The organism is Anaeromyxobacter sp. Fw109-5 (assembly GCF_000017505.1).
In the GTDB taxonomy this organism is placed as follows: Bacteria; Myxococcota; Myxococcia; order Myxococcales; family Anaeromyxobacteraceae; genus Anaeromyxobacter.
In genome coordinates, this window is sequence record NC_009675.1 from 4,640,448 (window position 1) to 4,698,118 (window position 57,671).

At 68.1% G+C, this 57,671-nt stretch carries 36 protein-coding genes (1 of these 36 only partly in view); 13 read left to right on the plus strand and 23 right to left on the minus strand.

What is annotated here, in order from left to right; translation table 11 throughout:
* Positions 1-46 precede the first annotated feature (46 nt).
* The 10 genes from ANAE109_RS23755 to ANAE109_RS20480 form a co-directional block, all read right to left on the minus strand.
* Entirely contained in the window at positions 47-1,144 is a 1,098-nt protein-coding gene (locus tag ANAE109_RS23755) for a site-specific integrase (RefSeq protein ID WP_012098794.1), read from the minus strand.
* A gap of 86 nt (positions 1,145-1,230) precedes the next feature.
* Positions 1,231-1,587 (minus strand): helix-turn-helix domain-containing protein, encoded by a 357-nt coding sequence (locus ANAE109_RS20440; RefSeq protein ID WP_158305920.1) that lies wholly within the window; start codon positions 1,585-1,587, stop codon positions 1,231-1,233.
* 34 nt (positions 1,588-1,621) lie between these two features.
* On the minus strand, positions 1,622-2,020 hold the full coding sequence (locus ANAE109_RS20445; protein WP_012098797.1) for a hypothetical protein: 399 nt from the start codon (positions 2,018-2,020) through the stop codon (positions 1,622-1,624).
* Positions 2,021-2,692: 672 nt separating this feature from the next.
* The gene (locus ANAE109_RS20450) at positions 2,693-3,664 is read right to left on the minus strand and encodes an HNH endonuclease (RefSeq protein ID WP_012098799.1); all 972 of its coding nucleotides are present in this window, start codon (positions 3,662-3,664) and stop codon (positions 2,693-2,695) included.
* 61 nt (positions 3,665-3,725) lie between these two features.
* Positions 3,726-7,982: a DEAD/DEAH box helicase family protein gene (locus tag ANAE109_RS20455; protein ID WP_012098800.1), complete on the minus strand. Its 4,257-nt coding sequence runs from the start codon at positions 7,980-7,982 to the stop codon at positions 3,726-3,728.
* 61 nt (positions 7,983-8,043) lie between these two features.
* On the minus strand, positions 8,044-10,842 hold the full coding sequence (locus tag ANAE109_RS20460) for an ATP-binding protein (RefSeq protein ID WP_012098801.1): 2,799 nt from the start codon (positions 10,840-10,842) through the stop codon (positions 8,044-8,046).
* Positions 10,843-10,855: 13 nt separating this feature from the next.
* On the minus strand, positions 10,856-11,449 hold the full coding sequence (locus ANAE109_RS20465) for a hypothetical protein (protein WP_012098802.1): 594 nt from the start codon (positions 11,447-11,449) through the stop codon (positions 10,856-10,858).
* The gene (locus ANAE109_RS20470; RefSeq protein ID WP_012098803.1) at positions 11,446-14,349 is read right to left on the minus strand and encodes a DUF1156 domain-containing protein; all 2,904 of its coding nucleotides are present in this window, start codon (positions 14,347-14,349) and stop codon (positions 11,446-11,448) included. The genes ANAE109_RS20465 and ANAE109_RS20470 overlap by 4 nt, the downstream gene beginning before the upstream one ends.
* On the minus strand, positions 14,346-17,294 hold the full coding sequence (locus ANAE109_RS20475; protein WP_012098804.1) for a DUF1156 domain-containing protein: 2,949 nt from the start codon (positions 17,292-17,294) through the stop codon (positions 14,346-14,348). The genes ANAE109_RS20470 and ANAE109_RS20475 overlap by 4 nt, the downstream gene beginning before the upstream one ends.
* On the minus strand, positions 17,287-20,724 hold the full coding sequence (locus tag ANAE109_RS20480; protein WP_012098805.1) for a protein NO VEIN domain-containing protein: 3,438 nt from the start codon (positions 20,722-20,724) through the stop codon (positions 17,287-17,289). Before ANAE109_RS20480 ends, ANAE109_RS20475 begins: the two co-directional genes overlap by 8 nt.
* A gap of 435 nt (positions 20,725-21,159) precedes the next feature.
* Between ANAE109_RS20480 and ANAE109_RS20485 the strand changes: the two genes are divergently transcribed.
* Genes ANAE109_RS20485 through ANAE109_RS20495 form a run of 3 tightly spaced genes read left to right on the plus strand, consistent with a single transcriptional unit; the run spans position 21,160 to position 27,636 of the window.
* Positions 21,160-22,389, plus strand: coding sequence for a DUF6361 family protein (locus tag ANAE109_RS20485; RefSeq protein ID WP_012098806.1), 1,230 nt, complete (start codon positions 21,160-21,162; stop codon positions 22,387-22,389).
* Positions 22,390-22,412: 23 nt separating this feature from the next.
* A complete protein-coding gene (locus ANAE109_RS20490; RefSeq protein ID WP_143828027.1) occupies positions 22,413-24,179 on the plus strand; it encodes a phospholipase D family protein in 1,767 nt (588 codons plus the stop codon).
* On the plus strand, positions 24,172-27,636 hold the full coding sequence (locus ANAE109_RS20495) for a helicase-related protein (protein WP_012098808.1): 3,465 nt from the start codon (positions 24,172-24,174) through the stop codon (positions 27,634-27,636). Before ANAE109_RS20490 ends, ANAE109_RS20495 begins: the two co-directional genes overlap by 8 nt.
* Positions 27,637-27,650: 14 nt before the next feature.
* Here the strand turns inward: ANAE109_RS20495 and ANAE109_RS20500 are convergent, their stop codons facing one another.
* Positions 27,651-31,658 carry a DEAD/DEAH box helicase family protein gene (locus tag ANAE109_RS20500; protein WP_255342596.1) on the minus strand — a complete coding sequence of 1,336 codons (4,008 nt, stop codon included), beginning with the start codon at positions 31,656-31,658 and terminating at the stop codon, positions 27,651-27,653.
* Positions 31,612-31,836 carry an HIT family protein gene (locus ANAE109_RS26230; RefSeq protein WP_369729829.1) on the minus strand — a complete coding sequence of 75 codons (225 nt, stop codon included), beginning with the start codon at positions 31,834-31,836 and terminating at the stop codon, positions 31,612-31,614. Before ANAE109_RS26230 ends, ANAE109_RS20500 begins: the two co-directional genes overlap by 47 nt.
* A 183-nt stretch (positions 31,837-32,019) precedes the next feature.
* Here ANAE109_RS26230 and ANAE109_RS26235 point away from each other — a divergent pair, with 183 nt between their 5' ends.
* Positions 32,020-32,280: a DUF429 domain-containing protein gene (locus ANAE109_RS26235; protein ID WP_012098810.1), complete on the plus strand. Its 261-nt coding sequence runs from the start codon at positions 32,020-32,022 to the stop codon at positions 32,278-32,280.
* 126 nt (positions 32,281-32,406) lie between these two features.
* Here ANAE109_RS26235 and ANAE109_RS24450 read toward each other — a convergent pair whose 3' ends face one another.
* The 5 genes from ANAE109_RS24450 to ANAE109_RS20525 form a co-directional block, all read right to left on the minus strand.
* Complete coding sequence (locus tag ANAE109_RS24450) at positions 32,407-32,829, minus strand: TIR domain-containing protein (protein ID WP_200860874.1); 423 nt, start codon at positions 32,827-32,829, stop codon at positions 32,407-32,409.
* Positions 32,830-32,885: 56 nt separating this feature from the next.
* Positions 32,886-33,542, minus strand: coding sequence for a 7-cyano-7-deazaguanine synthase (locus tag ANAE109_RS24455; protein ID WP_369729831.1), 657 nt, complete (start codon positions 33,540-33,542; stop codon positions 32,886-32,888).
* 616 nt (positions 33,543-34,158) lie between these two features.
* Positions 34,159-35,595, minus strand: a complete 1,437-nt coding sequence (locus ANAE109_RS24460; RefSeq protein WP_012098814.1) for a toll/interleukin-1 receptor domain-containing protein — start codon at positions 35,593-35,595, stop codon at positions 34,159-34,161.
* Positions 35,596-36,072: 477 nt separating this feature from the next.
* Positions 36,073-38,466, minus strand: a complete 2,394-nt coding sequence (locus tag ANAE109_RS20520; protein ID WP_012098815.1) for a TIR domain-containing protein — start codon at positions 38,464-38,466, stop codon at positions 36,073-36,075.
* Between the two features lie 20 nt (positions 38,467-38,486).
* Positions 38,487-39,878, minus strand: coding sequence for a metallophosphoesterase (locus ANAE109_RS20525; RefSeq protein ID WP_041448560.1), 1,392 nt, complete (start codon positions 39,876-39,878; stop codon positions 38,487-38,489).
* A 290-nt stretch (positions 39,879-40,168) separates the two neighbouring features.
* Here ANAE109_RS20525 and ANAE109_RS20530 point away from each other — a divergent pair, with 290 nt between their 5' ends.
* The 3 genes from ANAE109_RS20530 (at position 40,169) to ANAE109_RS23765 (ending at position 42,475) form a co-directional block, all read left to right on the plus strand.
* Positions 40,169-40,750 carry a toll/interleukin-1 receptor domain-containing protein gene (locus tag ANAE109_RS20530; protein WP_012098817.1) on the plus strand — a complete coding sequence of 194 codons (582 nt, stop codon included), beginning with the start codon at positions 40,169-40,171 and terminating at the stop codon, positions 40,748-40,750.
* A gap of 286 nt (positions 40,751-41,036) precedes the next feature.
* Positions 41,037-41,174 (plus strand): hypothetical protein, encoded by a 138-nt coding sequence (locus ANAE109_RS25415; protein WP_158305921.1) that lies wholly within the window; start codon positions 41,037-41,039, stop codon positions 41,172-41,174.
* 506 nt (positions 41,175-41,680) lie between these two features.
* Entirely contained in the window at positions 41,681-42,475 is a 795-nt protein-coding gene (locus ANAE109_RS23765; protein WP_143828029.1) for a hypothetical protein, read from the plus strand.
* A gap of 296 nt (positions 42,476-42,771) precedes the next feature.
* Here the strand turns inward: ANAE109_RS23765 and ANAE109_RS24465 are convergent, their stop codons facing one another.
* The 5 genes from ANAE109_RS24465 to ANAE109_RS20550 form a co-directional block, all read right to left on the minus strand.
* A complete protein-coding gene (locus ANAE109_RS24465) occupies positions 42,772-42,939 on the minus strand; it encodes a transposase (protein WP_012098820.1) in 168 nt (55 codons plus the stop codon).
* Entirely contained in the window at positions 42,936-43,118 is a 183-nt protein-coding gene (locus ANAE109_RS25060) for a hypothetical protein (RefSeq protein WP_143828030.1), read from the minus strand. The genes ANAE109_RS24465 and ANAE109_RS25060 overlap by 4 nt, the downstream gene beginning before the upstream one ends.
* 79 nt (positions 43,119-43,197) lie before the next feature.
* A complete protein-coding gene (locus tag ANAE109_RS20540) occupies positions 43,198-43,470 on the minus strand; it encodes a hypothetical protein (protein ID WP_012098821.1) in 273 nt (90 codons plus the stop codon).
* An 11-nt stretch (positions 43,471-43,481) separates the two neighbouring features.
* Positions 43,482-44,105, minus strand: a complete 624-nt coding sequence (locus ANAE109_RS20545; protein WP_012098822.1) for a hypothetical protein — start codon at positions 44,103-44,105, stop codon at positions 43,482-43,484.
* A gap of 658 nt (positions 44,106-44,763) precedes the next feature.
* Complete coding sequence (locus tag ANAE109_RS20550; RefSeq protein WP_143828031.1) at positions 44,764-45,408, minus strand: hypothetical protein; 645 nt, start codon at positions 45,406-45,408, stop codon at positions 44,764-44,766.
* A 1,519-nt stretch (positions 45,409-46,927) separates the two neighbouring features.
* Between ANAE109_RS20550 and ANAE109_RS20560 the strand changes: the two genes are divergently transcribed.
* Together ANAE109_RS20560 and ANAE109_RS20565 are read left to right on the plus strand one after the other, a co-directional pair.
* Entirely contained in the window at positions 46,928-49,726 is a 2,799-nt protein-coding gene (locus tag ANAE109_RS20560) for a PD-(D/E)XK nuclease family protein (RefSeq protein WP_012098826.1), read from the plus strand.
* The gene (locus ANAE109_RS20565) at positions 49,723-52,974 is read left to right on the plus strand and encodes an exodeoxyribonuclease V subunit beta (RefSeq protein ID WP_012098827.1); all 3,252 of its coding nucleotides are present in this window, start codon (positions 49,723-49,725) and stop codon (positions 52,972-52,974) included. The genes ANAE109_RS20560 and ANAE109_RS20565 overlap by 4 nt, the downstream gene beginning before the upstream one ends.
* Positions 52,975-53,219: 245 nt before the next feature.
* Here ANAE109_RS20565 and ANAE109_RS20570 read toward each other — a convergent pair whose 3' ends face one another.
* Positions 53,220-54,635 carry a VWA domain-containing protein gene (locus ANAE109_RS20570; protein WP_041448563.1) on the minus strand — a complete coding sequence of 472 codons (1,416 nt, stop codon included), beginning with the start codon at positions 54,633-54,635 and terminating at the stop codon, positions 53,220-53,222.
* Positions 54,636-54,785: 150 nt separating this feature from the next.
* Between ANAE109_RS20570 and ANAE109_RS20575 the strand changes: the two genes are divergently transcribed.
* The 4 genes from ANAE109_RS20575 to ANAE109_RS20590 all read left to right on the plus strand — a co-directional run.
* A complete protein-coding gene (locus ANAE109_RS20575; protein ID WP_012098829.1) occupies positions 54,786-55,412 on the plus strand; it encodes a hypothetical protein in 627 nt (208 codons plus the stop codon).
* A gap of 62 nt (positions 55,413-55,474) precedes the next feature.
* Positions 55,475-55,909: a YbjN domain-containing protein gene (locus ANAE109_RS20580; protein WP_012098830.1), complete on the plus strand. Its 435-nt coding sequence runs from the start codon at positions 55,475-55,477 to the stop codon at positions 55,907-55,909.
* Positions 55,910-55,912: 3 nt separating this feature from the next.
* Positions 55,913-57,451, plus strand: a complete 1,539-nt coding sequence (locus ANAE109_RS20585) for a WYL domain-containing protein (protein ID WP_012098831.1) — start codon at positions 55,913-55,915, stop codon at positions 57,449-57,451.
* Positions 57,448-57,671: the beginning of a YafY family protein gene (locus ANAE109_RS20590; RefSeq protein ID WP_012098832.1), read on the plus strand. 748 nt of this gene lie beyond the right edge of the window; 224 of the gene's 972 nt are visible here — the first part of the coding sequence; the start codon lies at positions 57,448-57,450; the stop codon falls past the right edge of the window. Before ANAE109_RS20585 ends, ANAE109_RS20590 begins: the two co-directional genes overlap by 4 nt.

The window sequence follows — 57,671 nt, forward strand, 5'->3', positions numbered from 1 at the left end:
CCGCACTGCGTTGACCCCTTCGACTGGCTTCGTGGCCAGCTCTCGTCTAGTCCGTCCGGGTGGAAAATTCGCCTCGAAAGGTGGGGGCGGCACCCTCCCGGCGCGCCGCGTCGATGCGCTCCACCGCGGCCTTGAGGTCCCCCTCGTCGATGATGTTGTAGCGGTCGAAGACGCTCCGGGTCTTGTGGCCCGAGAGCTTCATCACGACCGATTCCGGCACGCCGCTCCGGCGCGCGTTCGTGACGAACGAACGGCGGAGGTCGTGGAACCAGATGCCCGCGTAGCCGGCGCGCTCGCAGGCGCGGCGGAGCATCTTGTTGTGCTCGCTCCAGGGCCGGCCGGTGTCCGGGTTCACGAATACGTACGGCGAGTGGAGCTGGCGCGGGGTCGCGCGGAGGATCTCGAGCGCGCGGCTCGTGAGGTAGACGACGCGCGCCTCGTTCGTCTTCGTCTCCTTCGCCGAGAGGCGGATGCACCCGAGCCCGAGGTCCACCTGCTCCCAGCGCAGGAAGCGGAGCTCGGTCTTGCGGAGCCCGGTCTCGTAGTCGAACTCGATCACCGGCGCGAAGGTGGGCGGCGCCGCCTTCAGGATCCGCTCGAGCATGACCGGCTTCAGCACCATGTCGCGGGTGTTCGGCTCGTTGAGGAGCGGCACCGCGGCGATGGGGTTCCGCACGAGCGTCCCGCACTCGATCGCGAAGTTGATGCAGCGCTTGAGCAGCGCGATCTCGCGGTCGATGGTGCCGGGCGCGGGAGGGCCACCGCGGCGGGTGGTCTCCTCGAAGCGCTTCTCCCGGTACTCCTCGACGTCCTTGCGCGTGAGCTTCGCGGCGCGCCGGCTGCCGAGGTGCTCGACGAGGTGGCGCGCCCGATCGACGTCGGACCGCCAGCTGTCGTTGTCGCGCCGGGTGATCGGCTCCCACGCCTTCCAGCAGTCCTCGACCGTCGTCTTCGCCTCGAGCTGCCGGTCGAACCAGCGGCCCTCGAACGCGTCGATCTCGAGCTTGGCGAGGAGCATCTTCGCGTGCTTCTGGCTCGGGATCTTCTTCACCCGGACCCGCTTCAGCTGCCCGCTGGGCAGCTTTATCCATGCATCGAGGCCGAACAGGGTCCGGCCGTCCTTCTCGTACTGGTAGACGCCCATGAGCTTCTCCTTGGCAGGCGGGCGTCGGAGGCGATTCTAGCGCGGGTCGCCGGGCCCGTGCTGCGCCCGGCGACCCGCACGAGCCGCTACCGAAGCGCGAGGACCGCGTCGAGCTCCGCCCGGTGGAACCGCATCCGCCGCGGGCCGAAGCGGTGGACGGGGACCTGGCCGCGGCGGACCGCCTGGTACAGTGCGCGGACCGAGGGGAGACGCAGGTACGCGGCCGCCTCCTGCGGCGTCAGGGTCTCGCCGGTGCCCTCGCCGCCGGCGGAGCGCCGCGCCGCCCTGCCCTCCCCGTGGAGCGCCGCGACCTCCTGGCGGAGGGCGCGGAGCTCGATGCGCAGCAGCGCGCAGGGGTTCGCGACCTGGCCGCAGCTCGCGCACCTCGCCTCGGCCGAGGGCGGCTCCCGGTACTCGGCGTTGGCCTCGAACGAGCAGGGCACGCAGATCCACGCCCGAGGCGGCGCCGCCGCGAGGCTAGTCCCGGTCACCGGAGGCCTCCACCCCCGCGTCAACGCCGTGCACCGGCCTGGCCGTGCCGTCGCGCGGCGCCACAGCCACGCCGGCGTGGGTGGGCTTCCGCTCGGGCGCGGGCGTCGCGTCGGCGCGGGTGCTCGCCGTCTTGGCGGCGTGGAGCTTCGCCACGTCGGCCGCCTTGCTGGCGACGGCGGACACCGTCGCGTCGATCGCGCCGTCGCCGAGCGCCTGCGACAGGGCCGGCGCGTTGTCGATGAGAGCGGCCGCGACGTCGAGGACGGCGCAGCCGAGGCCGCCCTTGTTCACGCGGCAGGCCTTCGCCGCGCGCCGCAGGTGCTTCGCGCTCTTGTTGAAGATGACATCGGGGTCAGCGGGGGTCTTTCCGCGAGTCTCGTTCACTGGTCTTCTCCTTGAGTGTGGTGGCGGGGCACATTGCCCACCTTCCCCATCTCGAAACCAGGAGCGGGTTTGAAGTCAAGTAGGGTCACGTACAATTTTGGCTCAATATTTGGCCGCCCGAATCGCACGGGTGAGCTCGCGCACCTGAGCGCGAGCTCACCCACGTCGCCGCCGGCGGGCAGGCGACAGCCGACGGCCGCGGAGCACACGGCCGCGAGTCCGAGGGGATGTTCGACGAAGATCCCCACAAGCTGCGTGAACGTTCCCCTGGACCACGGATACGAGTTCCCCATGGTGACAGGCGCAGGGGATCCCTTGCCAAAGTTGCTGATTCTCCGTGGGGAACACTTGGAGACGTCGGGCGGGGATCTCGACGCGTGTTCCCCCACCTGCGTCCGCCCTCACGGGCAGCGGGCGTACACGGACTCGCTGGTCCGGAGAATGCGGGGATCCGGGCACGGAGCTGCACAAGAGTGCTAGCGCCGTTCGCACCGCGAGGGCTTCAGGCGCGACCACGAGGGGATCCTGACGCTGGATCGACGGGAACGTCAGAATTGCGCGGGGAAGGTGGCGTTCCCCGGAACCGCGTGTTCATCGCGCATTGCGCACTATTGCGCAACCGGATGATTCTCCGCCCGAAAAGCCGGCGCACGGCAGATCCCAGCCGTCGGGCTACCTCACGGTCGCGCTTCGGAAGATCTCCGTCCGGTGGAACTCGAGGTAACGCTCCTGATCCCGCGAGAACTTGCCGATGATCGGGGGCCGGTCCGGGTCGACACCAAGCTTCACCAGGGTCCTCTCGTCCGCTACGGGAGAAACGAGCAGCTGCCCGTCAGCGAATGAGATGAACCCCCGATCGAACAGGAAGTCAGCGTGCGGGGCGAGCAGGAGGCCGTTGTGCGCGCTCAACCGCTCGTCGTTCGTGGCGTGCCGCCACGGCTTGATGTGGCTCGCGATCAGGTACGCCGGGTTGGACACCTTCGTGATTCGGCACTCCGGTTCGATGCGAGCGACATTCGCGCGGAAGAGCCCCTGGCCGATACGTGCCTTCACGAGCGCCTCGCGCTCGGTCGAGTCGAGACGTGCTCGCTGAAGCTCCTCGAGCTCATGCCGCTCCCATACCTCGCGCTCCGGCTCCTCGGCGGACGCGACGAGCGTTGCTCTCGCGTCGCGCGCCTGGAGCGGGTTCCCGGCGGCAACGACGAGCGACCAGACCAGGTTCCCGAGATCGGACGGCAGCGCTGCGAGGTAGACGGATTGCAGCCCCTTCCCGTTCGCCGCGTTGAGGGGCGAGTACTTCTCAGGGAGCAGCGGGCGGATTCGCTCCCACGCGCTACGGGGCGCAACAGGTGCCGTCAGCCGGACGTACTCGACATCGACGCGATAGCCGATCTGGCTCCAGTTGCGGCCGACCGCCCCGAACTCGTCCGGTTTCGGCGCGTCGTACCCGAAAGAACGAATCGTGCCGTACGCTCGAATCGCTCCTTCCCAGTACGAGAACACCAGGTCGCCGGGAGCGACGACCTTCATGTTCTCGTAGAACTGGTTTCGGCTGAGATCTGCGCGGCGCTTCGGGGACCAGAGATACCCGCCGCCGATCTCGTGGCGGTACGTCTGCTTCTGGTTCACCCACCAGTACTGCATCGCGACACGAGTCTACTCGAGCCCCGGATCCGGGTCTCGTTCTCCTCGGCGGCCACGACGCTCAGGCTGAGGCCACAGCCGCGGCGATGACCAGCGCCCAACGTGTATCGATCCACCGCGTCGCTTCCTTCGGCGTCCCCTCGAGATAGCGGGCCAGGTTCACGCGCGCCTCGTCCAGCACGCCGCCCTTCGCCTCGACGTCGTCCCTCGCGACGAGCACCCAGGCCAAGTCGACGAGCGACACCGTCCGCTCGCGGAACCCGTCAGGGCCGCCGTCGATGCGGACGCCGCCCCGCTCCGCAAGGCCGACAACCCGGCACCGCTTTCCGTCCCGCTCGATCCAGTTCCCGCCGAACCGCTCGACGGCCGCGGTCGCCAGTGCTCGGGCGCGCTCGAGCTGGGGCTCGGGCAGGCGTCGCGACGCGGTCCGCCCCACCCCGAGGTGCTTCCAGGTACCGTAATCGACCTCGGGGATCACCCACGCTCGCTCGTCGTCGTTCCACCGCCCGACGCCGCAGTACCTCCAGGTCGTCCCCTCGCCGCGGGCGAATACGAACGCGGTCTCGCCAGGCCGGCGCGCCGGCACCGGACGCGTAACCCGGTCCGGCGCGGACAGAACACCCCGCCCGTCCACCATCACGAACAGGTGTCCGCCGACGCGCAGCCCGTCGCGCGGGTCGGCGTCGAGCCCGAAGGCCTTCCCGACCTCCCCGTCCTCGACGTGCGCGCCGACCTCCGGGGCGAGCGCCTCAGGTGACACGTGTTCCGCCAGGATCGCGACGGGGACGGTGCGCTCCTGCGCCGCGAACGGCGCGATCCCGGGATTGTCCGACGCGAGGAGCCAGCGTCCATCGCGCCGCACGATCCGCTTCACCTGGTAGGCGCCGTCGCCGCTCCCGTCGCTGACCTGGACGAGCGCCACCCGGCCCTCGACGGCGCCGAGCCCGGCGCCACGGGCGTACCGGAAGAGGAGCCAGTCGCCGTCGCGGATGGGATCCCCGCCGCCCGCCATCGAGTTGCCCGCAGCACGGACCGCGAAGAGCTCGGCCCCGCGACTCGGGACCGGAAGCACGACCTCCTCCGCCTCGGGTGCGCCCGCCGTCGGGGCACCCGCGGCGCCGGCTGCCGCGCGAAGCGTTGGGAACGCCACCACGCGCCCGCGCGAAGGCAGATCGATCATCTGCCCGAGCGGCTCCACGTTCCACCCGTCGGGCGACCGGAAGAAGCGAATACGGAAGGCGGTCCCCGCCCTGCCGACCGCCGGCCCGAACCAAGCGCGCAGGATGTCGGGGAGCAGGTTCTTCGTCGAGCCGACCGGGTGCGCCACGTTGCAGGCGATCTTCACGAAGCGGAAGCGCCACCAAGCTCCGGTGGGCGAACCGGCGCCAGAGTGCGCGAGCCGGACGTCGGTGTCGCCGGTCGGCAGGTCGGGCCGGGACATCCGCGGCGGGAGCATCAGGATCGGATCGCGCTCGTTCGAGATGACCTTGCAGACGAAGGCATCGCCCTGGACCTCCGGCTCAAACCGACGGCGATACTGCGCGAGCCGATAGTCCACCAGCTCCCGCGTCATCTCGACGACCGTCTCCTCAAGCCCGGTCGGGATCGGCAGCTTCGGCAAGAACCGATCGCCTTCGACCGCGAACCACCGCTTCGGCTCAGCAGGCGTCCCGGCCCACGCCTTCACCGGGTTCTTCCGCCAGTACGCGAGCCACGCCCGCTCGGCGGGTACACGCGGGTCCGGCAGCTCGTTTACGCCGTTGAGGTCGCGGAACAGCTCGGGGGAGCGGACGAGGATCTGGTGGCTACGCCGCGCGAGCACGTCGAGATTGACGCCCGTTCCGAGCGCCTCGAGCTCGATGACTGCCTCGAGCAGCACCAGCTTGAACGACTTCTCGAGGACGGTCGTCTCGAGCTCGCGGTACCAATCGCGCCCGGCTTCGAGAACGCGCTCCTCATCCGCGGTGAGGTGGCCTTCCGAGCGGACGAACTCGAACCAGCTACCGTGCACCTGACGCAGCACGGAGGGCGAGTAGCCGGAGCGGTACAGCTCGCCAATCGTGGGGCGCTCGCCTCGCGCCACCTGAAGCTCCCGATACGCGCGCTCGACCGCGTTTGCGCCCGAAGGAAGAAGCCGTCGGAGCAGATCGATCGCATCGAGCTGAACATCAATGGAGCACCCGGGAGGCAGCTCGGCCTCCCCGCCCTCAAGGAATGCGCGGAGGTCCGGCCGCGCATCGCCAAGCGAGAGCAGCGTCCGCACGCGGTCCAGGAAGACGCGGTGGTTTCCGACGAAGTCTATGACCGTGAGCCGCTCCTTGCCCTCGGCGATGCGGAGCCCGCGCCCGAGCTGCTGCAGGAACACCACCGGCGACTCTGTCGGCCGGAGCATCACGACCCGATCGACGAGGGGAACGTCGACCCCCTCGTTGAACAGGTCGACCGCGCATACCGCGTCGATGCGACCCGCGGCGAGGTCGGCGAGTGCGCGGCTGCGGTCGTCCGAGCCGGGGTCGGAGTGCACCGCCCGCACGCGCACGCCGCGCCCCTCGAGCCACCTCTTCGCGAACTCGGCATGCGGGATCGAACAGCAGAATACGAGCGTCCGCATCCCGCCGTGCTCACCGAGCGCGCTCCAGAGCCGCTCCATCCGCTCCTGCGTCTGAACGGCTTCCTCGAGCCGCTTCGGGTCGAACCGGCGATTCCGCCACGGAATGTTGTCGTGCGAGTAGTCGACCGTGTCCTTCAGGCCGAAGTAGGCGAACGGAACGAGCCGCTTCGCCTCGATGCCGACGCCGAGGTCGGCACGGAACGGCAGGTTGTCATCGAAGAGGCCGAGGACGTCTCCCTCATCGGCGCGATCCGGCGTGGCCGTGAGGCCGAGCAGGAATCCCGGATCGATGCGCGAGAGGATGCGCCGGTAGCTCGGCGCCTCGGCGTGATGGACCTCATCGACGACCACGTAGTCGAACCGCTCCGCCGCGAGCCGCTCGAGGTTCTCGGGCCGGGAAAGCTTCTGGACCGACGCGACGACGATGTCCGCCTCCAGCTCGGACCGGTCCTCGGCGAACCAGCCCACCCGCAGGTCGGGCATGGCACCGCGGAGGACGCGCCGGAAAGTCGTCGCGGCCTGGACGAGCAGCTCGCGCCGGTGCGCGATGAAGAGGACGCGGATCGGGTGATCGAGCGTGCTGCGGAAGGCATCCGCATCGTATGCGGCGAGGAGTGTCTTGCCGAGGCCGGTCGCCATCACGACGAGGGCGCGCTTCTCGCCGTCCGCACGCGTCGCGGCGAGCGCGTCGAGCGCATCGCGCTGGATCTCGTGCGGATCCGGCGCCGCCGTGAGCGGCTCCGCCTCCGTCTCGCCGGGCGGCAGCGCGACTGGTGCGACCCGCGCGCGGGCGGCATAGGCGGTGACCCACTCCAGCGTGAGCGGTGTCGCGCCCGCCCAGACGGCCTCGAACGCCTCCTTGACGCTCGCGTATGCGATCGGATCACGCGAGCGGTCCGTCCGGAGGTTCCACTCAACTCCCGTCCAGAGCGCGGAGGCGGAGACGTTCGAGCTGCCGACGAACGCGACGCCCAGGCCCTCCCCCTCGAACCGCCATGACTTCGGATGAAACGAACGGCTACCCGCGAGCCGCGCCGTCTCGACGATCCGCGCCTCGAAGCGCGGGGGCGCGCCGGCGGGCGCGAGCGCGCCCTGCCAGTCAAGCATCCGCTTCAGCGCCTCGGCCTGCGTTATGTCGAGATAGTCGCCGGTGATGAGCCGGATGCGGGCTCCCCGATCCGCAGCCGAGAAGACTGGGTCCTGGAGCAGCTCGAGCCCGCTGTCCTGGACGAAGGCCGCGACGATCGCGATCTCGCGGGCGCCCGCGAACAGCGGCCGGATGTGCGCAAGGAAAGGGTCCGCCGTCCCGCCTACGACCAGCGGCTCCGCGGCGAGGCGCCTGTAGTTCCCCTTCCACGGGATGACGTGCCGCACGCCACCCGCCGGGTCGTCCATGTCGCCCTCGTAGCGGGGGATGACGTGGACGTGGAGGTGCATGACCGTCTGGCCGGCATGCACGCCGACGTTGAAACCGACGTTGTAGCCAGCGGGCTGGTGCTCCGCATCGAGCTGCAGTTTCACAACCTCGACGAGGTCGAGCATTGCGCGCTGCTCGTCACGCGTGGCGTCGAACCAATCACGCACTTGGCGGCGCGCTATGATGAGCGTGTGGCCGTCGGTGACGGGAAACGTATCTCGGATCGCGAACGCCAGCTCGTTGGAGACGAGCCACTCGCGCTCGGGGATATCCAGGAAAATTGAGCGCATTAGCGTGCGTCGCTGTACGAGGCGGGTGGCAGCCGTCGCGGGGGGGACCCGCGAGACGGGCTCACGCACTCTTTGTGGTGATGTCCTCCGAAAGCCCCAGCTCGCGAAGTGCCACCTTCGTCTCCTCGATCTTCGCCGACGTCGTTCCGCCCGGCGGAGCGACGTCCACCGCGACGGTCAGCTTGAGGCCGCCGCCCGTCGCGAACCGCGACAGCACCTTGGTGTAGAAGTTCATCCACTTCTGGGGAGAGACATCGCCGGTCCACTGGAACCCGGCGATCGGAGGCGTGGGCGCCGGGCCCCCGCCTCCGGAGCCACCCGTACCCGGCGCGGACCCGCCGCCGCCCGGACCAGGACCGCCGCCTGGCACCCCGCCGCCCGCGCCCGGCTGCGCGCCTCCCCCACCGCCACCACCTCCGGGGATGGGCGGCTGGGGCGGGGGCTTTCGGGCGACGTATTCCTCTGCACGCTCCTTCGCGATGAGGAAGACGTCTTCTGCGATCTCGACGTCCGCCGCCGCGAGCGAGCGCTTGTAGACGAACGGATCGTACCCTCCAGCCTTCTTGCCGACGTACGCGACGATTCCTGCGTCGAGGCCCTTCGAGATCGTGTCCTTGACCGCGTCGGCCCTGAGGAGGCGGGGAAACTTGGGCGATGCGTAGAACGCGTCGCGCACCGATTTCGTGCTCCACTCCGGAAGCGCCGGTGGCCAGTAACGCGTCAGGAAGTTCGGGCTGACGCCCTCGACGACGATGTCCTCCTGCTTCAGACGGGACAAGATCAGCTCGACGAGCGAGTTCGCAGCGCTCGAGTGCACCAGGCCGAGGTCGATCTTCCGGAGCGAGTTGTCCTCGGCGAGGAGAAAGACGTTCTTGTACGCCCTCCACACCGATTCCCTGAGGTCCCGCTCGGCCCGCTTGGCGTTCTCGGCGAGCTGACGCTGCTTCGCCTCGTCGAGCTTGAGCTCCTCCGCGTCGGCCTCGATGTCCCTCCACGCGAGGAGCTTGCGCGCCTCCTCCATGAGCGGCGCGGAGTCCTCCGGCGCGACCCAGATGAGCGCGCTCTTGAAGGTCCTGGACGACGAACCGCTCTCGGTCGTGATCGACGTCATCAAGGTCTTCGTCGCGGCGTCGCCCGCGGGGTTGTCCGGCGCCAGCACCAGCATCGTCAGCACCGGGCGATCCGGTACCTCGCCGCTCTTCTTCGGGAAGAAGAGCCGCTCGATGCCGCTTCCGGCCGCGAAGACCTTCTGGATCTCCTTCCGGACCACCTCGTCGATTGCGGCGCCCGTGACGCTTGCCCGCCGATCGGCGAGGAGCTTGTTCAGGTTGGGTTGGAAGCTGAACCGGTAGCGGTTCTTCTCGGCTGCCAGGAAGTAGCAGGCGTCGGTAAGCGCCTCCAGGCACTGCTCTACGTTCCCGATGTCGAGCCCTGGCTCCGCGACGGCGAGGCGAACCTCCGGCAACGTCGCGTCCCCGCGCTGCTGCCCCCCGTTCGACTCGAAGAGGATGGTCGTGGCGACCTTCCGATGGAGACGCGCCTTCTTGATCTCGGCCGTTGCCTCGGCGTCGAGCCGGAGCGCGTGCGCGTGATCCGTCCCCGCGATGTCGGTCGTCACGGCGGGCTCGAGCCGCGCTTCACCCAGCTGCTCGAACACCGCCGCTCGGAACAGCGGGTCCTCCAGGGGCGCCGTACCGAGCGAGACGAGAGGATCCTTGTGCGCGCCCTTGTATCCCTCGCTGTACGCCTTCGACACCCACAGCGCGAGGAGCCTCAGGACGCCGCGCGTCTGCTGGAACCGCGGGAGGCCCTGCCATTTCCGCTCGAAAACGGACAACAGCGACGGATGGAAGGGGTAGGACGCCTTCAGCGCCTCGCGCGCGTTCTCGACGGGGAACCAGCTCGGGATCTGCTGCTTATTCGCGAGCAGCCACTGCTCGTACTCATCGACCGTGGCGATCGCGTCCTTCGGCAGCCCACTCCACTCGAAGAGCCGCCGGCGGATGATCTCGGACGTTTCCGCCTCCGCCGACATGATCACAGCCTTGCCGACCCGGTCGAGGAGCTTCTTGAAGCGTTCGAAGTCGGACTGGTCCTCCGCCGTCATCTCGAGCTCCGAGGCGGGAATCGAGACGGCGAGGACGATGTTGTCGCGCCCGCGCGCGACCTCCGAGAGATTGTGCAGGAACGTGTAGAGCTGACCGGCGAGCCCGCTCTTGCGGCTCCGGCTGACGTAGTTCATCACCTCGTCGAACAGGATGAGCGCCGGCTTGCCGCTCGGCAGTATGCGCTCGATCACGTCGCCGCCTGGCGCGGTGAGCGCCTTCTCGTGCTCCTCGACGAGCTTGAAACCCTCCGCCCCGCCGAGCTGGAACGCGATCTCGCCCCAGGGCGTCTTTCGGACCGGTGTGCCGCCGGTACCGCCCCGACCCGTGATCGAGTCGAACTCGGTCCCGACGAAGATCGCGGTCGCCGCGCGAGGCACCGTCGTGAGTCCCGCGTTGTCCAGAATTCCGCTGACGCCCTTCCACGACTTCGCGGCGTCGCCGTTCTGCGCCAAGTGGTAGAGCAGCGTGAGCGAGTGCGTCTTGCCGCCGCCGAACTGCGTCGAGAGGTTGAAGATGGCAGACGTCTCGACCTTCACGCCCGACAGGCGCCGGACGACCTGCGCCGTGAGCTCGCGCAGGTTCTTCGTCAGGAACGTCCGCGCGAAGAACTGGGCGGGGTCCTGGTACACGGCAGGCGCGCGCCCATCGCGTACGTGGTCGAGGTGAACGGCGAACTCGGACGCATCGAGGGGCTTCCCTTCTCGAAGGTCCTCGCGCGGCGTGACGATCTTGTACCAGGGCTTCAGGGCCATGCTGTTGTCACCTTCACCGTCGCGCGAACCGCTCGAAGCGTCCGGTGTTCGAGTTGAGCTTCCACATCTGAAAGAAGCCGTAAGGGAACGTGCTGGCCTCGTTTCTCGAGCCTACGACGACCAGCGTGTCACCGACGAGTGCGACGCGGTCGGCGATTTCCATCGCCTCCACGACGCGTGCGCCGAGCGCGGAGACAAACCCGGGGCCGTCCGATGCGTCGGGCCGGTAGCAGAACACGACGCGGAGCCCGCATCGGACGCAGAGCACTTTCCAGAGCGAGTACGCGACGAGGTCCGCGTCGGCCGAGTTCTCGAGCTCGCACGCGGCCACAGGGAACTGCCACCCGGTTCCGGCCTTGCGAAACGCTGTCACGTCGAGGGACAGGTACTCGTTTCGCCGAACCGGCAACACGGAGCATCTGTGGCCCCTGCCCGCTGCCGCCAAGCCGAGCCGAGTGAACGAAGCCACGACGACGCCGGTGAGAGCTGACGTCCACGCGGCGAGGTCCGAGCGCAACGAGGCGTCGCGGAGCGCGTCTGCGGCAGAGCGTTCCTCCTCAATGGCGCCGTAGAACTCGGACGCCCATGTGGTGGCGAAGGGGGTCATCCGAAGCCGAGCCCCTTCTTGCGCCCGAGCACTCCGTCCACCCACCGCTTCTCCTCCGATCCGGTTGGGTAGAGGGCGGATAGGGACTGCGCGAGGGTCCAGAACTGGCCCTGGTTTCCGACGCCCTCCGCGACGAGGAAGCGTTTCAGCCCTTCGCCGCGACCCGATGCGAACAGGAGCATGGCCTGGTGTACTCGGTCCAAGGTGGTCGCGGCGGCCTTCGGCGCGCCGCGCTCGCCCCAGCCCTGCGCTTTCGCGGCTTCCTGCAGCTCGGCGAACAACCCCATCTGCTTCTTCGAGGCCCGCTTCGCCGGCACGACTCCTTCGTCGCCTGCGAACAGGTGCTTGGTTCGCTCTGCGACCGACAGCAACCGCGCCTGGTTCGCTTTGACCACCACGACATGGGGGAGCTGCTCGAGACGGGCGCCCAGCCCCTGGGCGATCTTTCGCGCGGCGTCGTACTCGAGGCTGAAACCATCCGCTCCGTCTGCGTCCAATTCGGCGTCGTCGCTCGCCGGCGCATCCCCGCCGCCGTCGTCCGCGGCCGAGGCTCGAGCTCGGTCTGATGCAAGCGTCCACAGCCACATGGCCGTGATCCTCGCGTCCTCCTCGAGGCGAGCCGACTCGGCTTCGTCGAAGATCATCGCCAGCGCCTCGCGCGAGACAGCCGCCCATACGTGCTCGAGGTACTCCTCGAGCGGCACGACCTCGCCCGAAACTTTCTCGACGCGCGCATACCGAGAGAAGAGTTCGAGGGCCGGGCCGAGGCACGCGAAGATCGCGTCGGCGCCCACGACGCCCTCGCGAGCGAGCCGCGGCATCCACTCCGCGATTCGCTTGGGAAGCGCCGCGAGCACGTCCCGCCAATCACCCACCGTATCCGTGATGAGCCGCCCATCTGGATACTCGCGCGGCCGGCACACGAGATGAACCGACGAGGCGAGCACGGCCGAGTTGCGCGCGCGCAGCCGGCCGGCGTTCTCCGTGTCGATCGGCCACGACGCCGTGACGACCCATCCCGCGTCGAGCATCGCAGCTAGCAGGTCCTCCCAGCCGCTCGTCGACTTGTGCGCGAAGATGACGACGCCGATGCCATCCGGCCGGGTGACACGCCTCGCCTCGGTGAGGGCGGCGGTCATGACGCGGCGGTAGTAGGCCCGGTCCTTCCCCGTGGCCGGGTTGACGATGCACTCGTCGTCCCGAGGCACCAGAGGCGTCTTGAAGAGCTCGGGATGATCGGGACCGAGCACGCGCCGGAGCCAGACGTAGAAGAAGTCGGAGAGGTCCGCGTACGGTATCGCGTCGTAGTAAGGCGGATCCGTCACGAGGAGATGCGCGCAGTCGGACGGCAACGGGTGATGGCTCGCAGACGCCATGCCCACGTCCGCCGCCCCGGTGCTCACGTGCGCGTTCCTCAACCCACGGAGCACGTGCTCGACGGCGCCCGCCCACGACCCGGAGGACGATGCGAGCGGATTCGCCTCGCCGAAGTCCCAGATGATCGGGAGGGCCTGGCGGGTGAAGAGGTGCGGCAACGCCGAGCCGCTTGGATTCCAGGAGCAACCCGTGTTCTGGTAATCGCATAGACGGTCGACGGCGAGCGCGAGACAGGCTCGTACCGCCACACCGAGCCCGTGCGCCGCCCGATCCTCGGCCATCACGCCTTGAACCAGGCGCACCAGCGTCGTGATCGTGACGAGCTGCCGCGGCGTATAGATGTCGCGCCACCGGAGCATGCCGTACCGCTGCACGCGGAATCCGAGTGTTCCCACCGGAGGCAGCGGCTCGTCGGGGAGCTCTGGCAGGCCCAAGTCGCCTCTCCGCCGGAGGAGCGCCACCTTCTTCTTCGCAGCGGCAATCGCATTCAGGTCGGCCTTCGCCGGACGCCTGAACGTTCGCTCGCCCGACTCTTCTCCTACCGCGACCGCGACGAGAAGCGCGTCGTCTGCACCGCCGCCCCGCTCCGAGAGCTGAGCGCGAATGCGCTCGACCGGCGTCGTGTACCCGCACTTCAGGCAAGTTGCTGCCCCCCGCCGAACGGTGGGGTCCGGAAACGAGCCGAGGGGGCCTTCCGCGATGCTGAAGCGGGGCGTGGGCCCCTCCCATCCGTCCAGCCGGAGCCCGACAGACCGGTCACCGCGCCGCGTCAGGTGGAACTTGCTCGTGAGAGGGACGTCCGCGCCGCACTTCGGGCCCTCGCACCGGATGCGCCTGAACGAGATGGACGCGATCGGCTGCTGCCCCTGCACAACGGGATAGAACGCGTTCAGCTCTCCCCGCGCCTCCTCGCCGACTCGCGCGCCCCAGCGCTCGACCTCCTCGAACAGCTTTTCGCCGAACCGCTGGACGTACTCGAGCGTGACCTTGCTGATGAGAGTCGCGACCGGATTCAAGTCGGACGCATACGCCGACATTCCGAGCCGCAGCCCCTCGAGCGGAATGGATCCGCCACCACAGAACGGGTCCGCGAGGAACGCGCCTCCGTTTTTCCCGAAGAGCGCCTGGTGCGCGGACGCGACAAGCTCGCGAGCCGCGTCTCGATACGTTGGATCGGTCGCCCTGTCCCAAGACGCGAAGTCCGAGACGAGCCGGAGCAGCCCGCGTCGCAGTTCCTCTGCTTCGAGCTGCGCGCTGTCTGGTCCCCGGTAGATACGGCTGAGTACCACACGCGCCTTGTCCCTGAACTCCTGCGGGCAAGCGGAGTCCGCGGGGTCGAGCAAGGCGGCAGCAAGGGCCGCGGCACGACACGAGGGCAGAGGCTTGCGCGCCCACCAGATGTGGATCGCCGTGATGTGGCCGTGGTGTGCCGAGCGGCCATCGCGCGCGGACTCCGAGATCTGGCCGATCGGAAGATCGACCTCGATGAGGCGCCGCGGAAATGTCCCCGCGGATGCGCTCATCCGAAGCCAAGTCCCTTCTTTCGAGCAAGGACGCCGTCGACCCACCGCTTTTCGTCGGAACCGCTCGGATAAAGAGCCGACAGCGACTGCGCTAGCTTCCAGAATTGCGCCTGCATGCCGATGCGATCTTCCACAAGGAAGCGCTTCAGCGCATCACTGCGCCCGCCCCCAAAAAGAAGCATCGCTTGATGCACGCGGTCGAGAGTCGTCGTTCCAGCCTTTGGCGCGCCGCCCTCTCCCCACGCCTCCTCGCCGGCAGGTCGCTCGAGGTCCGTGAATAGCACCGCCTGTTTCTTGGCGGCCGCCTTCTTGCCGGCAGGCACGCCTTCGTGCCTGCCGAACAAGTATTTCGCGCGTTCGGCTACTGCAATAAGGCGAGCCTTGTCCTTCTTGATTTCGACTACTTGCTGAAGTTCATCGAATCGGACACCGAGTCCCTGCGCGATCTTCCTCGCGGTGTCGAACGGAAGAACCGCACCCCCAGATCCGCCCCTGTCCCCCTGATCGTCATCCTCATCCTCGTCGGGCACCTGATCCTGCTCATCGCCCGAGTCACCGCTCGGCTCGGGTCCAGCAAGAGTCCACAGCCACATCGCAGTCAGGCGCGCATCTGCCTCGAGGCCGGCAGTGTCCGCGTCTCGAAAGATCGACGCGAGCGCCTCGCGAGCTACTGCTGCCCAGACGTGCTCCAGGTACTCGCGAAGCGGCACCGCCTCGCCGTTCACCTTCTCGACACGCGAGTAGCGAGAGAAGATCTCCAATGCTGGCCCGAGACACGCGAAAATCGCATCTGCACCCACAACTCCCTCGTGAGCTAGGCGCGGAAGCCATTGGTGGATACGCTCAGGGAGCTCAGCTAGGACGACCTTCCATTCACCGACGTGTGCTTGATCAACTCCCCTGGGCCTGCACACGATGTGAACAGAAGACGCCAGCGATGCGGTCCCCATCGCATTGACCCGGCTTCCCATCTCCGTATCGATCGGCCAAGAGGCCGTCGCGACCCAACCTGCGCGGATCAGCGAGCCGAGAATTGCCTCCCATCCCTCCGTGCTCTTGTGCGCGAACACCACGACCCCGATGCCATCGGGGGCCGTAACGCGCCTTGCCTCCGCGAGGCACCGATACATCTGCTCCTCATAAAAGGCCTGATCCTTCTGACGTCCGGTCGGCCCGTACTTGCGAGTCGGGTTCCAAATCGCTTCCTCGTCCTTCGGCGTTGTCCGGGAACTGAAGAGGTCAGGGGCGTCGTCGAAGAGGACACGCCGCAGCCAGACATAGAAGAAGTCAGAAAGATCGGCGTACGGGACAGCGTCGTAGTAAGGAGGGTCCGTAACAAGCGCAGCCGCGGCGTCATCCGGCAGCGGGTGTTCAGCCGCCGAAGCCGATTGCACTGTCGCTTTTCCAGGCGCCTCGAACGAGCACTGCCGAAGTGCGTATGCGGTTCGCTCGAACATGCTTCGCCAGGACCCACTCGCATCGGACAGCGAAACCGTTTCCGCAAAATCCCACACGATCGGGATGGCTTGCCGCGCAAACAGGTTAACGGGGCATTCCGCATCCGGCTTCCATCGAGTGCACGAATTCCCTAGATCTGTCGCCTTCGAGAGAGACAACGCCAGACAAAGGCGGACCGCCTTCCTCATTTCAGGCGAGCCGATGTCCGCACCCGCTTCGCGGCACAAACGCACGAACGTCGTATGAGCGAGGAGTTGCCGTGGCGTGAACAGGTCGCCGAAGGTCCGAACTCCCATACGTGTAACCGCGGACAGCCCTCTCGCATTAGGGGACGGCCGCTCCGCCGGGACTAGCTCATCAGGTACTAGCGGAATGGCCCCCTCGAACGAGGACTGGCGCTTTCGTAGCTCGTTCTGCGCTTGGGCGAATGCCTCGACATCTTTGGTTGTCGGGAGCCTGTACTTCCTTCCTTGCTCTCCCCGTTTAGTCGAGACTACGGCCAGAAGCCGAGCGTCTGCTGCACCGCCGCGGCGTTCCGATAGCTGCGCTCGCAACCTCGCGTTCGCCGTAGTGAACCCACATAACGGGCAGGTGGCTGACCCGCGCTTAATGGTTCCCAGCGCCTCTGCCGCAGATGGTGTGCCCTCCTCGATTGCGAAATCTATTCGATTAGCGCTCTTAACGACGCGCAACTTGAGGAACATGGACCGACCCGACTTCCGCGCAATAACCGTGGAGCGGATCAGCGGCAGCTCAACACCACACCCCGGCCCCTCACACCTGATCGTGCGCGCCCATAGGTAGGCAATGGGAGCACTCCCATCAGAACCGGCCGGATAGAAGCGACGCAACTCTTGCTCAGCTCGTGACGCCACCCATTCGCCACAGCGCTCGAGTTCGTCAGCCAACTGTGCCCCGAACTTTGGCAGAAGCTCCGCACTCAGCCGGTTAAGAAGTACGGCGATCGGATTGAGGTCCGACGCAAACACGTCGGCCCCAAGCCGTAGCGCCTCAACTGGGATCGCCCCGCCACCGGCGAACGGATCAACGATAAGCGGTCTGTCAGTACGACCGGGGTGCAGACTCAACTGTGCCGACAGAACCATGCGTCGCGCCGCATCAAGCACGGGACCCGACGATGCGTTTTCGTGCGCGGCGATATCTCCAACGAAGCGTAGCAATGCTTTTCGGAGCTCGGTTTCCGAATTCCAATCAACCCTCGGACCTCCGACGGCGTCGCGAAGGCACGACAGCGCTGCGGCCGCCTCCTCCCTGAATTCCTTGGGGCAATACTCGTCCGCAGGATCGGGAAGGAGCGCTGCCAACGCGACTGCTCTGCAGGCGGCGAGAGGACGCCTTGCCCACCAGATGTGTAGCGTCGATAGGTGACCGTGGCGGATCGACTTTTCGTGACGGGCGTGCTGCGAGATGACACGAATAGGGAGATCAACCTCGATCAGCCGCCTCGGCTGGTGCCCGTTAACCACGCGCCGCCTCCAGAATGGCCTCAGCCGACACGTGGTAGTGCTCGACCCGCACGACTGGCTTCCATCCGAGCTTAGCCGGATTTTTGATCGCGTTCAGCACAGGCTTGCTCGCACAATCGAACACTACATACAGCGAGTAATCGTCACCGAGCCGCTGCGCGGTCCGGTATTCGTTCGCGGTCAGCGCAACTTCGCCCATTCCCGCTCTGCCCTTCACCTCGATGAACCGCGCCTGGACGAAGACGCCAGGCTCGGACGGATGCGGACGCTTTGAGAGCAGATCATATCCGCGGTTTTCGTTCTCGACGCTCTCGACAACCCACCCCTGCGCACGTTCGTGCTCCATGGCGACGCGTACCGCGATCTTCTCGATCTCCGGATCGCTCACCATCGGCGCGATCCCAGGCGCATTTCGCTCTGGATGAGGCACGACCCAAGAGCTGCCCATGAGCTGGACGTCGCCGATCGAGCAGTGTCGCTCCATCTCGAGCTCGTTGCGGCGCCGTTCCAACCGGCCATTCAGATCGTCGAGGTGAGCTTCGGCCTGCGCGATGTTCCCCTCGAGCCCCGGGATGTTCTCTCCCGCCACGCGCCGGTTCAGGAGCTCGGCGAGCGTCAGCTGCTGCCTGTTGATGAGCTCCTGGAGCGAGATCTCGATGTGCTGGCGAACGACGGTGTTCTCCTTCGTCCGCTGGTCCCCGACCTCCTTGAGGAATGGATTCAGGGCCTGCTGGACGAGGTACGACTCGACCGCGGCGCGGTCCGGCAGCCCTGACAAAGGAGGTGCCTGCGTACCCTTCGCCGATGGAATCAGATCCAGGAACAGCGTGGGCTGCCGGAGCGTCAGCGAGCCGTCCGGATCGGTCCGCACCACGAAGAGCTTCTTGTGAAGAGTGCTCCCGCGGCCGTCCTTGATCGACGCGCCATAGACGTGGACGCGGTACGGCGCCTTCGCGTGGAGGTCCCAGAGCACCGCGCCGCGGTGCAGGTCGTCGCGGACGCGCTCGAATACGTCGGAGCGAACGACCTCGAACAGCGGATGTCCAGGCGTGACCCACTCCAGGGTGGCATCGTCGCCGAGCAGACGCTTGTCGAACGCGACCCGCTGGTACTCCCGGCCCAGCTTGCCGAACCTCGGCTCGAGCTGCTCCGCGATGCCGCTCAACGTCTTCGGAACCTTCCCGACCCGGTAGATGTGGTCGTTGCCCCTGACCGGCGTCGGATGGATTCCCGCGACCGGCGCCGCGACCGTGAAGAAGTCCTCGACGACCTCGGGGACGAGGCGCCGCTCCTTCGCCTCGACCGACTTGCCGACCAGCGCCGAGAGGTTCAGCTCCTTCTTCGCGAGACCCTCGAGCGTCGATCCGGTGATGCGCTTGAAGCGTTCTGCGTCGATGTCCTTGACGATGCGATCGGCGATCGTGCTCTCGCTGAGCCGCTTCGCGTACATCTCCCGGAAGAGCTTCTCGAGGAGGTTCGACGGCAGCATCTCGCCGACGACGTCGAAAACCTTGTCCGTGCCGAGCTCGTCCTTGATCTCGGCGAGCCGCATCAGGAGCTTCTCGAGGACACGCCCCTCGCGTGTGTTCACGGCCGCGAAGTTGAAGATGAGGCAGTCCTTCTGCTGGCCGTACCGGTGAATCCGGCCCATGCGCTGCTCGAGGCGCACCGGGTTCCACGGGATGTCGTAGTTGATCATCAGCCAGCAGAACTGGAGGTTGATGCCCTCCCCGGCCGCCTCTGTCGCCACGAGCACCTGACAGTCCTCGCGGAACTCGCGCTCGGCGTAGATGCGCGTCCCGGGGGTGTCGCGATCGCCGATCTGCATACCACCGTGGATCTGCGTGACGGAGAGGCCCCACTCGCGGAGCTTCCCGAGGGGACGCCCGTCGTAACCGTCGCCTGCGAGGTAGTCGAGCGTGTCCTTGTGCTCGGTGAAGACGAGCAGCTTCATGCGCTTGTCGCTGAAGATCTGCTGCTCGTTCAAGACTTGGCGGAGCTTGTTGAGCTTGGACTCGATCTCCCGCTTCTCGAGCGCTCGCGCGAGCTCGACGAGCTTCTCGAGCCGCTGGATCTCGTCCTTCAGGGCGATGGGGTCGACCGCGAGAACGGTCTCCTCGGCGTTTGAGATGATCTTCGCCTGCTCGTCTTCGGGCAGCTCGTCGAAGTCTTCCGGCAAGCGCCGGTCGATGAGCTCTTGCCGGTAGCGCTCCGGGTCCTGAAGGATCTTGCGGCGCTTGTCGCGCATCCGCTCCAGGCTGCGCCGGACCGCGTAGATGCTGGACGCGAAGCGCCGCTGGAGCATCGCCATCTGGAACGACAGGATGTTCGCCTGCACGTTCTCTGCGGCGGACGCCTTGATGGACTGGTCCTCCACGTACCGCGTGAGCGCGTCGTAGAAGTCGAACTCGTCGCCGTCGAGCTCGAACTTCGTCGTGCGGACGTCGCGGTTCGGGAAGAGCTTCTTCACCTCACCGGTTTCGGGATCAGGGAACGAGACCAGCGCCTCCTTGAGCCGTCGCAGGTAGAACGGCGCCGCATGGCGCCGCATCGCTTCCTCGAGGCTCTTCACATCGCCGTACACATCGCGGTCGAGAAGGCTCAGGAACAGGCGGAAGTTCTCCGGGTCGCCCTTGTGCGGCGTGGCGGTCATCAGGAGGAAGTGATCGGTCCGCTGCGACAGGGCCTCGCCGATCTGAAACGCGAGCGTCTTCTTGTCGGAGCTGTAGGCGCTCATCTTGTGCGCCTCGTCGACGATGACGAGGTCCCACGACGAGCGAAGGAGGCTCTCCTTCGCGTCCTCGACGCGGGAGATCCACGAGACAGACGTGACGACCTGGTTGCGCTCCTGCCACGGGTTCTGGCCGTACTGCGTGCGCAGCACCTCGCCGCGCATCACGTCGAACTGCTCGCGAAACTTGTCCTTGAGCTCGCGCTGCCACTGAAACGTGAGGTTCGCCGGCGCGACGATGAGCGTTCGCGTCACGAGGCCACGGATCTTCAGCTCCTTCAGGAGCAGGCCGGCCATGATCGTCTTGCCGGCCCCGGGGTCGTCGGCGAGGAGGAACCGGATCCGTGGGAGCTTCAGGAAGTAGTCGTAGACCGCCTCGAGCTGGTGCGGGAGCGGATCGACGCGAGCGATTGAGAGGGAGAAGTAAGGGTCGTACTCGTACGCGAGCCCAAGGCGCGCGGCCTCGACGCCGAGCTTGAAGTGCAGGGGGTTGCCGTCGAAGGGCTCCGCCTCCGGAGACGCTTCGAGCAGCGCGAGCTGGTCGGGGTGGAGCACGCGCTGGTGCACCTGGCCGGTCCGCTGCCCCGCTCCCGTCAGCTTCACCACCTCGCCGAGCGGGGTGACGACCAGCACCTCGACCGGCTCCGGGAGCATCGGGCCGCGGACCACAATTCCCGGCTTGAGCTCGCTCAAGTTCATCGCGGCGGATCCCCGAACGACTGTTTCGAGCGGCACCTTACCCTGAGCCGCAAGCCTTCAAAATAATGGCCGTTTCGGCATCTATGACCTACGGAGGAGTCGCCGCGCCGGACAGACGTTGGCGCTGCGCTCCCGGTGTTCGCCTCGGCCGAAAGAGTACCTCAGCGGCGGACAGGCGGCGCGGCGTTCTCAGGAAAGATTCCGTCTGGCTCGCAACGGCGCAGGGCTGTCGGATCCGCCTGCTACCGTTTGTCGGACCGGTGTGCCATCACGTCACGAGGATCGAGTGGCAGCTGGCGCCGCCTCCACCCCTCACGCAGCGAATCGAGCCCAAGCCGACCTGTTCGTGATCAAGCCCAGACGGGCACTTGGGTCTGAGAATCGCGATACGCTCACCGTGTCCGTCCGCAAGGCAGGGTGGTGGTGGGGCGATAGATGACCGATTCGAATCCCGTCGCATGGCTCGACTTCCGGCGTGGGGACCTGAGCCGAGCCCGGGATTTCATCCGGAGCCTTCAGGGAGAAGGCGTCCTCGACGAGCTGGGCTACCTCGCACTGCAGGGCCAGTTCGCGGACCTGTATTACCCCGCGACCTCAACGCTGATGAGGGCAGCACGGTACTTCTACTTCGTTGCCGGAGCTTACCGGCAGCTCGAGCGCGAGCGGGTCACGAGCAGCCAGGTTGCGCTCGCGCTGCGGCGACGGCTCGACGCGCTCCGCGAGATCCTTTCGCACAACGAGAGCATCGGCATCTTCGGGCGAGATGCGAAGATGCAGATCAAGCAACTCCCTTCCGCAGTGTACTGGAACGGACTCCGACTCCTGGGAATGTTTACGTCGCCACTCTCCGAGGCAGGGTACCAGGCTCGCTTCGACGAGTTGCGTGCACAACGCGCCGGCTTCAAGGATGACGACAAGTCGGAACAGAGCGCGCACGTGGTGGGGTTCTGGGATCCGAAGCTCCCAAGTGCACGTTTCATCGGGGAGGACGGCAAGTTTCGGTCCAACACGAACTTTGCCCTGGCGCGGAGCGAAGCAAAGGATCTCGCCGAGCGCTTCCGGAATCGTTTCCCCGAGTCCCTGTTCGTGCACCTGCTGAACGAGGAGCGCCCGGACGTGCCGTTTCCCTGGGCCGCTCCGCGCGTAACCGAAAAGGTCCGTCTCCACGTGGAGCACGCGGAAGGCCTAAGTCTTCTCGCCCGAGGAACTACGCTCCAGTACTACGCGCTCGTTATGGAAGCGCAGTCTGCTGCGAAGCTCCCGGTCGGCGAGCTCGACGTGGAGACCGCGTTCCGCAACTGGTGGAGCGAGGCGCGCCCCAAGCTGCGCGCCTGGGACCCCCACGCGCTCGCGTCGTTACCGGCCATCACCGACGCACTGCGGCCCGGAAGCCGAGGCGACGTCGCGTTCTTCCGCGCCTGGCTCGATCGGCTCTCGGCCTGCCCATCTGCGACGGCGTTCTTCGGCGACGCGGACGCGCGACGGCTGGTGCGCCAGCGGGAGCTCGATGTCAAGCCGACCAAAGCCCGCCTCAAGCACAGGAAGCACCTCGCGCAGTGGCGTACGCCAACGTTGGGGGCCGGCGTTCACGCGCTCGACTATCGACACTCGATAGGAACGAACATCCTGCGAGAGGTCCTCGTGGGTCTGGGGAGCGCAGAGTGAGCGTTCTCGATCCTACTCAGCGCGTGGCGCTCACGGACGCACTGCGGCCGCCTGCCGGCTATGTGCTCGACGCAGGCGTCGGAACGACCTTTAGCCTGGACTTCGAGGCCTTCACGGCCGTCGTGCTCGCGTTCGTGGGCGCGGACGTGGAGGACGTGCGTCCAGATCCTGCGACGGTATTGACAGCGGTGGCGCGCCTTCGACGTCGGCTCCGCGTCTTCCTGAACGCTGGCGGCTTCCTCGAGCCGAAGGCTCCGAACCGCCTCTTTGCGCTGTACGACCGAATCGTCCAGGCCATCCCGCTGGAGGGGGCCGCGTTTCATCCGAAGGTCTGGATGCTCAAGTTCGTACCGCAGGAGCGGCCCGAACTGCGAAGGGCCACGCCCCTGTACCGCGTCCTCTGCGCGAGCCGGAACGTGACGGCCTCGAGCTGCTGGGAGCTTGGCGCGCGGTTCGATGGGCAACGCGGCAAGGGGTCCGAGCTCGGTAGTGACCTAGGCGCGTTCTGCCGCGTATTGGTCCGGACCGGCGGTGCACCCCCCGCCGTCTGGAAGCTCGCGTCGGAGCTACCGGAGGTCGAGTTTCAGGTCGGCCGAGAGACCGCCGAATCGCTTCGGTTTTGGTGGCAATGGCCGGGCGACAAGCAGCTCGCCCGCCGGGTTCCCTCCCGCGCCGATAGGGCCCTCGTGATCTCCCCATTCATCCGTGGCGCGTTCCTGAGCACACTCGCACGGCGGGTGGATGCGCTCACGGTTGTCAGCACGCAGGATGAGCTCGATGCGCTTCCGGACGAGGCGCACAGGATCCTAGAGCGGTCTGCCGTGTACGTCGTGACGGGATCGGGCACCGACGACGTCCCAGACCTTGATCTCCATGCCAAGCTCCTCGCCTGGGAAGACGATCAGAGCGGCACTCGCGAGACGTTGGTCGGCTCGGCGAATGCCACGAGTCCCGCGTGGGGCCTCGGCGCGCACATGAACTGCGAGGCCATGATCGCATTGCGCCCGGGCTTGCGGATCCACGACATCATGAAGGCCTTCGTCTCGCCGGAGAAAGGTGTCTTGCACGGGTGGATCGAACGCTACGAACGCCAGACGACGGATCTCGACGAGACGGAGCAAGTGCGGAAGCGGCTCGAAAGCCTACAGCGAAGGCTCGCGACCGTCGCCCTTGAGGGAGACCACGACGCGGCAGGCCAGCGGCTCACGCTGCGCGGCGTGGGCGACCGACCCGCGGCACTCGAGAACGACACTGACGGCGTCGAGGTGCACGTCGTGCCGCTGCTCCGTTCCGGCGACGCGGGCGCGTGGGCACCTCTCGAGGAGACGTTCGCCGAACGCGGTCTCCTCTTCGAATCGGTTGCGCGAGAGGACTTGTGCGCATTCGCGCTCATCCGCCTGCGAGACACGGCACATGACCTCTCCCGATGCTTCGGAATCCAGTTCGACCTACCGCTCGCGGGTGCCGAAGCGCAGGCGCGCGACGAGGCGCTCAGCGCCCGGCTTCTGGAGAACGCCGATCCGCACACACTCCTTCTGAACGTGCTCCAGGGGCTTCCCGCGGGCTCGGCGACGCACGAGCGCGAGGGAGCGCTCGCGGGCGCCCGGGCGCATTCGCTCCTCCAGCTCGCGACCGTAGAACGGGTGCTCGAGGCCTGCACCGCGGATCCGAGCCGGATCGAGGAGGTCGACGCAGTGCTCGCGGGCTACCGCGAGTCCGAACGCATGAAGTCGTTCACGGCCTTCTGGAAAGCGTTTAAGGCAGCGCTGAAGGAGGAAGACCTTGGCTGAGCTCGAGCACGCCGAGTTCCAGCGGGCAGCTGTTCAGCTCATCGCCGAGCGCCTCCTCGATCCGAAAGGACCGAGGCGCTTTCTACTCGCCGACGAGGTAGGGCTCGGCAAGACCATCGTGGCAAGCGGTGTCGTTCACGAGTTGCTGCGGCGTCGTCCTCGGAGCGAACTCGATGTCGTGTACTTGTGCTCGAACGCGGAGATCGCTGAGCAGAATCGCGTGCGGCTCGACCCGAACGCAGGGCGCGCGATCCGGCGGGTTACAGAGCTCGCGTACCGGGCAGCGACCGCTCCCGGCGAGCGGGACGAGACGGCCGCGCGCAAACGGCTGCGACTGTACTCCTTCACTCCCGGGACTTCCCTCAGTGGCGGAACAGGCCTCGCATGGGAGCGCCGGCTTCTCCTCTACCTCGTTTTCCGGGTGCTCCGTCAGGACGTTCGCTCGCCGGTATGGCGGGAATTCTTCCGCTGCGGCGCCGGCGTGGAGAACTGGATGCGCGACACGCGCTTCCGAGCTCTGTCGGTGGAGTTCAAGCGCAAGGTGTCACGAGATGTCCAGCGACTCGTTGGGGAGGAATGGCGGAAGCCCATCACCGTAGACGGAGGGGAGCTCGTCCCGGCTCGCGCTCTCGCGGAAGAGGTGGCTCGCTACCGTGACGAACCGAAGGCGCGTCGGCGGCGCAACCAGCTCGTGGCAGCGCTACGGATCGGAGTGCAACGCGTTGCGCTCGATGACCTCCGGCCCGAGCTCGTCATCCTTGATGAGGTCCAGCGCTTTCGCTCAGTGATCGACGACGCGGCCAACCTCAATTCGATCGCGGCTCGGCTGTTCCAGAACGGGGCCGCCGTCCTCATCCTGTCCGCAACTCCATACAAGATGCTTTCGCTCGAGCACGAGGGCGCCGACCATTACCGGGAATTCCTCGACACGGTTTCCTTTCTGTACGGGACCCGCGGCCCCGCGGAGGTTCGCGAGCTCGAGGCTGACCTGGAACAGTTCCGGAAAAGACTCGAGAGCGGAGCCTTCGTTCAGGGGCACGACCCCGAGCTGCTCCGGCTCAGGATCGCAATCGAGCGGCGCCTCCGGAAAGTAATCTCGCGAACCGAGCGCAACTGGTACATTGAGGAGTTGCACAAGGGAGTCGAGGAGGTCAGGCCCGATGGGGCCGCGTTCGCGGTCCCCACAGCCGAGGAGCTCACGGATTTCGTTCGACTCCGGCGCTACCTACTCGACAAGGTCCAGACGACTCAGCACATCACCGAGTACTGGAAGTCCTGCCCGGCCCCGTTCACGTTCATGGACGCGCAGTACGTGGCCATGAAGGGGGCGCGAGGTTGCGCGAAGCCGGTCCCCGAGCGGCTGGTGGCCCCGGAACGCGAGCTCCCGCGCCTTTCCGAGCGGAGCCTCCGGTTTCGCCTCTTGTTCGAAACGATCTTCGGAGAGCCGAAGTCGCGTTGGAAGTACCTGTGGACGCGCCCGACATACACGTACTATCGGGATGCCTTTTTCGGCGATGCCGACCCGCGCAAGGTGCTCGCCTTTTCGGGTTGGCGGTTTGTTCCCAAGGCGATCGCGCTACTTGCTAGCAATGAGGCCGAGCAACGCATTCGTCAGCACTCGCGGTGTTGGACCGACGTGGATCCGGGTGCGCTGCGGTTCACGGAGAAGGGGTCCTTCTTCGTCTTCGACGTGTGCTTCCCTTCCCCGGTGCTGGCGCAGCTCGTCGATCCGGCCGCCCTTGCGAAGGAGGGACTGACGGCAGCGCAGGTGGTTCGGCGCGCCGAAGCGGCGCTCGAGCAGACACTCCGCCAGGCTGGGGGGCAGGTCGCAGAGACGAGCGGCTCAGCGCCGTGGCAGGTGGTGGCCCGGCTCGAGCGCGCGCACGGAAGAGCCACCTTTGATGCGCTTCGGGCGTCCGTTGGCAGGCGCTCGGGCGACATCACCGAGCGGTTCGGTGAGCACGTCGATGGGTTCACATCGTGGGCCGAAGGGGACGAGCCGTTGCGGGTCTCCCGCGACCGCCTCCGCCACCTCGCGGAGATCGCCGCCTTCTCGCCGGCGGTTTCGCTGCTGCGCGCGATCTGGTCCGTGCGCCCAGAAGAGCGGGGAACGGTGGCAGCGGCGGTCGTGGACCTGTGCTTCGGCGCGCTCCGCAGCTACTTCAACAAGCGGCCCGTCCGCGCAATTATCGAGGACGCCAGCCGCGGAAGGACGTACGCGCGCGCCGTCGTCCACTACTGCGGGTTGGCACACTTTCAGGCTGTCGTCGACGAGTACCTGTACCTCGCCAAGAATGTCCTCCAGCGAGCCACCACGGAGGACCTCGCGAGCCACGTCGGGCGCGTGCTCGGAATCGGAACCGGGTCTCCGACCATCAACGTCACGCGGCGCGTCCACGGCGCGCTCCGGTTCCACGACAAGCCGCACGTGCTCAGGTCGCATTTCGCCCTAGCATTCGGCGATGACGTGCACGGCGAGGCGGGATCAACCGACGACCAGACCACCGAGAGCCGCAAGACGGCCATCCGCGAAGCCTTCAACTCGCCATTTTGGCCGTTCGTCCTGGCCACCACCTCGGCAGGTCAGGAAGGGCTCGACTTCCACCTCTTCTGCCGGGACATCGTCCACTGGAATCTCCCGTCCAACCCGGTCGACCTCGAGCAGCGGGAGGGGCGCATTAACCGGCGCGACGGGCTCGCTCTGCGCCGGTCGATTGCGCAGGACTGGCCGCTGGACCGTGTTGCGGCGCTCGCGCCGGATGCGGGGGAGAACCTGTGGGGCCGTGTTTTCCGCTCTATTGCCCAGCAGCCGGGCCCCCAGCGCTTCAAGCACGGGCTGTTTCCGCATTGGGTGTACGACGCGGCGGACGGGCGTTCCAAGCGGATCCGGCGGCATCTGTTCTTCTACGACAACAGCAACGACGCCGCCCGATACGCGGAGCTTAAGGAGCGGCTTGCGCTGTACCGCCTCGTATTCGGGCAGCCGCGCCAGCAGGATCTTCTCGATCGAATCCAGCAGCAGATCGCGGCCGATGCAGACCTCGATCGGATTCACCGTGAGCTGACGCGGTACATGATCAATCTCTCGCCGATGCGGGAAAAGGCGGCGCACGAACGGGCGCGACAGGAGGCGCTCGCGCTCCTTGGGCGGCCCGCGTCACTCGAGGAGCTCGTTGCGCATGTCGAGCGTCTCGAGACAGAGCGCGGAGCCGAGCTGGAGGACGTCCGTATCCACATCGCGAGCCTAAAGAACGTGGTCCGGAGCTATCTCGCTGGAATCCAGCAGTCACGGCACTCAGTCGAATCCGCCGTGTACGCGCTGAGCTACCTGCGCGATCCGTACGATGTCATCTTCGACGCGCACATGGGGCTTGGCCTCGAGGACGACTGCAAGTTGCTGCTCGCGGTAGCGCAGCGAATCTTCGGGAGAACGCATCCGGGCGAGAGACAGGCATGAACTGGATAGGCGGCTCACACCAACATCAACGCCCACCCCGTATCGATCCACCTCGTCGATCCCTTCGGCGTTCCCTCGAGGTAGCGCACCCGGTTCACGCGAGCCTCGTCGAGCACGCCGCCGTTCGCCGCGACATCGTCCTTCGCGACGAGGCACCACGCGACGTCGGTGAGCGACACCGTTCGCTCGGCGAACCCGCCCTCTCCGCCGTCGATGCGCAGACCGCCCTTTGGCGCGAGGCCGAGGACGCGCATGCGCCTGCCGTTGCGCTCGAGCCAGCCGTCCCGTTTGCGCGACTCCGCGAGCGCCGCCTCGACGCACGAGGCGGCGCGCTCCAGCGCACCCGCGGGCAGCCGCCGCGACGCACTGCGGCCGGCGCCCAGCGCACGCCAGGCCTCGAAGTGCACGTCCGGAATGGCCCACGCGGTCTCGGCGTCGTTCCACCGCCCGACACCGAGGTAGCGCCAGGAGTCCGCGTCGACTCGCCCCAGCACGAACGCCGTCTCGCCGGGCCTGCGGTCCGGGACCCGGACGGCGACGCGGTCGGGTGCAGCCAGCGAGCCGGTGCCCTCCGCAACGACGAACAGGTGCCCCTCGACGCGCCCGGTGCGTGGCTCGCCGTCGATGCCGAACCACTTCCGCAGCTCGGCGGGTCCGAGCTTCTCGCCGACGGGCGGCGCAAGCGACTCCGGCCGCACGGTCTCGACGAGGCGTGCGACCGGCGTTGTCTCCGCCGTCGCGTCGAATGACTCCGCCGCGGAATTGTCGGACCGCAGCCGCCAGCGGCCATCCTCCTGGACGACGCGCTTCACCTGGTAAGCATGGTCCCCGCCGATGCCGGTCTGGAGCAGCGCGATTCGGCCCTCCATCGCACCCAGGCCCACGCCACGCGCGAGCCGGAACACGAGCCAGTCGCCGTCGTGGATTGGGTTCGAGCCGCCGTCCATCGAGTCGCCCGCCGCGCGCACCGCGAACAGGTCGGCACCCGTCGCGTTCACGGGTAGGCGCACCTCCTCGGCCTCGGGCGCGCTCGCTATCGCGCCGTCCGCCGCCCCCGCAGCGGCGCGCAGCGTCGGGAACGCGACCACGTTGCCTCGGCGCGGCAACTCGATAACTTGCCCCGCCGGCTCCACCCACCAGCCGTCCGGCGACCTGTAGAACCGGACGCGGAATGCCGTCCCGGGTCTGCCCGCCGAAGGTCCGAACCAGCGGCGCATCAGGTCGGGCAGCTCGTTGCGATCGGAGCCGACCGGGCGCGCCACGTTGCAGAACTCGCGCATGAGCCGGAATCGCCACGGCCGGCCATCCTGCACGCGAACTTCGAGCTCTCCTGAGGGCACGTCGGGGCGCGCGGTCCGCGACGGGAGCTTCAGAATCGGATCGCGCTTGTTCCACAGGACCTTGCACTCGAACGCATCGCCGGCGGCCTCGGCCTCCCCGCGGCGGCGGTACTGCGCAAGGCGATAGTCGACGATCTCGCGCGTCATCTCCGCAAACGTGTCGTCGAGGCCTGCGGGAATCGGCAGGCGCGATACGAACCGCTCGCTCTCCACTCGGAACCAGCGCCCGGCCCGGTCGGCGGTCCCGGCCCACGCGGCGATCGGGTTCTTGCGCCAGTATGCGCGCCACTCCGGCGAACCGCCGTCCTCGGCCTCTTTGACGCCTTCCACATCTCGGACCAGCTCGGGAGAGCGCGCGAGCACCTCGTGGCTGCGCCGCGCGAGGTCGGCGAGCGGCATGCCGTCGCGCAGCGCCTCCGCCTCGACGAGCACCTCGAGTGTCACCATTTTGAAGCACTTCGTCATCGCGGTGGTCTCGAGCTCGCGGAACCAGTCGCGCGCGGCCTCGAGCGTGCGCGCCTCGTCAGCGGTGAGGTGACCCTCCCCCGCGACGAACTCGAACCAGCTGCTGTGCGCCGTCCTCAGCGTGCCCGGCGCATAACCCATGCGGAAGAGCTCGCCGATGGTCGGCCGTTCACCCCGCGCCGCAAAGAGTTCGCGATAGACGCGCTGCACCTCGCTGCCGCCGGTCGGGAGGAGTTTCCTGAGAAGCTCCACCGCCTCGAGCTCCACGTCCACCGAACATCCCGTCGGCAGTTCGGCAGCGCCCGTCTCGAGGAATGCCGCCAGCCCCACCTTGGCATCCGTGAAGGACAGGAGCGTCCGGACGTGGTCCAGGAACACGCGGTGGTTCCCGACGAAGTCGATGACGATGAGCTCGTTCTTGCCTTCGGCGACGCGGAGCCCGCGGCCGAGCTGCTGTAGGAAGACCACCGGCGACTCGGTCGGCCGCAGCATGACGACGCGGTCCACCAACGGGACGTCGACGCCCTCGTTGAAGAGGTCCACGGCGCAAACCGCGTCGAGCTCGCCGGCGGCGAGCTTGCGCAGCGCCTCCTCGCGATCCGCGGACCCGGGCTGCGAGTGGACGGCGACAACCCGCACGCCGCGCGCGGCGAGCCACTGCTGGACGTACTCGACGTGCGCAATCGACGCGCAGAACACGAGCGAGCGCGTCCCGCTGTGCTCGCCCCATGCATCCCAGAGCCGCTCCATACGGCGGTCGGTCTGGACCGCCGTCGCGAGCGCCTCCGAATCGAACCGCCGGTTTCTCCAGGGGATGTTCGCGTAATCGACGACGTCCTTCAGGCCGAAGTACGAGAAGGGCACGAGCCGCCCGGTCACGATTCCGACATCGAGACCGGCACGGAACGCGAGGTGGTCGTCGAAGAGCCCGAGGACATCGCCCTCGTCGGCGCGGTCCGGCGTCGCCGTGAGCCCGAGCAGGAATCCAGGGTTCAGGCGGGCGAGAATTCGCCGGTAGCTCGCCGCGTCGGCGTGGTGGACCTCGTCGACGACGACGTAGTCGAAGCGGTGCGATGCGAGTCCGTCGAGGTGTTCGGCGCGCGACAGTTTCTGAACGGACGCAAGGACGAGGTCGGCGTCGAGCTCCGAACGGTCCTCGGCGAACCAGCCGATGCGGAGTTCCGGGATGCGCCGCCGCAGAACCCGCCGGAACGTCTCGGCCGCTTGCGCGAGCAGCTCGCGGCGGTGCGCGAGAAAGAGGACGCGGATCGGCGCCCCACGTTCGAGGAGAAACGCCTCGGCATCGAGCGCAGCGAACAACGTCTTGCCGAGGCCCGTCGCCATCACGACCAGCGCGCGCCGGTGCTGCTCCGCGCGGCTCGCCGCGAGCGCTGCCAGGGCGTCCTGCTGCACCTCGTGCGGCTCGGGTGGTGCGGGCAACGCCTCGTCGTCGGACTCGCCGGGCGGCGGAGGCAGAGCCGTCTTGCGCGCGCGAGCGGCGTAGCTGGCGACCCAGTCCAGGGTGAGGGCTCGCGCTCTGGCCCACAGCGCCTCGAACTCGTTCTTCGTCCGGTCGTACGCGGCGGGGTCGGTCGCGCGGTCGACGCGCAGGTTCCATTCGACGCCGCTCACGAGTGCGGACTCGGAGACGTTCGAAGACCCGACGAACGCGACCGCAACCCGCGGTCCCTCGAACTGCCACGATTTCGGATGGAACGAGCGCGTACGCCCCGGCAGCCGCTCGCACTCGATGATGCGCGCCTGGAACCCCGGTGCGTGCGCGCCTTCCCAGTCGAGCATTCGGCTCAACGCCTCCGCCTGGGTGATCGCGAGGTAGTCGCCGGTGACGAACCGAACGCGCGAGCCGCGGGCGATCGCCGACGAGATGAGGTCGTGGAGCCGATCAAGACCGCTGTCCTGCACGAAGGCGGCGACGACCGCGACGTCGGTTGCTCGCGCGAACAGCGGTGTGAGGTGCGCAAGAAACGGGTCCGCCTCGCTCCCGACGGCGAGCGGCGCGATGGCTTCCTTCCGGTAGTTCCCCTTCCACGGGATGACGTGCCGCACGCCGCCGCGGGGACCGTCCATGTCACCGCGGTATCGCGGGATGACGTGGACGTGCAGGTGCATCACCGTCTGGCCCGCCGCCTCGCCGGCGTTGAAGCCGACGTTATAGCCGTCGGGACGAGGGTCCTGCGCGTCGAGGTCGCGCTTCACGACCTCGACGAGGGTCGAGAATCGCCTCCTGCTCCTCACGCGTTGCCTCGAACCAGGTCGCAACAGGGCGCTTCGTGATGACGAGTGTGTGCCCCGGGGAGACCGGGAACGCGTCGCGGATCGCGAAGGCGAGCGAGTTGGCAGCGACGCGCAGAGCTGAGTCGAACGGGGAGGTCATCGAGTGGCGGGCATTGTCGCACGGCAGCGGACAGCGGGTGTCCGTCGCCGTGCTACGTTTACCGCTCACCGCAGGAACCCCTGGCCGCCCATTTCAAATCGGCAGATCCGAGCCACTGCCGGCGTGACCACTCCCGCACCTTCAGCGCCCCGGACAGCCGTGACACTCGAGGGAGACTTCTCGATGCGTTCGCCTCCGCTCAGCTTTGGCGTCGACGGCTGCAAGGGCGGGTGGATCGCGGCCAACGCCTCGGACCTCTCGAGCACGCCTCGATTCGTCCTCTTCGAGCGGTTCTCGGACCTTGCCGCCGCCGTGAGCGACACGGGCACCCTCGCGCTCGTCGACATTCCGATCGAACTCACAGACGGAGCCCGCGCCTGCGACGGCGCGGCCCGGAAGCTCCTCGGCCTACGCCGAGCGTGCAGCGTCTTCACACCGCCGTGATGACCCCAACGCTGCAGCGGCACGTGCGTGAGGCGCATCCCGAGTGCGCCTTCGCCGCCCTGAACCCTAATGGAACGGGTCTTGCGGAGAAGACGTCCTCCAACGGAAGGCGGCGCCAGGCCGCCGCTACTTGAGAGCATCAGCAAGCTTCGACCACGGCACCACGGCAATACGATTCTCCGTCACCGCGGCCGGCAACTGCCTAGGGGCCCGCTTTCCAACATGCACGGCCACAACCTTCTTGCCACGCTCGAGACTTTCCCGAATTTCCCAGTCGACCCACCTACTGCGATGCGTTGCTGAGGAGACGAAGACAACAGTCACAGAGGACTGCGCGATCCGCTCACCGATCTTTTGGCGAATATAATCTGCACGCGAACTATCAAACGGCTCCTGGACAGACCAATCGTTAAACTCTATATCCGATCGCTCGCTCTGCGCTTGCCCCCGCAGCAAGTTCACCTCATTGATGTCTTCGTACGCAAAGCTCAAAAACACGTTGCGCCGCGCGGTCTCTGCTCGTCGCAATTCCTCTCGAGCCTTGTCCACGAGGGGCCTGATGTCGCCCAGTGTCGAACGACCTGAACCACCACCACCGCCCATATCTACCCCTCTCTCGGATACTGGCGGCACGCCACGCATGCGCCGCATGGCGTAGCCGTACCGGCATGACAGGAGTGAGCGCCCACGACATTGTACTCTTGCGCGAGGCGAAGTACGTCCACCTTAGAGAAGTGCATCATGGGCGCGAGAACAACGAACGGCACCCCCATGCAGTTACTGATCAGGTGCTCGGCCTCTTGCACGAAGGATCGTGTCTGGTCAGGGAACAAGGCGTAGCGCTCATCGAGAAGTCCGATCGCGACGGCACGGGCACTTCGCTTGTAAGCATATGCTGCCGCAGTAAGAAGAAACAGCAGGTTGCGCCCGGGCAAAAACGCATCGTCGAACAGGCGCATACTCTTGTCCGTGAGCCCCGATGGAATCAGTCGGCCGTACCCAGGGAGTTTGGCAACCGCGGGCCGAGGAAGCTGATGAGCCCTAAACACACGACGGCACGCTGTTAACTCAGCGGATCGACTGCGTTGCCCGTAATCGATGAACAGGGGGTGCTGCTCAAGCCCCTCTTCCCGAATAAGAATCGACATCACTGCGGAGTCCAGCCCACCGGACACCAACGGAACCACGCTCACGACATGCTCTCGGAACGGGCCGCGGTCATCACAATCCACACGGCCCAATCTAGGTACCCGATGGGCCACCCAATCGTTGCGGCGTAACTGCGCAGAGACCGCTCAAGCTCGAGGTACTTGCGGTAGGTCAGGACAGCATCGAGCGGGTGCGCTGTAACCCTCAGCGCATTACTGTACCGCAGCAGATGGCGATCCAATATGGCGAGCTCGAACGAAGCCCCAATGTTCCGCAGGAACATGCTCGCCTGCTTAGGGCCAAACCCGCTAACCTGGTGCATTACGCAGCTACGGCGCACTTCGGGTTCTTCCTTCGACTCGAGGAGACCACGCAAGCCGTCGGCTCGTGCTGCGATGCGACGGAACGTAGTAGCGAGCTGTTCCGCTCGCGTTCGCGGAAAGCGATACCGGCGCGCTCGTCCGTTCAGACAAATCGGCTCAGTGAGCGCTCGCTCCAGAAGCCGTTCGTAGTCGCGCTGGCGCGGCTCCAAAAGGGACCGCTCGAGCAGCCGGGTCGCAGCGGCATCCGCCAGCGCGTAAGGCACTTGACTGCTAAGGACGCACCGGGCGAGTTCAAGACGAAGGTCGGACTCACCCCACATATCGCGAGGCCGCCTGCGGACCCGAGTCTCGATGTCCGGGCAGATCGCAAGAACAGCGCGTTCAAGTGACATGGCTAGCACGGACCTCACTTGAACACCTCCGGTAGCGCCGCAGCAATTTTATCGACGCTCTTCGGCAGGCGCGCGGCGAGGAACCTAGTAAGACTGCCATCCCTCCTGCGCTGTTGCAATTCTTGCTCCCACACGGAGCAAAATTCGAGATTGTGGAATACCACCTTGGCCGGATACGTAACGTCCGGCGTCGCGACAGCTGCCCGTATTATGCTTGCCAACTTCGGGTCCGGCGTCAGCAGCCCAGTTTGGAAATCAACAAAGTCATAGTGCTGTGGGTGGTGAAGCGAGGCCGATTGATGGTCTGCGACCGTACGGCACCACTCCAAGCCATCGAACACGTCTGCGCCTGCGGCCGAGAGCACCGCCATCGAGATGGGATTCCCGGTCCCAAGAAGATGAATTGGTTGGTAGCGAGACAACTCCGACAGACGCCGGCGGATGCTCGCAACAGCGCGCGCACGCTCGATGATTCCGTTCCCCAACTCGCGCTCGGGAATGGCAATCAGAGGCGGGGACAGTTTCTGGGCGATCTTTGCGAACACCTCTGGAAGCAGGTCCGAAGCGAACCCGCCTTCGCCATCACGTGGCGCATGAACGATTGGGCAGACGAGCGGGATCTGCGTAGACCTGCGATCGCGCTCAACCCTGCGCACCACGTCGTCGATCAACGCCTGCTGTGTCTCAGGAGGCTTCAAGTTGTCAAATGACAGCGCCAAGTCGCATGGAGCAGTAGAGGCAATCGCTGAATAGGAGGCCGCTCCCCACTTCTGATCGCGTCGCCGAGACGCCTCGTAATTGCCGGAGTCAAGCACGACAAGACTGCCCCCCCGAAGCAAGTTGCGCGTCTCACGGACCATCGCGCTGGCCGTCCTGTCATGCGCAAGATCATAAGCGGATATGAGAACCGACGGCGTCCGCAGTAGAGCAAGGGCCTTCAGCGAGGCATCCGGGCGAAGAAGCGTCTCGAAAGACGATACCGATCTGAGAAAACACGGCAATCGAATTAACTTCTTACCAACGGTTAGCTGCGTAACTTCAGCCGGGTGGGGCTTGTTTTGCGGGCGCACCTTTGCCTCCAATGCGCGCACGAGCCGTCGCAGGCCTATGTGTCCGTCCTCTCCGTGCCACCCGCGGAGATCTTGGGTATGCAACCGGCCGAACCCAATGGGCAGCGTGCACCCATCCACGCGCACCGGGAATAGCGGCACATTGGCTTCGCTCGCGTAACGGGCCTCGTCCAGCACCCAGACCTTGTCCCTTGAGTGCTTCGACCACACGGGGACCACGGCTTTCGCCGAGGACAACGTGCGCTCGATCTCAGCCGGGAAGTCTCCCTGATCGATACGGTCGTCCCACCATACCGACCAGCCGCGGGCACTAAGAGCTCTGTCCAGGAGCTCAACTGTGTCGCGGTCTTCTCGGGAATAGAGTATGGCGACGTCGACCATTGCGGCCAGAGTAGCACACGGAGTACGGCGTCGCGGCACTTTTGGCGCGCGAAGCCAAGGCTTCCTTCTCACAGCGTCGGGGTGGGGAGATGATGTCTACCTCCTGTCTCCATTCGCGGATAGCGTCGCCGGTACCCGACAGTGATCACGCGGCTGACTTCACGACGCGTGCTGCCCTCTCAACCTCGGCCACGCTGAGGTACCCGATCGCAAACTGTCGACGCTGCTCATTGTAGAAGACCTTGCCGGGCGGACGCGGCCGCCCAGCTCTCGGCTGTCCTCGGCGGTCTTCAGGGCAGGTACTCGGCGCTCTCCACGGCGTACGAGACGGAAGGATGGCGCTGCGCGGGTGAAGCGAACCCCAGTTCGCGTTCACCACCAGCTTGACCAGAGAACCGTCGCTTTCCGACGCGTCGTAAGTGGCACGACGACGCGACGGGACAAAACCATGTCCGCTCCTGAGCATGCCCAAGCCGATCACAGCGTCGCCGTGTCGATGATCTCGACGTCGCCCGCTCCTCGATCGCACCAATCGCGGATCGCATCGGCGGCTCCGCCAGCGCCGCCGTCCGGGTTGCCGTCCCAGACGGCGATTAGGCTCGGTTTCGAGTCGAGTAGCTGCGCCTTCTCGACCGCGGCGTTCTGCACAGCGAGGTTGCACGCGGCATAGGCGCGGGGGTGCTCCGCCTCGGGCGGAGGCATGTTTGCGAGCACGGAGACGTTGACGCGCGGATCCGTGCTCGCCGCGCGGGTGAGGAGGTCGTCGAACCGAGCGATCCAACGAGGGTCCGCGGGGGTCTCGACCGAGGTTATCCGGAAGAGAGTGGGGGCGAACGGCAGGAACAGCCGGACCCGGCCACCGCGCGCCAGGACCTCCTCCGCGAACAGGATGTCGGAGCCGCGCGCCGCGCTGCTGAAGCCGAAACCGATGCGATGCTGGTCGAGCAACGCGCGGATCCGCGCGCGCAGAGCGCCGACCTTGGCCTCCGGAAGACGCGGCGTCGGCCGGCCTGGGAGGTCAGTCATGTGTCCAGTGAACGCGGCGACGCACGGGACCTGGAGCGACGCGTCGACCCCGTCCTCCGGCAGCCCGAGGTATCGGAGGTTCCGGCGCGCCTGGTTTCGCATCCTCGCGATGTCTTGCGTGGCTAGCGGGTTGGCACTGGCGGCGAGCGCGTAGAAGCGCCGGGCGCCGTCGAGGTCACCGCCAAGGAGCAGAACCTCGGCCCTCGTGGCGAGCTGCCAGTGGTCATCCGTCTCCTCCGTGATCGGCTCAGTCTTCGCGCGCACCGCGGTAGCGACTGCCGCGAGCTGCGCGCCGTCCTTCGCTCCGAGGAGGTGAGGCGCGTGTTTGCGGAGGTACAGCCCCATCGCGAGGACGTTGATTCCGGGGTACGTGTCGCCGCTGCGCTCGTATGCGGTTCGGTAGATACGGTAGGCCTTATGCAAGTACTTGGCGTCGCCACGTTCGATCCACAGGTCTTTGTAGCGGCCGCCGAGAATGCCCCCGGTCTCGGCGTCGAGCTGGCCACTTGAGACCAGCGGTTCGAGCTCGGTGATCGCCGCCTCGTTCCACCCGGACTTCGACAGGGCGAGCGCACGTAGCTGGCGCGCACGGGTTCCTTGTCCCGCCCCTTTCAGCATCTCAACCGCTGCTCGCGGCTCGCCGATCGAGATGAGCGCCTGCGCCGCGGTCAGCGTGCTCTCCTCCGGATCGCGCGCGCTCGCCTCGATTCGGCTCCAGGGCGTGGTGGGTCCGCTCGGGGCCACCGGCGGCCTCGGCACAGCCGCTCGGACGGGGTTTTCGCCGATCGCAGCGACGATCCTCTCGAGTTGTTCGGCCGGAGCGATCGAAGCTCCGGCGCAGTCGAGCCACACCTTCGAGGCGAGCATTGGCGGCAACTCGACATCGTCCAGGCGAACAGGGATGACGGGGGTGCGGCTATCGACTGCTCGGTGCAGGAGGACGGTCATCTCCTGCTGGCACCAGGGCGACTCGACCCATTTGCGACTGACGAGGATGATTGCCGCCGCGCTCGCGGCGATGGCGTTCTGCAGCGACACCGCGAGCTCGTCCCCGGGTAGCACCTCGCGCTGGTCGATGTAGATGCTGAATCCGCGCGCCTCAAGGCGCTCAACGAGGTCCAGCGCGAAGCCCCGGTCCGTCGACCGGTAGCTGACGAAGGCGTGATAGGCCCGATGCCCCAAGGCGGGTGGCGTAGCGTGCGGCGGGGGGACGGCGGCGGCCGCGAGCGGTACGGGCCGGCCGATCGCATCGAGCAGGCGGATTACGCCCGCGGCCGGACAGGCGAACACCTCGCCAAAGGCGGCACGTTGCGGGAAGTCCGGGTCGGGTCGCACCGAGGCGATGTGTCCCGCTACGGCTTGGCCGATCACGACCGGGCTACCCGAGAGGCCGTGGATGGGGGTCGACATCCCGGCCGCGATCTTCTCGGACGTGAGCACGATCACGTACCGTCCCGACTTGACGCCCTTTGCGTCATCGACGACGCCGGCGAAGTGCGTGCCGTCCGCCTTGGTCACCGCCGGGTATCCAAACGTGAACCATGCGCTCCGAGGCGGGAGGGGGGCGGCCGACAGTTGCAGCGGGACGCGGTCCGTCATCGGCTCGTCCAGGCGTAGGACGGCACAGTCCTCTGCTGGATCCGTGCGCGCCACGCGCGCCGTGCGCGCAACCTCTGGCAGGGGGTACCCGAAGGTGAGCGTGACCGCGTCGCCCTCGCGCGCTCCCGGCACGACGTGCTCGCACGTGGCGACGAGGTCGGACGCGACGAGGTATCCCGTCCCGACGGTTGCTCCCGACCTCACCAGCGCGCATGCGCGCTTCAACGCCTGCTGAACATCTTCCATCGCGGTCCGTCCCCGCAGAATCAAGAAAAGTTCTTCACGCCGAGCCGTTCGATGACGCCCGCGGTGGTGATCGGCTCGACATTCGCGGGGCCGTCGAAGAACAGGACGTCGTTCGCGGCGATCCTCCCGTCCGGCTCGAGATCCACGCGCACGAACGTCGGCACCATCCGGCGGTAGCGATCGATCCGGTTATGCTCCAGCTCGTCGAGCCAGGTGCGCAGCGCGCGCTGCCCTGCGGCGGCGTCCCCCTCGTACACGATGTCCGGGATGCGCATCACGTCGGCCCACGTGCCGGAGTTCAGGTACGTGGCCCCATTCGGCAGCGCGATGCGCTTCGCAAGATGGGTGTGCCCGAACACGACGACCTCGAACCCGCGGCTCGCCAGGGCGTTCGCGGCATCGAGGTACTGGGTCGACTCGTCGTCGATCGCGAAACTGATTCGATCCTTCTCGCGCCAGTTCCGAAACGCGCGCAGGAGCAGCTCGATTTTCACGTCGCGCATGAAGCCGATGTTCCCGTCGGATGCTGCCGCTGCCTCGGTTGACAGCTCGTCGGCAAGGCGCATGCCCTCGTCCTCGCTAGGAGGCAACGCCGGGCCGGGCGCCGCCGCGACTTGCGCGGCGACGTAGCCGCTGTCCGCGGCGGGGCCCGCCGCGCGGAGATGCACACTCCTGTTGGCGGCCGCAGCGGCGTCGCGCACGAACCGGGCTGTCATCTTCCAGAGGCCGGGGTTCAGCACCGCCAGGATCGGCGCGACTGCGGACGTCTCCGGCTTCAGCAGGTCGACGAACGCGTAGGTCGCCTTAATTGGGTTCATTACGCGCGCGACCATTTCGCTTCCCGGCTGGGCGGGAAACGCCTGGGGCGGCTGCGCGCGTGACAAGGCGGAGCGCACACGGCGCAGCGCATCATGGTCGACCACGTTCCAGCCGTCGTAGCGGTTCCCATGCTCGACGAGCAGCTTGCCGAGCCGAAACGCCTCGTTATCATGGAGAAACGCGATACGGCCGCCCTCGGGCGCGACCTCGCTCAGCAGTCGCGCGCGGACGCGAGGCAGCGACAGCTCGATGTCGTGATTGCCGAGCGCAAGCGTCAGTGCGCCCTTGGATGCGACGAACCGGGCGAGTGCTACCCAGAACTCTCGGGTCGCCCCGAGGATCTGCTCGAGCTTGCGGACGGCGTCGTCTTCGCTGGCGGTGAAAGCGGACCACTTCCCGTCCGCGTCCTTCTCCGCGAGGAAATCCACCGTATCCCCGTTCAGCACGAGGTGGACGTCGCGCCCGGGCGTGCGCTGCTGTGCGATCCAGTCCACGAGCGCGGAGAGGCGTTTCACTGCGTCGCTCGAGCACATGCGGAAGCCTTCCGCGCCTCCGAAGTGCAGGTCGGAGATCACGAACACACTGGTCGTCATCAGGCCATTGCAGTAGGAGCGCTCTGAACTGGCAACGCCGGACCCGCGACGGGGCCCTAGAGGGGGCCCCTTTTCGGGCGAGACCGGCGCCAGTGCTCCCGGGGGCGCCGGGGACGCGAGGTCCGAGGCCATCCTGGCCATGCAGGACCGTTCCCATGAGCGCCTGACCCGCGCGGCAGACACAGCGTACGTCGTTCAGTTGACGCGCGCGCCCGAACCGGAGGAAATCGCACACTTGCTGTCGCCCGACTTCGATGCAGTTCGGGTGCCGCATCAACTCGGGAGCGGGGATGGCGCTACTTTCGGAGCGCGCGCTGCGCGCCAGGGCATCAGGGTTCACCAAAATTGCTGAGGGTAACCTCAAGAAGTCACTAAGGGATCACGCGGCGAGCGGTGCCGAGTTCGACGTGTTCCTGTCCCACAGCGCGCTCGATCAAGACGTGGTCCGAGGCCTTTGGCGTTCTCTCGAAGAGGACTTCGGGTTCGCGGTGTACGTGGACTGGATCGTCGATCCCGACCTCGATCGCACGAAGGTTAATGCGACCACTGCGGAGCGGCTCCGGGCACGTCTGCTGCAGTCGAAGGCGCTCCTTTACGCCTCGTCCGTAAACTCCACGGAATCCAAGTGGATGCCCTGGGAACTCGGCTTCTTTGACGGGCTTCGGTCCCGTGCAGCCGTCCTCCCGGTCTCAAAGACTCCGCAGCCGGACTCTGCCCACAAGGGGATCGAGTATCTGGGCCTTTACCCGTACGTCAGCGAGGAGAGGATCAAAGGATCCGACAACACCACGCTTTGGGTGAATGCAAACAAGACGACCTACACGACCCTGCGGCAGTGGGTCGCAGGGCAGGATCCGATTCCGGTGGAGTAGCGGCTCTCAAACCGCGCGGGTGCGCTCTGCGCCCTCACGGCGCCCGGGCTGGCTCGCACCGTCACGTGAATCGAGTCCTCTTCGCGGCCGACCGCGGTTCTTCCGGTCGGAACGACCCGTTCACTGCTCCAAGGCACGAAGCAGAAGCTCGCGGCCTTCATCGTCCACGGCCGCGACCTCCGCGCCCGGGTCGTGGTCGAGGTATGGCTCGGGGTGCTCGGGCTCGACGCACCTCGCTCGAGGGCACGGCCGACAAGTCAGCGCGGCTCCCGATGAGCTCCGAATCGTGCGCAGAGGGACCACGGCCGCGGACGTCGTCATCGTCCTGTTCACGCCCGACAAGCTCGCCGTCCTGAACGAGCAGCTCGGCCGCGAGGCGCCCGGGGACGGCTCGTTGCCGCGGTGCCAGGTGCCGAGCGGCTGATAGCACTGCCGATTCGATCTGGAACGGCGCGACAGCGTCGAGCCCGCGGTGCCGTAACTCACTCGGCCGGCACCGCGGCAAATGTCGAGCCTCTTGTGCGCTCGGGTGGATGGACGCGCAATGGAGCCGCGCCGTCTCCCGGCGCACCCATCTCGCGTCTCTCCACGCCCAGTCTTCAAGAGGCTCCGCCCGCGAATGGCCGTTACGGAGCGTCTATCCATGTTGCTGCACATTTCTGATAATTGATGCCGACTCCCGGCCGGGCGATTGCGTTTCCGCCACTATCCGCCGAGGCGCCGCTACTCTCGGTGAACCGCGACGTCCCGCCTCCTCTGGACACGTGTGACACTGCGCGGGCCGCAGTGCGGTTTCGGCTCGAGGACATCGCTGTGACCGCCCTTGCGCTCATCGCGGTGTTCGGGAATGCTTGTATGCACACGCTTCGCCGCGCCGTTCCGGAGTAATTGATGGCTAGTCCGAAGACGCCCGAACACTACCTCACGAGGTTGACCACACAGCTCGAGAAGCTGGGGCTCAGTGTCCAGCGCGAACCGGCGCTCGGCGGAATGGTGCCCGATCTCGCATTCCGGACTGAGGACGGCAAGCTCGGAGTCATCGAGTTCAAGAACTGGGAACCGACCGTCGACACTTCTGCGCGAGCTCTACACCTCACCCAGGCCTACCGGGAACTGGCGGGTGCGGATAGCGCCGTCGTGATCGTTCCGCGCGACGTGAAGATCGGCACACCCGGGCTTGTCGGCCCCGGAGCCGTGAATGATTGGCTCGTGAAGTTCGTGGAAGAGGCTACCGCGACTACGCGCGCTCCGACCGCCCGCGACTACCGGACGGGCGCGCGCGTTGCTCCGTCCGACAGGCCGATCGGGCGTCCACGGGTCGCCGCGGCGGCGGCCAAGAAGGTGCTCGCGATCATGCCGTTCGAGAAGAAGTATGACGACACGTACCTCGTCGCGATGGCGCCGGCGGCGAAGGCGATCGGGACGGGGTGCCGGCGCGTCGACAAGGAGGATTACGTCGGCGACGTGATGAAGCGCGTCGAGGAACGCATCCGCTCTGCCGCGGCCGTCATCGCAGACCTTTCGGAATCGCGCCCCAACGTCCTTTATGAGCTGGGCTTCGCGCACGGCGCAGGCGTGAAGGCGGTCTTAATTTGCAGCACGCCCATCGGTAAACTTCCTTTCGATGTCCGCAACCAGAACGTGATCGAGTACCGCAGGGGGCAAACGTTCGAACTACAGGAGAAGCTCCGAGCTCGGCTAATTGCCGTGCTCTCGGAACGATAAGCCGTGCCCGGCGCTTTGGTTGCCGCGGGGAAACGTCGTTGAACCGACACCCCGCCGGTTCGATGAAGCGACCCAGCCGCGGCGTCCCTCCCAACAGCGCCGCACGCCATCCGCGGGTCACGGCCGTCAACGTGGTATACGTCGTGTCGTCTAATTGTGACTGACTACGCGGCGTGCTTCTTCCCGGGGAGCGCACGTTGTTACCCTGGCACCTCCTCTCGCTCGATGGTCGTGTAGCGGCGCACGACGGCCCAGTCGTCGTTGATACGCCAGCCATCCGGCGACGTCCTCCGACGTCACGACGTCGAGCGCGAGGATCTCGCGGCGGCCCTCGGCGTCATGCCTACCGCGACGAGGCAGGCGACGTTCACGATGCGCCCGGCCTCGCGGCACTTCACCTCGAGCGCGTCGAGCCAGACGTATTTGTACGGCCCCATGAGCGGCCGTTCGCGGAAGCTCTTCACGACGCGGTCGAGCTCTTTCGCGAGTTCCGAGACCGGCTCGAGAGCGGCGCCGGCAGGTCGCGACGTTCGTGCGCGTCGATCTCGATGGCGAGGGACGCATCACCGACGCGCAGACGTTCTTCTTCGATGCGCCGGGCGTGGTCGCGCCGATCTCGACGGCCGGAGTCCTCGAGCGCCACGGCTTCTGGTCGGCTGGCGGAGCACCACGTAGGGCGCCCCGTGCGGCCTTGGGTGCCGCTCGAGCGCACCGCGCTCGAACTACACGAGCCTGCCCAGCAGCTTCAGGACGACGCCGCCCAGGTCCTCGATCTCGGCGGCGAGCCGGTTCACCCGTTGCTGGTCGGACGCGCTGCTCTGCACGATCGTCATGAGCCGCTTTAGCCTCTCGACGTCGCCCTGCTTGGGGAAGAGAGCCTTAACTTCATCGTCCTTCAGCCGTGTTAGGGACGACACCTTCGCGGCGAGCTCGTCGTCCGTCTTCCTTCTCGCGCGGTCCAGCGGGATGTCCACCTCGGTCCAGTCGATCGGCATCGGCTTCTCCGTCATTCGCGCAGCGACTCGATCACTTTCTTGATTGCAGCCTCGTTCTCCTCGAAGGCGTCCTTGCCGGCCGTCATAAGGCCGACCACCTTCTCCACCTTGTCGAGAGCGGCGGCGAGCGTGCGATCGACGTGGATCGCGCCCAGCGCTCCTTCCTGCGTCGACGTCGTCTCGGCGTGCGCATCGAGCAGCGCGGTGATTGCGGCGTTCGATGCAGTGACGCCGTCATACTCGGCCTCCACGCGGCGTGCGAGCTCGCGCTCGAGATCGTCGAGCGGTCGCATCATCTCCGCCCGACGCTGGTCGATCCGCCTCTGGATCCTCTGGCCGAGGCCGACGAGGACCTCGACGCGATCCGCCGGCGTCTGAGCAGACGCCAAGATCTTCTGGATCGCCGGTTCGTCCAGGACGTTCTTCGCATACGCCGGAATCCACTCGTCCTGGACGAACCGATCCACGTGTTCCCGCTTTGCGTCGAAGTAGGCACGGATCGTCGCGAGATGCGCCGCTCGCAGCGCCGCGACCCGGCTCCCCAGCTCACGCGAGAGCGCCGGCGCCTGATTCGGCACGTGGACGCACGCCGGCAGCGCCACCAGCAAAGCCCCCACGATCGCAACTCGCCTCATGTCGCACCTCCAACACGGGATGTGGTCCTCACTCGACGATCTCGTCCTCAGCCGACCCGCAGGCGGGCGCCCTCTCGACGCGACAGGTACCATGGGACACCACAGTCGTGGCCCGATTGCGAGAGTGAGCGCCGAAGGGTGCGCCGCGTTACGGTGGGCCACGCAGTTTTCTCGTGTCCTTTAGCTTCTTCAAATTGTCGTAGTCCTTTGCCCTCGCGGCCTGCACCCGCACCACATCCGGATCTGTCGACGTCTGCACAAGAGCTGTAGGGCGTCAGCGTTCGTCATGCGCTGCAGGACGCGCCTCCTGAGCTCGGCGTCTTTCATCGGTGCACCCTTCACTGGGCTTGATCCGATGAAGTGGACGCCAGCCGTAAGGGAGATACGGTGGTCTGCCCCGGCGAGGTCGAGCGCTCGTTCCCGGCCGCGTTGAACGCCGGCATACTCGGGCGCTCGCGCCCAGGCAGGGACGAACGGTAGCGAGACAGCCGACTGGCTCCTCCAGACGGAACCTCGCTCGTCGCAGACGCGGTGAGCGTCGCAGATGGCCACGGTATCGCCGCCTACAGGCAGGCAGGACGGGGGGTTCGACGCCGCGCGGTCACCTGCCGCGCGAGAGTCGCTTGTTGGGGACGCGTCGCGCTCGTCTGAATCACGGTCAGGTCAACGCGACGGGGGGCAGCGGCGGTGGCGTCGCCGCGGCGATCGCGCACAGCCGGTCGACCGGCAGCGCCGCCCTGAGAACCGTCAAATACTCCTCCCGCGTGAGCGGGCCATCGTCCGATGAATCGCGGCAGATCCGAAGCCGGACGAGCCGTTCCCTGTTTGCCGTCAGAGCGATCGGGACATGGCGTCGGCGGGAGGGAGTGAGCGATCCTACGGCGCCGCCTTCGACGTCACAATCCTCGATCGGAACCCTCGACCGAACGGCGCACCTCGCCAGGACCGACCAGCGTGAGTCGAATTCGCTCCACTGGTCCTCTATCCTGCCGCTGCCGTGGCCGATTACGGGAGGCATTAACACCGTACACTTCCGCCACAATGGCGGCTCGAGCACGGTCTCAAGCTCCCATCGGACACCATCCGTGCTCGACGCCAGGATGACGATCCATGCGCTCTTCTCGGCCCATTCGCGCACGGTCTCCTTCCAGTCGCCTAAGACCTCGATCTCCGAAGCCGGGATTCGCACGGGCTTAACACCAGGCCTGCGTAGCGCCACAAGGCGACACGCGCCCGTCAGAAGCAGATCGATTTCGTCAATGATGGTGCGGCACTGAATCCGGAACGCCACCACTTTCTGCACCGTGAATGTTGCGGTCCTCCTCCTTGAACGAGCGGAGGACGAGGACGGGAGGCAACCTAGAGACATCGTGCTCGAGGCGGCGGAGCATTCGAGCCGCAACGTTCCAGGTCCAATTTCCGAACGTGACGAACCCAGCAGGTACCACGAAATTCTGGGCCCCCCTGAAGAACCCATCCTTGTCTATTTTGAACCAGCACCACAGGAATGAGACCGCCGTCGCCACATAGGCTACGACCGCGAGTGCGCGACCCAATAGCAGAACCGCCCAACCGATTGTCTTGCGCAACAGAAGGGCGCCGGTCATTCACTTTCCCTCGCCGCACGTCGACGGGCTCCTCTGGTCGGTTGCTGGACGCATCTTTGCGCAATTCCATAGCGCCGTCGTGCCGCCTACGGGGCAGGTCAGTCTTGAGGTTCGACATCGTGGTCGTTCAGTGGCCCGTCGAACGACGGCTGGTGTGTGGTCAAGTCGGACAACTCCCCGATTCGCGGCGGCGCCATGCAGACGACCGCACTTGCCTGGGCTTGATCGAGTTCTGTGACAGGTGGCCACGCCGCAACTTCACGAGAACAGAGCTGGGCAGAGCAGTCGTCGGTGGCCCCGGCTACTCCCGAGTCGGTATCTGGCGCAGCGTCCGCAGAAACTCGCCGTCTTCACCATCAGCCGCCGTCGACCGACACGGACGACCCCGGGCATTGCGCCTCGCCGGATTCGCATGTACAGCGCCCGTGGGGTCGTCCTGAGCAGCGCACCAGCCTTGCGAATCGTCATCAAAGGCGGGAGCGCATCCTGCGCACCGCTCGCGGTCTCGTCGCTAACGATCGGCTCGCTCCCTCTCGTCGTTGCGATGAGCTCCTGTACGTCGCACCGGAGCGCTCGCAGTTCGGCGAGTATCGCCTCCCCGACTCGCACCTGGGTTGCGGTGAGCTCGGCGTCCAGAAGTCGCAGCCGCGGCGGATTTCGGTGGTTCATGACGCTCCTCACGTTGGGCTGCACCCTCGCACGGCCGTGAGTGTGAACGACCTCATTGCCGGCCCGCATGTCCGATCGCGGTCCGGCGACTGCCGTGGACGGGAGTTCCGTCGCATACACCTGCGCCACAACTCCCGTCCACGCCTAATCACGATTGTACAGATTGACCCGCCTGCCGATTGCGTTGCGTAATTCTACGAATCCGAAGGCCAGAGGTTCAAACTTCGACTTCGGCTACCTCGACCCGCCCTACGATCCGCACGCTCGCGTGCTGCGCAAGGGCGTGGGTCTTCGTGGTGGTGCTGGGGTACAGCAGGCACATGTTCGCGAAAGATGATCTCCCATCAGACCACGGAGACGTGGCTCGGTCTCCATGTCGAGGCGTTCTGGTGGGTGGAAAGCGGCGGAAGGCCGCCCTGCGCGCTCATGCGGTCATCGTGAACGGCGAGCGGACACGCGGCGCGGAGCGGCTCGAGGGCCGGTGGGTCGCCCGCGCGTCCGTGCCTCCCGTATGATGTCTCTTCGGCCGCGAACCGGGACCTCAGCATGCTCACCCTGCTCCTCTCCGCCCACGACGGCGGCACCGCCTGGCGTCACCTGCTCGCCGAGGGCGAGGCGCGCGCCGGGTTCGAGCCGGTCGGCCCGCTCGGCCTCGTGCGCCGGCTCGGGCGTATCGTCGGAATCCCGGCGGAGCTCGCGACCGCGCCAGAGCGGCTCGCCTCCTACGGCCTCCGGCTCGACGCGCACGACGACGGCCGCTCCCGGTCCTACTCGGCGTCCCGCAGGCAGGATCCGTTCGGGGTCGCCCGCTACCTGCTCGGCCTGCGCGACGCCCTCCGCCTCCTCGGCTGGGACGGCGGCGCGCTCGATGGGAGCGCGCGGCTCGCCGATCTCGCGGCGCTCGAGCAGCTCGGGCCGCCGCTTCCTGCGAGCCTGCCGGACGTCATCGCGGAGCTGACCGACGGCGTCGTCGCCCACGGCAAGCTCCCGTTCCCGGTCCGGATCGAGCTCTGCGCGTCGCGCCGCGCCTTCCCTCCGCTGTTCCGGCGGCTCCTCGACGCGCTCGCGGGCGCGGGAGCGACGGTCGTGGACGCGGGCGAGGCCGTGGCGACGGCACCGGCCGACACCGACCTCGGTACCGTGCAGCGTGCCCTGCTCGATGGGCGCTCGGAGCGGCCCGCGCTCGAGGGCGACGGCACCTTCCTCCTCCTGGAGGCCGATACGCCGCTCGAGGCCGCCGAGCTGACCGCGTCGCTCGCCCGAACGCGGCCGCTGCCGCAGGCCACCTTCGTCGTGCCCACCGAGCCCGCCACCCTCGACGCGGCGCTGGCGCGGCAGGGCCTCCCCACGCTCGGAGTCCCGAGCGCCTCTCACCTGCGGCCGCACCTGCAGGTGCTCCCGCTCCGGCTCGCCCTCGCCTTCGCGCCCCAGGACCCCTTCCGCGCCGCCGAGCTGCTGCTGCTGCCGGGCGGCCCGCTCCCGGGCCACGCCCAGCGCGCGCTGCTCGAGGCGCTCGGCGAGATGCCCGGGGTCGGCTCGCCGGCGTGGCGCCGCGCGGTCGAGAATGCGGTCGCCGCGGAGACGGCGCGGGCCGCCGCGGAAGGGAAGGACGCATCCGTGGCGGCCGCCGCCGGCGCCGCGCTCGGCGAGCGGATCGACGCCTGGTTCGGCGGCGAGCTCCACTGCCCGGTCGCCGGCATTCCGGCGGCCGCCGCGGCGGCCCTCTGCTCGAGCGTCGCGGCCTGGGCGGGTGGCCGCGTGAGGGGCGCGCTCGACCGCGCCACCGCGGAGCCCGGCTCCGACGCCCTCGACGACTCGGCGCTCTGGAGTCACGCGGCCGCCGTCGCGCGGACTCTGGAACAGCTCCTCGTGGCACGCCCACCCGGCGAGCGGCTGCCGCAGCAATCGCTCATGCAGCTCCACGGGCTCGCGGTGGGTAGCGGTTCGGAGGTCGCCGCCTTCGATGGCGAGAGCGGTCGCCCAGCGGTGGTGCCCCACCCTGCGGGCGTGACCGCGCCCTGCGCCGAAACCGTCTGGTGGGGGTTCGTCTCCGACGCGGACCACGGGCCCGCGCCGGACCCGTGGACCGGGGTCGAGCGCGAGGCGCTCCGGCGCGCGGGGGTCGCCCTCCCGGATCCGGGCGAGCAGCGCGCGCTCGAGGCCGAGGGCTGGCGCCGCCCGATCCTCGGCGCGCGCGAGCGCGCGATCCTCGTCCGCTGGCGGCTCGCAGGCGCCGATCTGGCCGGCGCGCACCCGTTCCTCGACGAGCTGTCGTCCCGCCTCGCCGACGGCGCGCTGCGCCGGTGCACCCTCGCGTCCGAGCACGTCCTCGCCAGAGCCGGGGACGCGAGCTGGAACGCGGCTACCGTCGAGGTCGCGCCGGCCAGCATCATGACGCAGCGCCCGGCCTGGAAGGTCCCGCCGCAGACGCTCGTGCCGGCGGGGACGCTGTCGTCCACCTCCCTCGAGGCGTTCCTGGGATGCCCTTTCAAGTGGGCGCTCCGGTACCAGGCCCAGCTCAAGCCTGGCCAGGGCGTGAACCTCCCGGACGGAAACCGGCTCCTCGGCGACTTCGCGCACCGCGTGCTGCAGGACATGCTGTGCGGGGATGAGAAGCTCGACTTCGCCGCGGCGACCGCCGAGGACGCACGCGCCTGGGCCCGGAAGGCGTTCGACGCGCGGGTGGGGCTCGAGGCGGCCCGGCTCGTCCGGCGCGGCGGCGAAGTCGAGCTCGACCGCGCCCGCACCGTCGTCGCAACGGCCGCGGCCTCGCTCCTCGAGTTCCTGAAGCGCACCGGGTGGAGGCCGGTTGAGGCGGAGCGCGAGGTGAACGGCACGTTCGCGGGCGTGCCCGCCTCCGGCTTCGTCGATCTCGTCGTCGAGAAGGACGGGGTCGAGGCGATCCTGGACCTCAAGCTCTCGGGGCTCCGCTACCGGCAGGAGGAGCTCGAGGAAGGTCAGGCGCTCCAGATCGCGCTCTACGCGTCGCTCCTCGGGACGCGCGGCAGGAAGCTCCCCCCCGCCGGCTTCTTCGTCCTCGACGACGGGCAGCTCCTCACGACGGACGCGAAGGCCTTCCCGGGCGCGACGGTCGTGGATGGCCCGGGGACGGAGGCGACGCTGAAGGGTTCGGAGGACGGCTTCCGCTACTGGCAGAAGGTCCTCGCGACGGGGCTCGTCCCGTCGATGCGGGAGGGACTGGACTGGGCGGCGGAGGTCGGCGCCGCCGCGGGGCCGCCGCCCGATGAGGACTCCCTGGCGCGGCGCCCGCCGCCGTGCCGCTACTGCGACTACAAGCCGGTGTGTGTGCCGCCCCCGCCGAAGGACGAGGAGGCCACGGCGTGAAGATCGACGTCATCAGCGCGAGCGCCGGGACGGGGAAGACCCACCGCCTGACCGGCGACCTCACGAAGGCGCTCCTCGACGGATCTGCTCGCCCCGAGGGCGTCGTCGCCATCACCTACACCGTGAAGGCCGCCGGTGAGCTGGAGAGCCGGATCCGCGAGTCGCTGCTGAAGGCGGGGCGGCCCGAGCTCGCCGCTCGAATCCGCGACGGCTACATCGGGACGATCCACTCGGTCTGCCAGCGGCTCCTGCGCGAGTTCGCCCTCGAGGCGGGCCTCTCTCCCTGGCTCGAGCCGATCCCCGAGCCCGAGCGGAAGCGGCTGTTCGACGTCGCACTGGCGTCGGTGCTCGCCGGACGGGAGGGCCCGCTCAACGAGCTCGCGCGGCGGCTCGAGATCGAGGACTGGAAGGAGATCCTCCTCGAGATCGTGGACGCGGGCCGCGCGAACGGCATGGACCGCGCGGCCCTGGAGCGCTCGGCGGCGGCGAGTCGCGCCGGCCTCGAGAAGCTGCTCGGGAAGCCCACCCTCGACAACGTGACGTACCTCGAGAAGCTCGACCGCACGCTGCGCCCGCTCCTCGCGAAGCTCGAGGAGCAGGCCCGCGAGACGGGCCAGGCGGCGTCGAAGAAGCGTGCCGCCGCCGCTCGGCGGCTCGTCGCGGACCTCAACCGAGGCCTCGTGCCCTCCTGGAAGAGCCAGTTCCAGCTGGCCCAGGAAGTCGACATGAAGAAGCTCCGGACCTGGTCCGCCGAGTACGTGGACCTCGCGAACGAGCACCACGCCAGCGCGGGGTTCCACGACGACGTCCTCGGGATGCAGGCGCAGCTCTTCGCCCTGGCGGGCGAGGCGCTCGGGACCTTCGTCGCCGAGAAGACCGCCGCGGGCGTCGTCGACTTCGGGGACATGCTCGCGCGCGCCCGTGAGGTGCTCGAGCGGCCCGCGGTTCGGGAGGCGCTTCGTGACCGCCTCGACCTCGTCCTCGTGGACGAGTTCCAGGACACGTCCCCCCTCCAGCTCGCCGTCGTGAGCGCCCTCGCCGGCCTGGCGCGCCGGTCGATCTGGGTCGGCGATCGGAAGCAGGCGATCTTCGCGTTCCAGGGTACCGACCCCGAGCTGATGACCGCGGCGACCGAGGCGGCCCTCGGCGGCCGCACGCCAGACATTCTCGCGTCGTCGTGGCGCTCGCGCCCCGACCTCGTCGCGATGACGTCGGAGCTCTTCGCCCGCGCCCTCGCACCTCACGGGTTCCCCGACGATCAGGTCCGGATCGTCGCCGCGAAGCCCGACCACCCGAGGCTCCGCGACCAGGGCGCCTTCGAGTGCTGGCGCTGGATGCCCGAGAAGGTCGAGCGGAACGGGAAGGACGTGAAGGCGTCCGAGCCGGACGCCCTCGGCGCCGGCGTAGCCGAGCTCCTCTCCAATCCGCCGCTCGTCCGCGAGCGCGGGAACGCCGAGGTGGAGGCGGTCCGCCCGGCGTCGTTCCGCGACGTCGCGATCCTCGCCCGCTCGAACGCCCGGTGCCAGCAGATCGCCGCCGCGCTCCGTGCGCGCGGCATTCCGGCCAAGGTCTCGCTCGGGGGCGTGACGCTCACGCCCGAGGGCGTCCTCGCCCGCGCGGCGCTCGCGCTCCTCGCGGATCCGCGCGACGGCGTCGCCGCCCTCCAGGTCGCCTGGCTGGGCGGCGCCGCTTCGTCCGACCCCGACGGCTGGCTCTCGCGCCGGCTCCTCGAGATCGCGAGCTGGCGCGCCACCGCCAAGGCCGCGGAGGGGAAGGGAGAGCACCGGCCGCCGGCGCCCCTCGCCTTCGAGGACGACGGCCGCGTCGCGGGGCTGCGCAAGGCCGTCGCCGCCGCCGAGCGGCTCTCGCCGGCGCAGGCCCTCGACCTCGCGCTCCGCACCGCGGGCGTCGCCGAGCTCGTCCGCTCCTGGCCCGAGCCGGCGCAGCGCGTCGCGAACCTCGAGGCGCTCCGCGCCGAGGCCGCCGCGTACGAGCAGCTCTGCGAGGCGCAGCGCAGCGCGGCGACCATGCTCGGTCTCGTCGCCCACCTCGCATCGCTCGACGCAGGAGACGACGCCGGCAAGCAGGCCGCCCCGAGCTCCGAGGACGCCGTCACCGTCCTCACCTGGCACAAGGCGAAGGGGCTGGAGTGGCCCGTCGTGGTGCTCTCGCACCTCGACTTCAGCCGGGAGCGCGGCGTGTTCGAGGTCGCCGTCGAGCCCGCGCCGCGGTTCGACTTCGCGCGCCCGCTCGAAGGCCGGTGGGTCCGGTACTGGCCCTGGCCGTACGGAGGCATGAGCAAGGAGCTCGCGCTGCTCGACCGCGCCCTCGAGACCGCTGAGGCGAGGCGCGCGACCGAGGCGGACCGGCGCGAGCGGCTGCGGCTCCTCTACGTCGGCTTCACGCGGCCGCGCGACCTGCTCGTCCTCGTGGCGCGCTGCACCGAGAAGAGCGGTCCGGCCACGGCGTCGCTCGACCTGCTCGTCGGCGCGAAGGGCGAGCCGCTCCTCGCGGCGCCGTTCGAGGACCAGGCGGGCGCCGCGATCGGCGTCGGGCAGCAGGAGTGGCGCTGCCGCGTGCGGACGCCGTCGGGCCTGCCGCCCGCCACGCCCGCGCCGGCCCGCAGCGCCGTCCAGTGGTACGCATCGGCGCCGCGCGCGGAGCGCCCCCGCGAGCGGCTCAATCCGTCCGCGGAGCCACTCGCGGGGACGCCGCGAGTGGTCCAGGTGGAGCGGCTCGGGGGCCGGCACGCCCTCGCCGCGTCCCCGGAGCAGGCGGGCCCGACGGGCGACGCGATCCACGCGTTCCTCGCCGCCGACCAGGGCGGAACGCAGGAGGCGCGGCTCACCATGGCGACGCGCATCCTGAAGGCGTTCCGGGTCGTCGGCGCCGTCGCGCCCGATACCCTCCTCGCCGCCTCGGACGCCCTCCGCACCTGGCTCGACGCGCGCTACCCGGGTGCGACCTGGTACCGCGAGTGGCCCGTCCGCGCCCGGCTCGGCGGTCCCACCCCGCGCCTCGTTGTCGGCGACGTGGACCTGTTCCTCGAGCTGCCCGATGGGTTCGTGCTGGTCGACCACAAGTCGTTCCCGGGGAGCGAGCGGGAGCGGGACCGGAGGCTCGTGGAGGAGTACGCACCGCAGCTCGGCTGGTACGCCCGCGTGCTCGCAGACGCGCTGAAGAAGCCGATGAAGGCCGCGTTCGTCCACCTCCCGATCCGCGGAGAGATGGCGCAGGTTGCGCTGTAGCAAATCGCGCCGCGGCGCGACCCGGGATCGCAGGCAGCGCGTCAGATCACCGCGCGTCGCCTCGCACGGTCGGCCCAGCTCGCGTGGGCGTCGGTCCACGCCGCCGAGGACGATCCGAGCGTTACTGCCTCCTCGGATGGCACAGCTTCAGGACGGTAGCCGTGTTCGCGGGACACCGGAGCCCGGCGCGCCGCCCCCCGCGACGCGCCGGGCTGCCAGTCCCCCCACCCGCCCCGCCCTGAAGCTCACCAGCGCTTCGACCGCTTTCGAGTGAGCCCTCTGCTCGACGTCCCCGGCGCACTGCGCCTCTGCGACTCGCGCTTGGCGCCGAACGAGTCCGCCATCCGCTCCTGCGCCGCGGTCGTCTTGCCCTGCCCCATCGAGCGCAGGTCGGCGAACGCCTCTTCCTGGTAGAGCGTTGTGACGTTGCGCGTCCCGCCCTTCCGGATGCTGGCGCGGTAGGCGCGGCTGCCTCGGAACGCGTCTGCGTCGGCGACGCGGTCCGCCACCTTCCTGGCCGCGCTCGCGACCGCGTCGTGGCCGCGCGAGGCCACCGCCTCCTGGAACAGCACCATCACCTGCCGGGCCTGCGCGAACTCGCCACGACTCGCCGCCTCCTCGGCCTCGATCTGCGCCCGGACGAGCTGCGCGATGGCGACCACCTCGTCCACGCTCGGGGTCGGAGCGGGCTGTGTGTCCGCCGGGGCGACGAACCGCACGCTCGCGTGAGTGGCGGAGCGCTCGCGCACCACCCGGCCTCCGTCGAACCGCTCGAACGCGACGTCCACGTCGGCCACGGCCACGGGAGCGTCGAGCGGGACGGGCCGGGGCCTGAGCCGCACGCCGAGCACCAGGTTCCGGACCTCGTCCGCGAGCAGGTCCGGAACGCGGAGCACGACGCTCCCGCCCTCCTCGCGCGCGTCGACGTCGCTCACCACGTCCGTGAGCTCCACGCCCTCCGCCGGCGTCACCCGCACCTCGATCGCCTGGGCGTACGTCGAGAGGAGGCCGCCCAGCTCGCGCGCGAAGGCGGTGAGCGCGTCCTCCGGTCCCTGCACGTAGGCGTAGTTCCCCTTCCCCTTCGTCGAGAGGTCGCGGAGCAGCTCCTGATCGGCGTCGTCGCCGTAGCCGAACGCCGACAGCGTCGCGCTGCCGAGGTTCTCGGCGAGGAGCCGCATGAGGCGCTCGTGCGACGTAGCCCGCCCCGCGTTCGCGAGCCCGTCGGTGAAGAGAATGACGCGGACGAGCATCCCATCGGGCAGCTTCGCCACCCTGGCGTGGTCGAGCCCGGCGAGCATGCCGCCGCCCAGGTTCGTGTTGGAGCGCGGCCCGAGCCGCCCGACGAGCGCCTTCAGCTCGTCCTTGCGCGCCTGGGTCATCTCGGCGGGCGGCGCGAGCGTCTCCACCTCGGTCGAGAACACCACCACACCGCAGAAGTCGCCCGGCGCGAGGTGGTCCACGAGCTTCATGAGCGACTGCTTCGCGAAGTGGAGCTTCTCGCCGGCCATGGACCCGGAGACGTCGAGGACCGGGATCACGCAGACCGGCGGACGGGGCGCCGCAGCGTCGAGGTGCGGCGCGGCGAGGGAGACGACGAGGTGGACGTCCTTCGCCTCGTCGAAGCGGACCTTCTCGTACGTGAGCTGGGCGGTGGTCTTCATGCCGGGCGACGTTAGGCGACGGACGGACACGCACGGTCCGTCGCCTCGGTTTGAATCCAAATCCCCGCTCGTGCTTCGACAAGCTCAGCACGAGCGGGACTCCAAGACGTGTCCGTCCCCCCACCAACATTTCGCCTGGGAGGACGACGAATGAGGACTTTTCCTGACCTGAGGATCCGGGACGCGGTGTGGGACAGCCAGCGCGCGGGACGGCTGCTCGACGATCAGCAGTGGGCGGACGCGCGGGAGGCGTTCACGGCGCTGCGGGCGCGGACGGCGAAGCTCGGCGTCCGCTCCGCCTACCTGGCCTGGGGGCTCGCGGTGGCGCTCGACAACCTGGGCGAGGCCGAGCTGGCGTTCGAGGCGGCCTGCGAGGCGGTGAAGGGGGATCCGATGAACCCGGCGTGCCAGCACTCGTTCGACGTCATCGCGAACCGGCTGCGGGCCGCCCTCGCCGACCCGGCGCGCACGCCCGACGACCCGTCCACGCCACGCCTCTACGCGCTGCTCCAGGACGCCGGCGAGGCCGACGTGCCGTCGCACCTCGCGATGGCCAGCCACCTCGCGCACGCCGGCAAGGCGGCGGAGGCGATGGCGCTCCTCGACGCGGTCACCCTGCTCTCGCCCGTGTCACGGGACGCGTGGCTGCACAAGGCATTCCTCGCGCGTGCCCTGGGTGACGCGACGCTCTCCGCGACGTGCGAGGCGCAGGCCGCGGCGATCGCGTCGTCGGGCGTGCCGTTCGCCATCCCCGCGCCGCGCGGCGCGCTTTGCTGAGCAGGGCTGCGGAGATGTCCGTCGCGCCCGGATGATCCCTCCGTCTCCAGCCGGGGGGAACGATGGCCAGGAAAGCGACGACGACGCCCGTTGCGAAGCGCTACTTCGACCTGCTCGCGGAGGAGGGCTATCGCCCGAAGATAGGCAGCAGCGAGAACAACCACTCGATCCTCCGGTTCAAGTCGGAGGGGACCGTGTTCCTCCTCTTCGTGGACGAGGACGACGAGTCCTTCTTCCACCTCGCGCTCACCTACGAGCTCGGGGACGGCGTCGCCGACATCGCAGGGGCGATGAGCCGCGCGAACGACCTCAACGCGGACTACAAGGCCGTGAAGACCACGGTCCATCCTGCCGAACGGAGCGTGCGCTTCCACGTGGAGGCGTTCCTCGACGCCTTCGCCACCCTGCCCGTCATCCAGCGCTCCATCGGCGCGCTCCGAGACGCCGCTCGGGCCTTCTTCGAGCCGGCACGCCCCGCAGACCGGCTGGACGCCTGACCCGTGGGGCGCCTCGACCCCCGCAGGCTGCGCGCGCTGCACGCCCTCGCGCGGGCGGCGACGACCTCCCGCGCCGTGCGGGTCCGGTACGTGGACACGGACCGCTCCGTGGTGGAGCGGACCCTCGACGTCCTCGCGCTCGCCTACGAGCCGCCGAGGTGGCTCGTAGCGACCTGGTCGCGGAGGCGGCAGTCGCTGCGGCTGCTCGATCTCGTGCGCATCCGGCGCGTGGAGCCGACGCGGCGGCGCGCGGGACCGCCGCCCGCCGGGTTCGACGCCCTGGACTTCTCCATCCGGCACCTGCTCGATCCGGACGGCGCTATCCCGCGGCGCGTCGAGCTCCGGATCGGCGAGCGGCTCGCCCGGCTCGCTCCGGCCCTCCTGCCGACCGCCGACCTGCGGCGTGGCTCGAACGGCTCCTGGCGCTGCCGCGTCCTCGCCTCGCGCCCGGAGGTCGTGTCGGCCATCGCGGCCTCACTGCGGGCTGAGATACACTCGGCGACGCCCATGCCGACCGCCCGTCGCAAAGCCAAGTCGAGCACCGAGGCGCGCCTCCTCGGCCTCGCCTCCTGGATCCTCTCGCAGCCAGGACCCGTCAGCGCCGCCCAGATCTACGAGAGGTTCGCGGACGACTATGGCGACCCGGAGTCCGCCGCCGCCGAGAAGAAGTTCACGCGCGACAAGGACGCGCTCCGGGAGCTCGGGTTCAACCTCGAGATGGAGGAGCTGAGCGCTGAGCAGGGCCAGGTGGGCTACTCCATCGACGCGCACTCGTCCGCGCTCCCGCAGCTCGACCTCACGCCCGAGGAGGCCGCGGTGGTGTGGACCGCCGGCGTCGGCGCCCTCCGCTTCTCGGACCACCCGCTCCGCGACGAGCTGGAGAGCGCGGTCCGCAAGCTCGTGGTCGGCGCTCGCGGCCTGCCGCCGCGCGCGTCCGCCACCGAGGACCTCGTCGTCCACGGCGAGCCCGTGAAGCAGCAGACGCTCGACAGGCTCGTGGACGCCTGGGAGCGGCGGAAGCGGATCGCCCTCTCCTACTGGCGGCCCTCCACGGGCGAGGTCGTCGAGCGCGAGGTGGACGTCTACGGCTGGGCGCGCCGCCGCGGCGAGTGGATCTTCGTGGGCTGGTGCCACATGCGGAAGGGCGTCCGCATCTTCTACCTGTCCCGGGTGCGCGCGCTCACGGTGAACACCCGCGGCGGGAAGGGCGGCGACTACGCCATCCCGCGGGACTTCGACGTCCGGCGCTGGTCGCGGCAGGAGATCTGGGACTACGACGTGCACGCGCCCACGGAGGCGACGGTCCGCTTCCGGGGCTCGCTGGCTCGCATCGCGCGCCAGCTCCTCCCCTCCGCGAAGGTCTCCACCGCGGAGGACGGCGCGCGGATCGCCCGGCTCGAGGTCCGGAACCTCCGCGGGCTCGTGCGGCAGGCCCTCGCGTGGGGACCCGAGGCCGAGCTCGTCTCGCCGGAGGAAGGACGCGCCATGGCCCGGGAGATCCTCGGCGGCCTCGGCGCTGCGACCGAGCGGAGGGCGTCGTGACCCGCCCGTACGACCTGCGCCGCATCCGGCGGCTGCTCCTCCTGCTCCCCGCCGCGGCCAGGGCGTCGCGCAGCGGCAAGGGCCTGCCCCTCGCGCGCGCGGTGGAGCTGACCGGCGCGCGCAGCGAGAAGGAGGTCGTCGCCGACGTCGAGGCGCTCTCCGAGCTCTGGGCCTCCCCCGAGGAGGCCGAGGACGTCATCGCCGTGCACGTCGAGGACGG

Excerpts from the sequence above, each read along its gene's own strand:
- ANAE109_RS20450 (WP_012098799.1), bottom strand. The coding sequence starts at position 3,664 with ATGCAGTACTGGTGGGTGAACCAGAAGCAGACGTACCGCCACGAGATC.
- ANAE109_RS20540 (WP_012098821.1), bottom strand. The coding sequence starts at position 43,470 with ATGCCGATCGACTGGACCGAGGTGGACATCCCGCTGGACCGCGCGAGA.
- ANAE109_RS20455 (WP_012098800.1), bottom strand. The coding sequence starts at position 7,982 with ATGCGCTCAATTTTCCTGGATATCCCCGAGCGCGAGTGGCTCGTCTCC.
- ANAE109_RS20465 (WP_012098802.1), bottom strand. The coding sequence starts at position 11,449 with ATGACCCCCTTCGCCACCACATGGGCGTCCGAGTTCTACGGCGCCATT.
- ANAE109_RS26230 (WP_369729829.1), bottom strand. The coding sequence starts at position 31,836 with ATGACCTCCCCGTTCGACTCAGCTCTGCGCGTCGCTGCCAACTCGCTC.
- ANAE109_RS23755 (WP_012098794.1), bottom strand. The coding sequence starts at position 1,144 with ATGGGCGTCTACCAGTACGAGAAGGACGGCCGGACCCTGTTCGGCCTC.
- ANAE109_RS20470 (WP_012098803.1), bottom strand. The coding sequence starts at position 14,349 with ATGAGCGCATCCGCGGGGACATTTCCGCGGCGCCTCATCGAGGTCGAT.
- ANAE109_RS20560 (WP_012098826.1), top strand. The coding sequence starts at position 46,928 with ATGCTCACCCTGCTCCTCTCCGCCCACGACGGCGGCACCGCCTGGCGT.
- ANAE109_RS24460 (WP_012098814.1), bottom strand. The coding sequence starts at position 35,595 with ATGGTCGACGTCGCCATACTCTATTCCCGAGAAGACCGCGACACAGTT.
- ANAE109_RS26235 (WP_012098810.1), top strand. The coding sequence starts at position 32,020 with ATGCGTTCGCCTCCGCTCAGCTTTGGCGTCGACGGCTGCAAGGGCGGG.
- ANAE109_RS20480 (WP_012098805.1), bottom strand. The coding sequence starts at position 20,724 with ATGAACTTGAGCGAGCTCAAGCCGGGAATTGTGGTCCGCGGCCCGATG.
- ANAE109_RS20530 (WP_012098817.1), top strand. The coding sequence starts at position 40,169 with ATGGCGCTACTTTCGGAGCGCGCGCTGCGCGCCAGGGCATCAGGGTTC.
- ANAE109_RS20580 (WP_012098830.1), top strand. The coding sequence starts at position 55,475 with ATGGCCAGGAAAGCGACGACGACGCCCGTTGCGAAGCGCTACTTCGAC.
- ANAE109_RS20460 (WP_012098801.1), bottom strand. The coding sequence starts at position 10,842 with ATGGCCCTGAAGCCCTGGTACAAGATCGTCACGCCGCGCGAGGACCTT.
- ANAE109_RS20575 (WP_012098829.1), top strand. The coding sequence starts at position 54,786 with ATGAGGACTTTTCCTGACCTGAGGATCCGGGACGCGGTGTGGGACAGC.
- ANAE109_RS20485 (WP_012098806.1), top strand. The coding sequence starts at position 21,160 with ATGACCGATTCGAATCCCGTCGCATGGCTCGACTTCCGGCGTGGGGAC.
- ANAE109_RS20525 (WP_041448560.1), bottom strand. The coding sequence starts at position 39,878 with ATGACGACCAGTGTGTTCGTGATCTCCGACCTGCACTTCGGAGGCGCG.
- ANAE109_RS20520 (WP_012098815.1), bottom strand. The coding sequence starts at position 38,466 with ATGGAAGATGTTCAGCAGGCGTTGAAGCGCGCATGCGCGCTGGTGAGG.
- ANAE109_RS20570 (WP_041448563.1), bottom strand. The coding sequence starts at position 54,635 with ATGAAGACCACCGCCCAGCTCACGTACGAGAAGGTCCGCTTCGACGAG.
- ANAE109_RS20545 (WP_012098822.1), bottom strand. The coding sequence starts at position 44,105 with ATGAGGCGAGTTGCGATCGTGGGGGCTTTGCTGGTGGCGCTGCCGGCG.